The 57,671-nt window shown below is 44.7% G+C and carries 47 protein-coding genes and 2 pseudogenes (2 of these 49 cut by a window edge); 27 read left to right on the top strand and 22 right to left on the bottom strand.

Annotation, left to right across the window (positions count from 1 at the left end):
- The 10 genes from L5M49_RS07365 to panP all read left to right on the top strand — a co-directional run.
- Positions 1-925 carry the 3' portion of a multiheme c-type cytochrome gene (locus L5M49_RS07365; RefSeq protein ID WP_263265753.1) on the top strand. It extends 1,028 nt beyond the left edge of the window, so only the last 925 of its 1,953 coding nucleotides appear in the window; its start codon lies beyond the left edge, outside the window; the stop codon is at positions 923-925.
- 68 nt (positions 926-993) lie between these two features.
- Positions 994-1,995 (top strand): decaheme c-type cytochrome MtrA, encoded by a 1,002-nt coding sequence (gene mtrA / locus L5M49_RS07360; RefSeq protein ID WP_028760483.1) that lies wholly within the window; start codon positions 994-996, stop codon positions 1,993-1,995.
- Positions 1,996-2,007: 12 nt separating this feature from the next.
- Entirely contained in the window at positions 2,008-4,095 is a 2,088-nt protein-coding gene (locus L5M49_RS07355) for an MtrB/PioB family decaheme-associated outer membrane protein (protein WP_263265752.1), read from the top strand.
- Positions 4,096-4,310: 215 nt separating this feature from the next.
- Positions 4,311-4,916, top strand: a complete 606-nt coding sequence (locus L5M49_RS07350) for a hypothetical protein (protein ID WP_263265751.1) — start codon at positions 4,311-4,313, stop codon at positions 4,914-4,916.
- A 110-nt stretch (positions 4,917-5,026) separates the two neighbouring features.
- Complete coding sequence (locus tag L5M49_RS07345) at positions 5,027-5,707, top strand: uracil-DNA glycosylase family protein (RefSeq protein ID WP_263265783.1); 681 nt, start codon at positions 5,027-5,029, stop codon at positions 5,705-5,707.
- A gap of 8 nt (positions 5,708-5,715) precedes the next feature.
- On the top strand, positions 5,716-6,954 hold the full coding sequence (locus tag L5M49_RS07340) for a sugar diacid recognition domain-containing protein (RefSeq protein ID WP_263265750.1): 1,239 nt from the start codon (positions 5,716-5,718) through the stop codon (positions 6,952-6,954).
- 209 nt (positions 6,955-7,163) lie between these two features.
- Positions 7,164-8,171 (top strand): catalase family peroxidase, encoded by a 1,008-nt coding sequence (locus tag L5M49_RS07335; protein ID WP_263265749.1) that lies wholly within the window; start codon positions 7,164-7,166, stop codon positions 8,169-8,171.
- Between the two features lie 326 nt (positions 8,172-8,497).
- Positions 8,498-9,856, top strand: coding sequence for a GntP family permease (locus L5M49_RS07330; RefSeq protein WP_263265748.1), 1,359 nt, complete (start codon positions 8,498-8,500; stop codon positions 9,854-9,856).
- 232 nt (positions 9,857-10,088) lie between these two features.
- Positions 10,089-11,303 (top strand): glycerate kinase, encoded by a 1,215-nt coding sequence (locus tag L5M49_RS07325; RefSeq protein ID WP_263265747.1) that lies wholly within the window; start codon positions 10,089-10,091, stop codon positions 11,301-11,303.
- Positions 11,304-11,584: 281 nt separating this feature from the next.
- Positions 11,585-13,234: a pyridoxal-dependent aspartate 1-decarboxylase PanP gene (gene panP / locus L5M49_RS07320; RefSeq protein WP_263265746.1), complete on the top strand. Its 1,650-nt coding sequence runs from the start codon at positions 11,585-11,587 to the stop codon at positions 13,232-13,234.
- 116 nt (positions 13,235-13,350) lie between these two features.
- Here panP and L5M49_RS07315 read toward each other — a convergent pair whose 3' ends face one another.
- Positions 13,351-13,521 carry a hypothetical protein gene (locus L5M49_RS07315; protein ID WP_263265745.1) on the bottom strand — a complete coding sequence of 57 codons (171 nt, stop codon included), beginning with the start codon at positions 13,519-13,521 and terminating at the stop codon, positions 13,351-13,353.
- 348 nt (positions 13,522-13,869) lie between these two features.
- Here L5M49_RS07315 and L5M49_RS07310 point away from each other — a divergent pair, with 348 nt between their 5' ends.
- On the top strand, positions 13,870-14,073 hold the full coding sequence (locus tag L5M49_RS07310; protein WP_198572177.1) for a hypothetical protein: 204 nt from the start codon (positions 13,870-13,872) through the stop codon (positions 14,071-14,073).
- Between the two features lie 367 nt (positions 14,074-14,440).
- Here the strand turns inward: L5M49_RS07310 and L5M49_RS07305 are convergent, their stop codons facing one another.
- The gene (locus tag L5M49_RS07305) at positions 14,441-14,872 is read right to left on the bottom strand and encodes a helix-turn-helix domain-containing protein (RefSeq protein ID WP_263265744.1); all 432 of its coding nucleotides are present in this window, start codon (positions 14,870-14,872) and stop codon (positions 14,441-14,443) included.
- Between the two features lie 48 nt (positions 14,873-14,920).
- Between L5M49_RS07305 and L5M49_RS07300 the strand changes: the two are divergent.
- The 10 genes and pseudogenes from L5M49_RS07300 to L5M49_RS07255 all read left to right on the top strand — a co-directional run bounded on the left by L5M49_RS07300 (position 14,921) and on the right by L5M49_RS07255 (position 24,079).
- A pseudogene (locus tag L5M49_RS07300) lies at positions 14,921-15,334 on the top strand (DUF2938 family protein).
- A 216-nt stretch (positions 15,335-15,550) separates the two neighbouring features.
- Positions 15,551-16,003: a hypothetical protein gene (locus L5M49_RS07295; protein WP_263265743.1), complete on the top strand. Its 453-nt coding sequence runs from the start codon at positions 15,551-15,553 to the stop codon at positions 16,001-16,003.
- A gap of 549 nt (positions 16,004-16,552) precedes the next feature.
- Positions 16,553-17,569 (top strand): IS110 family transposase, encoded by a 1,017-nt coding sequence (locus L5M49_RS07290; RefSeq protein WP_263265742.1) that lies wholly within the window; start codon positions 16,553-16,555, stop codon positions 17,567-17,569.
- A gap of 644 nt (positions 17,570-18,213) precedes the next feature.
- Positions 18,214-18,522, top strand: coding sequence for a hypothetical protein (locus tag L5M49_RS07285; protein WP_263265741.1), 309 nt, complete (start codon positions 18,214-18,216; stop codon positions 18,520-18,522).
- A gap of 57 nt (positions 18,523-18,579) precedes the next feature.
- Positions 18,580-19,095, top strand: coding sequence for a ClbS/DfsB family four-helix bundle protein (locus L5M49_RS07280; protein ID WP_263265740.1), 516 nt, complete (start codon positions 18,580-18,582; stop codon positions 19,093-19,095).
- Positions 19,096-19,125: 30 nt separating this feature from the next.
- Positions 19,126-19,782, top strand: coding sequence for a Vat family streptogramin A O-acetyltransferase (locus L5M49_RS07275; protein ID WP_263265739.1), 657 nt, complete (start codon positions 19,126-19,128; stop codon positions 19,780-19,782).
- A 189-nt stretch (positions 19,783-19,971) separates the two neighbouring features.
- Entirely contained in the window at positions 19,972-20,808 is an 837-nt protein-coding gene (locus tag L5M49_RS07270) for an AraC family transcriptional regulator (protein ID WP_263265738.1), read from the top strand.
- 125 nt (positions 20,809-20,933) lie between these two features.
- Positions 20,934-21,773, top strand: a complete 840-nt coding sequence (locus L5M49_RS07265; RefSeq protein ID WP_263265737.1) for an AzlC family ABC transporter permease — start codon at positions 20,934-20,936, stop codon at positions 21,771-21,773.
- Complete coding sequence (locus L5M49_RS07260; RefSeq protein WP_011789923.1) at positions 21,770-22,072, top strand: AzlD domain-containing protein; 303 nt, start codon at positions 21,770-21,772, stop codon at positions 22,070-22,072. Before L5M49_RS07265 ends, L5M49_RS07260 begins: the two co-directional genes overlap by 4 nt.
- A 714-nt stretch (positions 22,073-22,786) precedes the next feature.
- Positions 22,787-24,079 (top strand): aerolysin family beta-barrel pore-forming toxin, encoded by a 1,293-nt coding sequence (locus L5M49_RS07255; protein WP_263163283.1) that lies wholly within the window; start codon positions 22,787-22,789, stop codon positions 24,077-24,079.
- Between the two features lie 105 nt (positions 24,080-24,184).
- On the opposite strand, the gene L5M49_RS07250 is transcribed toward L5M49_RS07255, so the two are convergent.
- The 8 genes from L5M49_RS07250 to L5M49_RS07215 form a co-directional block, all read right to left on the bottom strand.
- Positions 24,185-24,898 (bottom strand): helix-turn-helix transcriptional regulator, encoded by a 714-nt coding sequence (locus L5M49_RS07250; RefSeq protein ID WP_263265736.1) that lies wholly within the window; start codon positions 24,896-24,898, stop codon positions 24,185-24,187.
- A gap of 124 nt (positions 24,899-25,022) precedes the next feature.
- A complete protein-coding gene (locus L5M49_RS07245; RefSeq protein ID WP_263265782.1) occupies positions 25,023-25,472 on the bottom strand; it encodes a GyrI-like domain-containing protein in 450 nt (149 codons plus the stop codon).
- Between the two features lie 101 nt (positions 25,473-25,573).
- On the bottom strand, positions 25,574-25,957 hold the full coding sequence (locus L5M49_RS07240; protein ID WP_131525743.1) for a VOC family protein: 384 nt from the start codon (positions 25,955-25,957) through the stop codon (positions 25,574-25,576).
- A 174-nt stretch (positions 25,958-26,131) separates the two neighbouring features.
- Positions 26,132-27,853, bottom strand: coding sequence for a phospho-sugar mutase (locus tag L5M49_RS07235; protein WP_263265735.1), 1,722 nt, complete (start codon positions 27,851-27,853; stop codon positions 26,132-26,134).
- A 172-nt stretch (positions 27,854-28,025) separates the two neighbouring features.
- Complete coding sequence (locus tag L5M49_RS07230; protein ID WP_263265734.1) at positions 28,026-31,583, bottom strand: ABC transporter permease/M1 family aminopeptidase; 3,558 nt, start codon at positions 31,581-31,583, stop codon at positions 28,026-28,028.
- A 12-nt stretch (positions 31,584-31,595) separates the two neighbouring features.
- Entirely contained in the window at positions 31,596-32,474 is an 879-nt protein-coding gene (locus L5M49_RS07225) for an ABC transporter ATP-binding protein (protein WP_219256113.1), read from the bottom strand.
- Positions 32,475-32,727: 253 nt separating this feature from the next.
- A complete protein-coding gene (locus L5M49_RS07220; protein ID WP_198572166.1) occupies positions 32,728-34,266 on the bottom strand; it encodes a hypothetical protein in 1,539 nt (512 codons plus the stop codon).
- A gap of 195 nt (positions 34,267-34,461) precedes the next feature.
- Positions 34,462-35,448 carry a TerC family protein gene (locus L5M49_RS07215; protein ID WP_263172190.1) on the bottom strand — a complete coding sequence of 329 codons (987 nt, stop codon included), beginning with the start codon at positions 35,446-35,448 and terminating at the stop codon, positions 34,462-34,464.
- A 690-nt stretch (positions 35,449-36,138) separates the two neighbouring features.
- Here L5M49_RS07215 and L5M49_RS07210 point away from each other — a divergent pair.
- Positions 36,139-37,764 (top strand): peptide MFS transporter, encoded by a 1,626-nt coding sequence (locus tag L5M49_RS07210; RefSeq protein ID WP_263265733.1) that lies wholly within the window; start codon positions 36,139-36,141, stop codon positions 37,762-37,764.
- Positions 37,765-37,789: 25 nt separating this feature from the next.
- On the opposite strand, the gene L5M49_RS07205 is transcribed toward L5M49_RS07210, so the two are convergent.
- Positions 37,790-38,029, bottom strand: coding sequence for a DUF3624 domain-containing protein (locus L5M49_RS07205; RefSeq protein WP_263265732.1), 240 nt, complete (start codon positions 38,027-38,029; stop codon positions 37,790-37,792).
- A gap of 391 nt (positions 38,030-38,420) precedes the next feature.
- On the opposite strand from L5M49_RS07205, the gene L5M49_RS07200 reads away from it, so the two are divergent.
- Entirely contained in the window at positions 38,421-39,974 is a 1,554-nt protein-coding gene (locus tag L5M49_RS07200; RefSeq protein WP_263265731.1) for a hypothetical protein, read from the top strand.
- 75 nt (positions 39,975-40,049) lie between these two features.
- Here the strand turns inward: L5M49_RS07200 and oleD are convergent, their stop codons facing one another.
- From oleD to L5M49_RS07175, 5 genes are all read right to left on the bottom strand, one after another.
- Positions 40,050-41,195 (bottom strand): 2-alkyl-3-oxoalkanoate reductase, encoded by a 1,146-nt coding sequence (oleD, locus tag L5M49_RS07195; protein ID WP_263265730.1) that lies wholly within the window; start codon positions 41,193-41,195, stop codon positions 40,050-40,052.
- Between the two features lie 148 nt (positions 41,196-41,343).
- A complete protein-coding gene (gene oleC / locus L5M49_RS07190) occupies positions 41,344-43,188 on the bottom strand; it encodes an olefin beta-lactone synthetase (protein WP_263265729.1) in 1,845 nt (614 codons plus the stop codon).
- On the bottom strand, positions 43,188-44,099 hold the full coding sequence (locus L5M49_RS07185; protein WP_168823602.1) for an alpha/beta fold hydrolase: 912 nt from the start codon (positions 44,097-44,099) through the stop codon (positions 43,188-43,190). The genes oleC and L5M49_RS07185 overlap by 1 nt, the downstream gene beginning before the upstream one ends.
- Positions 44,100-44,267: 168 nt before the next feature.
- Positions 44,268-45,317 carry a 3-oxoacyl-ACP synthase III gene (locus L5M49_RS07180; protein WP_028760522.1) on the bottom strand — a complete coding sequence of 350 codons (1,050 nt, stop codon included), beginning with the start codon at positions 45,315-45,317 and terminating at the stop codon, positions 44,268-44,270.
- Positions 45,318-45,570: 253 nt separating this feature from the next.
- A complete protein-coding gene (locus L5M49_RS07175) occupies positions 45,571-46,920 on the bottom strand; it encodes an SAM-dependent methyltransferase (protein ID WP_263149028.1) in 1,350 nt (449 codons plus the stop codon).
- A 233-nt stretch (positions 46,921-47,153) separates the two neighbouring features.
- On the opposite strand from L5M49_RS07175, the gene L5M49_RS07170 reads away from it, so the two are divergent.
- Positions 47,154-47,387, top strand: a complete 234-nt coding sequence (locus tag L5M49_RS07170; RefSeq protein ID WP_006085323.1) for a DUF1289 domain-containing protein — start codon at positions 47,154-47,156, stop codon at positions 47,385-47,387.
- 57 nt (positions 47,388-47,444) lie between these two features.
- Here the strand turns inward: L5M49_RS07170 and L5M49_RS07165 are convergent, their stop codons facing one another.
- From L5M49_RS07165 to L5M49_RS07155, 3 genes are all read right to left on the bottom strand, one after another.
- Entirely contained in the window at positions 47,445-47,807 is a 363-nt protein-coding gene (locus L5M49_RS07165) for a YajD family HNH nuclease (RefSeq protein ID WP_028760525.1), read from the bottom strand.
- Positions 47,808-47,958: 151 nt separating this feature from the next.
- Complete coding sequence (locus L5M49_RS07160) at positions 47,959-49,935, bottom strand: BCCT family transporter (RefSeq protein ID WP_105249669.1); 1,977 nt, start codon at positions 49,933-49,935, stop codon at positions 47,959-47,961.
- A gap of 398 nt (positions 49,936-50,333) precedes the next feature.
- Entirely contained in the window at positions 50,334-50,915 is a 582-nt protein-coding gene (locus L5M49_RS07155; RefSeq protein ID WP_263265728.1) for a DUF502 domain-containing protein, read from the bottom strand.
- A gap of 185 nt (positions 50,916-51,100) precedes the next feature.
- Between L5M49_RS07155 and L5M49_RS07150 the strand changes: the two genes are divergently transcribed.
- From L5M49_RS07150 to L5M49_RS07140, 3 genes and pseudogenes are all read left to right on the top strand, one after another.
- Positions 51,101-51,496 (top strand): VOC family protein, encoded by a 396-nt coding sequence (locus L5M49_RS07150; RefSeq protein WP_263265727.1) that lies wholly within the window; start codon positions 51,101-51,103, stop codon positions 51,494-51,496.
- A gap of 524 nt (positions 51,497-52,020) precedes the next feature.
- Entirely contained in the window at positions 52,021-52,443 is a 423-nt protein-coding gene (locus L5M49_RS07145; protein WP_173245720.1) for a hypothetical protein, read from the top strand.
- 357 nt (positions 52,444-52,800) lie between these two features.
- A pseudogene (locus L5M49_RS07140) lies at positions 52,801-53,792 on the top strand (transposase).
- 1,185 nt (positions 53,793-54,977) lie between these two features.
- On the opposite strand, the gene phoU reads toward L5M49_RS07140, so the two are convergent.
- The 3 genes from phoU to pstA all read right to left on the bottom strand — a co-directional run.
- On the bottom strand, positions 54,978-55,688 hold the full coding sequence (phoU, locus tag L5M49_RS07135; RefSeq protein WP_263265726.1) for a phosphate signaling complex protein PhoU: 711 nt from the start codon (positions 55,686-55,688) through the stop codon (positions 54,978-54,980).
- A 70-nt stretch (positions 55,689-55,758) separates the two neighbouring features.
- Positions 55,759-56,577 carry a phosphate ABC transporter ATP-binding protein PstB gene (gene pstB / locus L5M49_RS07130; protein WP_028760531.1) on the bottom strand — a complete coding sequence of 273 codons (819 nt, stop codon included), beginning with the start codon at positions 56,575-56,577 and terminating at the stop codon, positions 55,759-55,761.
- Positions 56,578-56,610: 33 nt separating this feature from the next.
- Positions 56,611-57,671 carry the 3' portion of a phosphate ABC transporter permease PstA gene (gene pstA, locus L5M49_RS07125; protein WP_028760532.1) on the bottom strand. 598 nt of this gene lie beyond the right edge of the window, so only the last 1,061 of its 1,659 coding nucleotides appear in the window; its start codon lies off the right edge, out of view; it ends in the stop codon at positions 56,611-56,613.

The raw sequence follows: 57,671 nt of genomic DNA, 5'->3' as shown, positions 1-57,671 counted from the left end.
TGCAGTATTAACCGTGTCTATCTTAGACAAAGATGGTAACGCAATTGATGCGGCAACCGTTCAAGATAAGATTAAACGTTTAGAGTCCGTTACCAACGTTGGCCCTAACTTCCCGATCATGGGCTACAACCCAAGTCCAGGTAGCGGTAAAGCGAAAATAGCGAAAGACTTAGTCAAAGATGGCGCACTGCAAGAAGGTGTAACCTTAGTTGACGGTAAATTGGTCTTTACAACACCCGTTCTACCTTTCGGTGCAGGCGATACTGATACCGCCTTTACCATTATCGGTTTAGAAGTTTGTAGCACTGGTACAAGCTTAACTGCATGTACCGCAGACAGCGCAACAACGAGCATGAAAGCCGAGCTAGCTTTTGGCACTAAGTCTGGCAAAGCACCGAGCATGCGTCATGTTAACTCAGTTGAGTTTGGTACCTGTCAAGGTTGTCACGGTGATAGCTTCGAAATTCACAAAGGCCACCATGCGGGTTTTGTGATGACAGAACAGCTATCACATACAAAAGATGCCAGCGGTAAGCCAATCGTCGGTGTGGATGCGTGTGTCGCTTGTCATACCCCAGATGGTACCTATGCAAGTGGTGCTAACAAAGGTGCGTTGGAGATGAAATTACACGTTGTTCATGGTAAACAAGGTGTCATCAAAGAATGTACCCAATGTCATAACGACTTCAACCTAGATGCATTCAAGGTCAAAGGCGCTCTGGCAACAACTGCGGGTAAATACACCACGCCAATCACTGCCACTTGTACTTCATGCCACGCGCCAGAATCTATTGGCCACGGCTTAGAAAATATGGGCGCGATTGTGAACGGTGATTATGTTCAAGCCAATCAAGCGGCGCAGTCAGAAACCTGTTTCTACTGTCACAAACCCACACCAACAGATCACACTCAGGTGAAGATGTAATTTGCCCAAGCAGGGGGAGTTCGCTCCCCCTTTCTTGAATTTTGTTGGGACAAATTGGGAAGCCTATTATGAAGAACAGCCTAAAAATGAAAAACCTACTGCCGGCACTTGTCATCTCCATGGCAATGTCTGCAGTGATGTCTTTATGCATCACACCGAGTGCACACGCCTCAAAGTGGGATGACAAAATGACACCAGAACAAGTCGAAGCCACCTTAGATAAGAAGTTTGCCGAAGGCAGCTACTCCCCTAAAGGTGCCGATTCTTGTTTGATGTGCCACAAAAAATCTGAAAAAGTGATGGACCTCTTCAAAGGTGTTCATGGCGCCATTGATTCATCAAAGAGCCCAATGGCTGGCCTGCAATGTGAAGCCTGTCATGGTCCTATGGGTCAACACAATAAAGGCGGCAACGAGCCGATGATCACTTTTGGTAAGCAATCGACCTTAAGTGCAGAAAAACAAAACAGTGTCTGTATGAGCTGTCACCAAGATGATAAACGCGTATCTTGGAACGGTAGTCACCATGACAATGCCGATGTAGCTTGTGCCTCATGCCACCAAGTGCATGTCGCAAAAGATCCTGTGTTATCAAAAAACACCGAAATGGAAGTCTGTACTAGCTGTCACACTAAGCAAAAAGCAGACATGAATAAACGCTCGAGTCACCCACTAAAATGGGCTCAAATGACCTGTAGCGATTGTCATAATCCCCATGGGAGCATGACAGATTCCGATCTAAACAAGCCTAGCATTAACGAAACCTGTTACTCCTGCCACGCCGAGAAACGCGGCCCAAAACTGTGGGAACATGCACCTGTCACTGAGAACTGTGTAACTTGCCACAATCCTCACGGCAGTGTGAATGATGCCATGTTGAAAACCCGCGCACCGCAGCTGTGTCAGCAATGTCACGCCAGCGATGGCCACGCCAGCAATGCTTACTTAGGTAACACTGGTTTAGGTTCAAACGTCGGCGACAATGCCTTTACGGGTGGAAGAAGCTGTTTAAATTGCCACAGTCAGGTCCATGGTTCAAACCATCCATCTGGCAAGCTATTACAGCGCTAAGGAGACGAGAAAATGAAATTTAAACTCAATTTGATCACTCTGGCGTTACTAGCAAACACAGGTTTTGCAATAGCGGCCGACGGGTATGGCTTAGCCAATGCCAATACAGAAAAAGTCAAAATGTCCGCTTGGAGCTGTAAAGGCTGTGTTGTTGAAACGGGTACGTCTGGCACTGTGGGTGTTGGCGTGGGTTACAACAGCGAAGAGGATATTCGCTCGGCGAATGCCTTTGGGACTTCAAACGAAGTTGCGGGTAAATTTGATGCCGATGTCACCTTCCGTAGTGAGAAAGGCTATCAAGCCAGCGTTGAAGCTTATCAACTGGGCATGGATGGTGGCCGTTTAGATGTCAATGCGGGCAAACAAGGCCAGTATAATGTCAATGTAAACTATCGCCAAATCGCCACTTACAACAGTAATAGTGCCTTAACGCCCTACTCTGGTGTCGGCAGCGATAATTTAACCTTGCCAGACAACTGGGTAACTGCGGGTTCAAGCAGCCAGATGCCGTTACTGATGGACAACCTAAATGCCTTAGAACTGTCGCTCAAACGTGAGCGCACAGGGTTAGGTTTTGACTATCAAGGTGAATCGCTGTGGAGTACGCATGTGAGCTACGTGCGTGAAGAAAAAACTGGCTTGAAAAAAACATCAGGTGGATTCTTTAACCAATCCATGATGTTAGCTGAGCCAGTTGATTACACCACTGACTCCATTGAAGCTGGCATTAAACTCAAAGGCGATCGTTGGTTCACTGCACTTAACTACAATGGCTCAATTTTTAAGAACGAGTACAACCAGTTAAACTTCGACAGTGCCTTCAATCCGACCTTTGGTGCTCAAACCTCTGGCACACTCGCCCTTGACCCTGACAACCAGTCACACACAGTGTCGCTCATGGGTCAATACAACGACAATACCAATGTGTTAACAGGTCGTGTGCTTGCGGGACAAATGAGTCAAGACCAAGCATTAGTCACTTCAGGCTATGGCTATCAAGTGCCGACAGAGGCCGTTGATGCCAAAGTTGACCTCACAGGGTTGAACTTAAAAGTCGTCAGTAAAGTGACTAACTCACTGCGCTTAAGTGGTAGCTACGACTATAGCGACCGTGATAACAATACTCAAATTGAAGAGTGGACCCAAGTCAGCATCAACAATGTCAATGGTAAGGTGGCCTATAACACCCCTTACGATAACACTAGCCAACGCTTCAAAGTGGCGGCGGATTATCGTATTACCCATGGACTGAAGCTTGATGGCGGCTATGACTTCAAACGTGATGACCGTAATTATCAAGACCGTGAAACCACGGATGAAAATACCGTTTGGGCACGTTTGCGCGTTAACAGCTTTGAAACTTGGGATATGTGGGTTAAGGGCAGTTACGGTCAGCGTGATGGCTCGCAATATCAAGCTTCTGAATGGACATCTTCTGAAACCAACAGCCTGTTACGTAAGTACAATCTGGCTAACCGCGACAGAACCCAGATTGAAGCTCGAGTCACCCACTCGCCAATCGACAGCTTGACCATAGATTTCGGTGCCCGTTACGCATTAGATGACTACTCTGACACAGTTATTGGCTTAACTGAGTCAAAAGACACCAGTTATGATGCCAACATCAGCTACATGATCACCGATGATTTACTGGCGACAGCATTCTACAACTACCAAATCATTGAGTCTGAACAAGCGGGAAGCAGTAATTACAGCACCCCAACATGGACAGGATTCATTGAAGACAATGTAGATGTGGTCGGGGCGGGCCTGAGCTACAACAACTTGCTTGAGAACAAGTTACGCATGGGATTGGATTACACTTATTCAAACTCCGACAGTAACACTCAAGTCAGACAAGGTATCACAGGCGACTATGGCGATTATTTTGCCAAAGTGCACAACATTAACTTATATGCTCAATATCAAGCCACCGAGAAAATGGCTCTGCGCTTGGATTATAAAATTGAGAATTATAAAGACAATGATGCCGCCAATGATATCGCCGTCGATGGGATCTGGAACGTCGTAGGCTTTGGCAGCAATAGCCATGACTACACAGCGCAAATGATCATGCTGAGCATGAGTTACAAACTCTAATCGATACTGTTCATAACACGAAAAGCCCGCAAATGCGGGCTTTTGTTTAAGCGAAGCAGGATCTTTTAAAGCGATAACATCATGGCAGATAACAGTAAAAATCTTGAATAAGATCAGACTCTGGCGCGAAAGTCCGCCCATAAAAACCTTAATCCTTGAGTTTTGGCTCACTTTAGCGGATCTTAATTCAATCTTTTAGTTAATCCTCTGAGCCAATGCGTATTTATTCTTCAATCTCCCAATCTCAGTGGCTGTTATCAATTCCCGCACTAGTGGGGCTAAGCCTATTACCCTTACCCGCCATGGCGTTCGACCCATCGGGTGGCGCAGCGAGCCTATTTATCATTTTAGGCCTAGGTGGTTTTACCTTAATCAATCTGTTTCTACAGGGCTTATTCTTTTTTGCGGGTCAGTATCGCAGCGCCACTTTTGCTAAATGCCATGTATTAAGCGCACTAATAGTGCCATTAATTGCCATTGCGTTAGCCATTTATGATCATAGAGGTTGGAGTGATTTCGCCCTTAACTTAGGCATTATCTGTGTCGGTATTGGACTGATTTTATTGCCACTACAGCTTTGCCAAATCGATAAACCCACCAATCGCAATGCTGATTGGATCATCAGCCTAGGGGCATTATTCATCTTAGCTCTGAGCTATGTGATTGCCCCCTTAGCCTTCTTTACGATTGTACTGGCCCACATCTGTTTAGCTTCAAGCCCAAATCAAATTCCTAAGATATTAAGTTATATCGGTTTAATCCTTGGCTATTCTCTTTTTGGCTACTGGGTATATCAAACAGTGATGATGCTCCAATCCTGATTGAAAATGAATGAGCAACGATAAAATTAGCGATTAAATTGACTAAGACGAATCTCACTAAAGCGCCATCGCCACTTTGCGTAACTGTACCGCCATCATGCTCGGCATCAATGGCTAAACTGCTGGCAAAAATCAGCGCCTGTACTTTATGTCAGGCCCATTTACCCTTAGCGCCCAAACCAATATTGCAGGCCAGTACCCAAGCGCGGATTTTGATTGCAGGCCAAGCTCCGGGCGTGAAAACCCACCATAAAGGCATACCTTTTGACGATGCCAGCGGTGAACGGCTGCGCACTTGGTTGAATGTCACGCGGGAGCAATTCTACGACCCCAATCTTTTTGCCATTATCCCTATGGGATTTTGTTTTCCGGGCAGTATCGAAAAAAACGGTAAAAAGCAGGGTGATAAACCACCGCGCCCCGAATGTGCTGCCACTTGGCATCAGGCCTTGCTCGCCCTAATGCCGCAAATAGAGCTAATTGTGATCCTCGGCCAATATGCCATCGACTATCATCTACCGCGCGAATCGTCCGAGGCCGTAAACCTCACTTCGCCGATCACTAAGCATCAAACAACCGGCGCTAACGTAACAGTCATCCCCAAACTGAAACCAATAACAGTGACCCAAGCATGCGCGCAATGGCAGCAATATTGGCCTAAGTATCTTGTCTTGCCGCACCCAAGCCCGCGTAATAATCTTTGGCTTAAGCAGCATCCTGAGTTTGAACGCGATATGCTACCCAGATTAAGAATGCGTATTGCATCCCTGTTAAACCTTCAACCCCACTAGGCGCCTGTATGTATCTACTTGATTCTGCCATCGCGAAGCAAATTGTGAGCCGCACAATGAAAATCATTGGCCACAATATCAATGTGATGAACGGCAAAGGAGTGATTTTAGGCTCAGGCGACCCTAAGCGTATTGGCTCAACCCACGAAGGCGCGCTGCTGGCGATTGCCCAAAATCGCAATGTGGAGATCAGTCAAGAAGTCGCCTCAGGGCTGCATGGCGTTAAGCCAGGTATCAATTTACCCTTACATTATCAAGGACAAATTATCGGCGTTGTCGGCATTACCGGTGATCCACGTGAGCTCACCCATTATGGTGAGTTACTCAAAATGACCGCCGAAATGATTGTTGAACAAGCCAACCTGCAGGATAAATTGCAATGGGAGAATCGCCAGCGTGAAGAGTTTATTCTGCAACTGATCAAAGCAGAAACCGATGATGCACAGTTGCACCGCTGGGCAAAACAGCTCGACATTGATATCAGCCTGCCAAGAGTCGCGGCCATTATTGAGATCAGCGAGAAAAACATCCAGAAACACCACTTAAAGACCGATACCACCCCATCGGCCTTGTACTTAGCTGAGGCATCCACTCAGCCCGCCGATGAACGTAGCCCCAGAGTCAGTGAAACCCTCAAGCAAGTGCTGCATCTATTGCAATATCCTGACCGTGGTAACTTGATTGCCATGACCTCAATGTCGCAGTTGGTGATCCTAAAGCCTGCTTTTTTAGATGGAAAACAATGGGATCCTGAGCTTGAAAATCAGCGCATCGATAAGCTGTTGCAGCGCTTACCCGCCCAAATGGATTTAAACTTTAAAATTGCTCTAGGCCATTTCTTCCCGGAAAAAGGTGGGATAGCGCGCTCCTATCACACGGCTCAAGAAACCTTGGCACTCGGTAAGCAGCTCAATGCAGAAGGGAATAAATACCTGTTTGAAGATTATTCCCTACAAGTGTTACTTGCAGGGCTGAAACATGACTGGCGCGGTCAGGCGCTGGCAACGCCCTATCAGCAACTCGCCAAGGCGGATAAAAATGGCCAATTACGCAAAACCTTAGCGGCTTATATCACCCACTTTGGCGATGCACAGCAATGCGCGAATGCTCTGTTTATTCATCGCAATACACTGAGATATCGCCTTGATAAAATTCAGCAAATCACCCAAGCCGACATTCAATCCCTGCACGGATTATTGAGCCTGTATCTTGGGCAATTAATTGATACTTCGACTCGCTTAACTTAATGCTCAAATGACTTAGCAACTCAACAAATTAGCCAGAAAAAAGCCCGCAGATGACGGCGCAAACCTTATAACCAGATCAATTGAGTAAAACTTGGGCTGTACTAAAAAATTAATTGAAAGATTTATACCGTATCCCCTTTCCTATCCTTTCATATAGTATCGCGTCGATATGCTAGCGCTCTCGACTTAGTTCATTGAAAGGAATGATAATGACCTCAATCAAACTGAATTTACTCGCCAAAGCTTGTCTCATTAGCGGCTTAGCGCTGACTTCACCTTCGTTAATCGCGGCCGAGAAAACCATTCCCGAACTGGTCGATGCCGTCAACGGCACACCCGATGCGGCAAGTCGCGAGGCGGGCAAAAATGTCAAACTGCGTAATCACACTAAGGGATTTTGTACCTCGGGCAGTTTTAAACCGAATCCACAATTACAACAAACGTTGGCAATTCCATTTTTTAATCAAGATAGTATCAAGGTCACAGCCCGCTTTTCCCTCGGCGGTACAAATCCGCAGATCTCAGATAAAACCGCTGGGCGCTTTATGTCACTCAAAATTGACGGCGATAAAGAAAACCTTAACTTTGTCACCACTAACGTTCCCGTTTTCTTTGCCAAAAATCTCGAAGAGTTTTTTAACTTTCAGACCAAAGTGAAACAAGGCCCTGAAGGCAAACAGTGGCTTATTGATAATCAACCCAGCGCTAAAGCTTTTTTCGACTATGTTAAACAGTTGCCTCCCAGCCCAAGTTTTGCCAACAGCCGCTACTTTGGTGTAAATAGTTTCCTGTTCAGCACGCCAAAAAACAGTGTTCTTCAAGGTGAAACGGTCGCGGGTAAATGGATTTTTGAACCTGTCGCAGGTACTGCCGCGCTGTCAGCCAGTGAACTTGCCAATCTCAGTGATGATTTTTTAAAGGCGGAATTACTCGAGCGCATTAAAACCCAGCCAGCACAATGGAACCTTTATATTCAACTCGCCGAAATGGGGGATGAGATTAATGACCCAACTGTGATCTGGCCTGAAACTCGCCAGCGTTTACTGGTAGGCCAAGTGATGATTAACGGTGAGCGAGATAGCGATCCCCAAGTTCAACAGTGCGATAAAGGCATATTTAACCCACTGTTATTACCTAAGGGCATTACTGCATCTGCCGATCCCATACTCAATGCCCGCACCGCAGCCTATGTAGAATCCTTTATTCGTCGTCAATAAAGATGTCGAGTTAAGTCCCTCCTGTTTAGGATTGGCAAATAGCCCTATTTGCCAATCCTTATCGACAAGCGCCTCCCTTACCGACAAAACGCCTCCTCCTGCATTCGAATTCACCTAAGCATTTTTGTGCATGAGCACAAAAATGGCGAAACATAACGCGGTAATTCCGTGGATTTAGCCAAAGCTATTCAAACATACCTGCACAATAATAGGATGACCTTAAAGCAGCCCTCATTTGGACTCAGGCCCAAATAAGCACTGCGCCCTACACTATAAGTCAAAAAACTTACTCAAAAACTTCAGCCAAGAACTGAACGGGACAAACTATGAACTTAGTGCTTATTCTCATCGGCGTGATTGCATTTATTGTTATCGCGACCTCAAAATTTAAACTCCACCCCTTTTTAACCTTAATTCTGGCCGCCTTTATCGCGGCCTTCGCCTATGGCCTGCCAAGCGGAGAAATCGCTAAAACCATTACCACAGGGTTTGGCAATATTTTAGGCTATATCGGCTTAGTGATCGTCTTAGGCACTATCATAGGGATTATTCTGGAAAAAAGTGGCGCCGCCATCACCATGGCCGATGTGGTGATCAAGATATTAGGTAAACGCTTCCCGACACTCACTATGTCAATTATCGGTTATCTCGTGTCTATTCCGGTCTTTTGTGACTCGGGTTTTGTGATCTTAAACTCACTGAAACAATCGATGGCGAACCGCATGAAGGTCTCTAGTGTCTCCATGAGCGTTGCCTTAGCCACAGGTCTGTACGCCACTCACACCTTTGTACCGCCAACGCCAGGCCCTATCGCCGCCGCAGGCAACTTAGGCTTAGAGTCCAACTTAGGCTTAGTGATCGGTGTGGGTCTCTTTGTGGCAGCTGTTGCGGCACTCGCAGGTATGTTATGGGCAAACCGCTTTGCCGATGTAGAGCCCGATGGTGAAGGCGCAGAAGAACTTAAAGCGCAGGCCAGTGACTATGAAACGCTGAAAAAAAGCTATGGCACACTACCAAGCCCAGTAAAAGCTTTCGCACCGATTTTTGTGCCTATTGTATTAATTTGTTTAGGTTCTATCGCTAACTTCCCTTCAGCGCCTTTGGGTAAAGAAGCTGTGTTTGATGCGCTCGTGTTCCTTGGTCAGCCCGTTAATGCCCTGATGATTGGCCTGTTTTTATCCCTGCTGCTGTTAAAGGGTGAGAATAAGATCAGCGAATTTAGCGAACGCATCAGCCAAGGGCTCGTCACTGCCGCGCCGATTATTTTAATCACAGGTGCAGGTGGTGCTTTTGGTGCGGTATTAAAAGCCACGCCTATCGGTGACTTTTTGGGTACATCACTGTCGGCACTGGGTATCGGTATCTTCATGCCATTTATCGTCGCTGCCGCGCTTAAATCGGCGCAGGGTTCATCGACGGTAGCGTTAGTCGCAACCTCTGCACTGGTTGCGCCTATGCTTGGCGATATTGGTCTTGGTAGCGATATGGGCCGAGTGTTAACAGTAATGGCCATTGGCGCAGGTGCGATGACCGTTTCCCACGCCAATGACAGCTTCTTTTGGGTCGTCACCCAATTTAGCCGCATGAGCGTCAAACAAGCCTATAAAGCCCAAACTATGGCAACCCTAATCCAAGGTGTAACGTCCATGGTAACTGTGTATGTGCTAAGCCTAGTGTTGCTCTAATATTAATGAGTTCTTGATTCAATATTGTCCCTTGGGCACATACCGTGCCCAAGATATATCTCTGTTATACGCCCTAATAATTGCAACAGATTAATGTGCCAGTGATGGATATAAATGCCCTTATATCACCTCAGTTTTAGCACAGGGATGTTGTTGCGCCCAACGTAAGTGGCCTTGGGTTTAGTGTTCAACATTGAGCCCTGTTTTATCCCATTTAGCTGTAGGATTTTTAATGAAAATAGTTATCGCCCCCGACTCATTTAAAGAAAGCTTAAGCGCGCTCGAAGTAGCCAACGCCATAGAACAAGGCTTAAAACAAGTGATCCCCGACTGCGACATAGTCAAAATACCCGTTGCCGATGGTGGCGAAGGCACAGTGCAATCTATGGTGGACGCTACGGGCGGCAGTATTGTCAGCTTAGAGGTCATGGGGCCACTGGGGCATAGAGTGCAAGCACACTATGGCATTCTTGGTGAAGGCATTCTCGGCGCTGCGATGAATACAAGTTCTGCGTCAGTTTCACGTGCAGATCCAACGAACAAATCGCCACATCGAGGCGCGATTGCCGTGATTGAAATGGCCTCAGCCTCAGGTCTGCACCATGTACCGAGGGAGCAACGTAATCCGCTGCTTACCACAAGTTATGGCACGGGCGAGCTAATTTGTGATGCGCTTAATCGGGGGATAAAGCACATCATTTTGGGGCTGGGCGGTAGTGCCACCAACGATGGCGGCGCGGGCATGGCCCAAGCGCTGGACATTTTATTGCTCGATGGCCAAGGTAAAACCTTGCCTTCTGGCGGCGCAGCGCTGGCGAACCTTGCTCAAATCGATGTATCAAACGCTCATCCACTTTTACGTGAGTGCAGCTTCGAAGTTGCCTGCGATGTTGATAACCCACTGTGCGGTGAACGCGGTGCCTCGGCGATTTTTGGTCCGCAAAAAGGTGCGACGCCCGAGATGGTTAAGCAGCTAGATGCCGCTCTTGCCCATTATGCCGATGTGATTGCCCGCAATGGCATTAGTGATCACCGCGATCATGCCGGGGCTGGCGCTGCTGGCGGTATGGGTCTTGGCGTGATGGCTTTTTTAAATGCCGAGCTTAAACCCGGGGTTGAGATTGTGATGCAAACCGTTGGCCTTGCGGACAAAATCCGTGGCGCCGATTTAGTGATCACAGGTGAAGGCCGCATCGATGGTCAAACCGTGTTTGGTAAAACCCCAATGGGCGTGTTAAAGCAAGCCAAACTGCAGGGCATTCCCACTATCGGTATCGCGGGCTGCCTCGGTGAAAACGCCAATGCCATATTGGATCACGGTATGACGGCTATCTTCCCTATCATCCCGCACTTAAGTCCGCTTGATGATGTGCTGGCCAATGCCAAGTTAAACCTTTGCAATACCGCCCGAAATATCGGCGCGGTACTCATGTTAGGCCAGCGCTAATACTGGAACTAATGCTTAAGTAATTCCCTCTGTTTAATGATTTGAAGAAAGGCGCCATAACGGCGCCTTTGCTTATTTAGGCCGCAACGCTTTGGTAATACCAAATTTTAGTGCTTGATGCCTAAAAGGCCTTGCAGTAAAGTGAGCTCCCTTTTTGGTATTCCGCTGATTGAACATTTGAGAGTCAATGATCGCGCATCACTGGTCGAGAATCACTGGTCCGTTATACTCTTCGAGCCAATTTGCGGTTTCACTATAAAAATTAATAGACGGCAAGCCCCATGACCCAGAAACTCCCTCGCCAAGCCACCGCATCCGAAGCAAGTTTGCTCCGCATTTTTACTGCACCGGAAGATGCAAGCTCAACGCTGAGTATTATTGAGCAAAAGCTCTCCGAGGACTTAGCAGGCTTTTTGGGTGACAGTATCGCCGCGCTCGAAAAACCCTTGTCTGAAATCGAAACCGATTTTCAAGCTTTTGAGATCCCAACTCAGCCGCGTTTTGTCTCCGATTACACCGACGAAATTATGCAAAATTTGGTGGCGCATTCGGTACACACAGCGGCGCCAAGTTTTATCGGCCACATGACGTCGGCACTGCCCTACTTTGTGTTGCCACTGTCAAAAATGATGGTGGGACTCAATCAAAATCTGGTCAAAATCGAAACCTCTAAGGCATTTACGCCGCTTGAACGCCAAGTGCTCGGCATGATGCACCATTTGATTTATGCCCAAGATACGGATTTTTATCAAAGCTGGATGCACAGCGCCAATCATTCCCTCGGGGCATTTTGCTCCGGCGGCACAGTGGCCAACATCACGGCGCTGTGGATTGCCCGTAACCAATTATTGAAAGCCGAGGGTGAGTTTAAAGGCGTCAGCCGCGAAGGCTTACTCAAGGCACTGCGCCACTACGGCTATGATGATTTAGCGATTTTAGTGTCGGAGCGGGGCCACTACTCGCTGGGCAAAGCTGTAGATCTGCTTGGCATTGGCCGCGACAATATCATCAGCATTCCCACTGACAGCAATAACAAGGTCGATGTCGCGAAAATGCGCCAAGCCGCCCTTGAACTTGCTAGCAAGAACACCAAAGTGTTAGCGATTGTTGGCGTGGCTGGCACCACAGAAACCGGTAATGTTGACCCACTGACAGAATTAGCTGCGCTGGCAAAAGAGTTAAACTGCCATTTCCATGTAGATGCAGCGTGGGGCGGCGCGAGTTTATTATCCAATAAATACCGCCACCTACTCGCAGGTATCGAACTTGCAGACTCAGTCACTATCGATGCCCACAAACAAATGTACGTGCCCATGGGCGCAGGCATGGTGTTATTTAAAGACCCAGAGTTCGCCCACGCCATTGCCCACCACGCCGAATATATTCTGCGTCGTGGTTCAAAGGATCTCGGCAGCCAAACGCTAGAAGGTTCACGGCCCGGCATGGCGATGTTAGTGCACGCTTGCTTACAGATCATCGGCCGCGATGGTTATGAAATCTTAATCAATAACAGCCTTGAAAAAGCCCGCTATTTTGCCGAACAAATCAAAGCCCATGAGGATTTTGAGTTAATCACTGAACCAGAACTGTGTCTGCTGACTTATCGTTATGTCCCCGCCAGTGTCCAAGCCGCCATGCAGCTTGCCTGTGAGCAAGCAGACACAGTAAAACTCGCTCGCTTTAACGAGCTGCTCGATGGTCTTACTCAGTTTATTCAAAAGCACCAACGCGAACAGGGTAAGTCCTTCGTCTCCCGTACCCGCATTCAGCCAGCGCGCTATTTTAGACAAGCGACCGTGGTGTTTCGCGTCGTACTCGCCAACCCCCTCACCAGCCATGACATTCTCAATCAAGTGCTGGTTGAGCAAAGCGAAATCGCCGCATTAGATAACGAGTTTTTACCCGCACTCATGGCGATGATTGCTGATTAGCAAGTTTGGGATGATGAGTTTCAAATAGCGGCTTTCAGATAAAAAGTTTCTAATAGCAAAACAGCCGCAAAGATTTTTGCGGCTGTTTTGCTATTAGACAATGAATTAGCTGCACGTTAAAGAGACAAAATTAAGCGCTTATTCATTGCCATTTGTACGCCGAATTCAACTGCCTCCGTGACTCGCCGTGAAGCCATCCATGGCGGCTCTGCGATGACATCCATGTCATCGAAGGTCACGTCAGCAATTGAATTCACCTTGGCTAATTTCTGCGTAATCTGCTGCATATGGAAAAATACATACCACTATCACATAGGCAGTCTTGCTCCACACTAAGTATGAAAACTAGCTTGAAAACCCCCAAGGGTGTAGGTGTCTCACTCTTTAGTGAGATGAGCTTACGCGCCACTAAGGCTAAGTGTCTATGGTCTTTCCCTTTGAACAAATCAAACCAAAGTTTGTTAGTTTTATTTTATTTTTATATATGTTACGTTGCTCCAGTGCTTGTTTGCGGCTTGACGGGAAGTTCAGACTTTAGTTTAACTAATCCACGAAAAACACGGAGGCAGACATTTGCACCGAGAATAGTAATGTCTATGTACCAGTAAATTTTTACCAAAAAAGGATTTTATAAAATGAACATTGGAACTAAGGTTGGTCTTTTACTTTCTGTAACTGGTTGTGTGATTGGGGGATACTTCGGTCTTTCACCTGTCTATTCACTGCTACAATCAGGTGCTATATATGGACAAGAAGCTGGCTTATTTTTTGGAATTACAGGTATTGTAATTGGGAGCATGATAGCTGTGATGGCTTATCTTTCTTCGAGAAAGAATTAACAATCTAATACTATATATGATGGACTAAGGCTAAAATTAATTAGCTTAGACCTAATATGAAACTTATCCATTTATTGGGCAGTATCTGGTTGGATTTGGGTTAAATACTTTTCAGAATAAATTTGCTTTCCATCACACAAGGTTGACATGGTGGGTGTTCAACGATAAGCACATCAGATCTTGTAGCACCCATTGTTTTACAGCTCTATCTATTTTAAATAAGTTTGATTAGTACGAAATAAGTTAAACGTTATTGCCAAGATTAAGTACTTATCATTCACTCCTTTGTGTGTCAAATTCAATTGCTAAATTTAAGTGACCACAATATTCCTTATACGCATAGCGAGTGATTGATTTCTATCACTGATTAAGATTCAAAAGACTTTACCGATTTCATTAGTTTTTGAAATGATGGACATTCTAAGTGATCTGATTGTGGGCAACTTGCTACATGGTTAAGACTATCTCGTATTGCTCTTAGCCGCTTAATGTTGAGATCAATATCAGATGCTTTTTGCGCCAGTAAATTACGATCAATGGTCAATTGATTCGATTCATTAAACATCGTAGTGATTTCGTTTAATGATAAACCTGCAATACGTCCAAGTAAGATAATATTCAATTTATTAATGATTTTAGGAGCATATTGGCGTCTAAGTCCTTTTCTGCCAATGGATTGGATAAGTCCAATTTTTTCATAATATCTCAATGTTGAAGGAGCTAATCCTGATTCGCGTGATACCTCTGCAATATCTATAATATTCACTCTTGACTTAAAGTCGACTTCAAGTTGTACCATGGCTGAACTATATCAATATCAGGAAAGAATACCAAGAGGGAAAACTGAATGGAGATTTCTATTTTGCTACAGTCAATATTAATGGGTATTGGTGCCACATTAATAATGGATTCATGGTCATGGTGGCAAAAAAACGTACTTCACAATCCAACTCTTGACTATGCATTTGTGGGACGTTGGTTTATTTACAGAGGTCAGCTGGTTCATCGGCCTATTATGGCAACCCCATCTGTTAAAGGAGAAACCTTTCTGGGTTGGTTTCTGCATTATTTTATCGGTATTATTATTGCTTTAATTCATGTATTAATCTTTGGAGAGATGTGGCTATTTTAACCAACGTTGATACCTGCACTAATGACTGGTGTTGTTACCATAGTGTTTCCTTTCTATGTCATTCAACCTTGTCTTGGATTTGGGATTGCAGCAAATAAACACCTTCACCATGGAAAGCTCGGTGGCTAAGTTTATTGACACATAGCGTCTATGGCCTAGGGCTATTTTTTGCTGCTTTAAGCCTGAAATATTTAGTTCATGTTTAAATTTAGCTATCCATTACAAAACTTTTGTCACAATAATTTAGTTTTAGCTAAAGCAATCGCAACTTGTAAAAAACAATGCTAAGGTAATGATTCGTATAACAAGTATTGCTTTCTAAGCAGAATCTGTCGGAGAAAAAGAATGTTTATCAGATATATTTTAATGCTCACTGCCGTGCTGCTATGCCTTTACCCTGTTTGGGGATTAGTGAGCCCAGCAAGCTACTTGCAGGAGATATTAGAGGTTTATCCCGATGCGGAACAAGCCAGTCATACTCAAGTACGAATTACGGCGGCTATTTTATGGATAAGCAATCTGACGCTATCATTTGCGTTACTATTTATTGCAAAATTCATTAAACAACCTCAAACGTACAAATTCGCGAAAATATCGTCTATCGCATTAATTAGCTATCCATTTATTCTGACGATAACAGAGGTAATTTCTCACAGTATTCTATACCGCCACCTAGAACATCCTACGCTGACACTCGAGTTTTCAGCGCAAAAAATGTTCTATTTCGTATTTGGCCTGATCATACTGGGAATTTATCAATCCCAACAAGAGTACAAACGCGCCAAAGAGAATGGTTAATTTATCAACATATTTTGAGGAAAAACCATTGAAGTTCTTTACCTCTTTTATTTTTGCTTTTATTGGCTCAAAATTATTATTCAAATACTTCGATTTTCACTACGATATTTTTAGCGATCCTTTTGATCCATTGAAATTTATTATTGATACTGGTGTGTTCGTTGTTATTTTTATATCGACACAGATACTGTATGAAAAATATTGGGAAAAACGAATAAACAAGAACAGCAATAATTCCCCCAACTAATGCACATAGGGATAATACGCAGAGGGACCATGAATAATATATGCTGTTAACACGCTCACAAGCGCTAAGCGACCAACCGAAACCACATAGTAAGAAAGACAGGACTAGCTTGAATCTTTTAGAATTCACAGTTAACTCCGAAGTAACAGAATACACTTCCCCTCGGAGTTGCCGCAGGGCGAATAGACAAATTGCGTGAGTTCGGTCATGGATAATGGAATGGACCCATCCACTTTTAATCGGCCTCGCAATGGGCCACGATGTAGTCGCTAAAACTCATCAGAAAGAGGACGGGGCCACCTATGAAGATTACTACAATCGGTTTAGATATCGCAAAGTCTGTTTTTCATGCTGTTGGCGTCGATAAAGCGGGCAAGTTAATTAAAAAGAAAATGCTTAGACGCAAGGACTTGCTTCCCTTTCTCGCTCAAATAGAGCCGTGTCTGATTGTGATGGAAGCCTGTGGTGGAGCAAATTACTGGGCCAGAGAGTTTGAGCTGTTGGGTCATAACGTCAAGTTGATCGCCCCTCAATTTGTGGTGCCTTTTCGGCAAGGTAATAAAAATGACTACAACGATGCCTTAGCCATCGCAGAAGCGGCGCAGCGACCCAACATGCGTTTTGTGAAGCCAAAAGGTGTCGCGCAACAAGATGTACAACTTCTCCACCGCATGCGTGAGCGTTTAAACAAACAATCAACCGCCTTAATCAATCAAGTCAGAGGGATGTTAGCGGAATACGGCATTGTGATAACCAAAAGTAAATCGGCTTTTAAAGTACAGTTCCCAGATATTTTAGCGGATGAAACCAATGCGCTGACCACCAAAGGTCGGGCCATTTTTTATCAGTTATATGAAGAATTTAGTGATATAGAAAAACGGCTTAAGGGTTGTGACGTTCAAGTGCTCACTGAAACTAAAAACAATGTGATTTGCCAGCGGTTAGAGACTATCCCTGGTATTGGCCCAGTAACCGCTACCGCCTTTTATGCGGCCGTCGGTGATGGTAAAGATTTCAGTAATGGTAGACACTTTTCAGCTTGGTGTGGCTTGGTTCCCAAGCAACACAGCAGTGGAGGTAAAGATAACCTCCTTGGAATAAGTAAGCGGGGAAATGCTTACTTACGTACCCTGTTCATCCATGGCGCCAGAGCCGTGTTGCAACACAGTTGTCATAAACAGGATAAATTTAGTTGCTGGGCAATCCTGTTAGCAGAACGCAGAAGTTTTAACCGAGCCTGTGTAGCCGTCGCCAATAAACTCGCGAGAATGGCATGGGTTATCGCGGCGCATGACGAAGAATATCGACTTCCAGTATAGTGCTGAATAGATTCAATAAACGTTAATAATTAACCAACCAGCAAGTTGCTAAGACACTTGATTTGATGATGAGACAGTCAGACTGAGCTACTGAAAACCTTAGTCGGGCATAGGCTCATAATGAAGCCGCAAGGATGATAAGGACAGTAGAAGCAGATATCCATCAGGGCCAGAGGAATCCCTCAATAACAGGCCGAATATATGGGTGCAATGAACTCTTCTCAAAATCGCTATCGAATGTCTTGCAAACTGGATGGGTCCATATATGGCCGACTAGCTTTCGCAGGTGCAGGGACGCATCCTTCGGAAGCGATAGCAAATTTGGCAATGAGCACAAGGGGCTTTCAACTCCGTTGGGGCGTCTTGGAGCATCCAAGGAGGATAGGACGAGCAGTCCTCCTTGGTCGGGTGTGGGGTGAAGCCCCACGACTTTGACTTTGCTTTTAAATTATTTAACGAAAAAATATTTAACGAGACACTCATTGATAAATAGTTTGAATGCACTAATTGTGAGTAACAGACTATCAGCCATACCAAAGGCTTAATGGGATTCAGGTGTGGGATGAAGCCCCACGACGTTGATTTAGCCTTTAAAAATTAACCATCAATCATCCCCGAAACCACATAGGAACTTAAAGCTTTATATGCGAAAAATCATTTTCCCACTGATCATGTTAAGCCTTGGCGCATTGCCTCTATATGCTCCAGCACAGGACACCAGCGCGTTATGGGGCAAAAAATACGTTGAAGTGAAATCGAGTTTATTGGCTGCTGGCTGGATATTAGCACCCGTAGCAGAAGATGAAACGCCAATGACAGAAGATTACCCTGAAATAACCTGTGGTAACGGCGCGATGGCCATTTGCTCTGTCGGCTTTAAGCGAGACAATAGTACACTTGCCTTAGTTGTTGAATCTATTGAACAAGAGCTTATTGTGACAGGTGAATACTAAACAGCCCAATGGACGATGTGAAATTCAGCCTAAGCGCCTGACATAAACGAGGTAGTGATGACATCTGTACCCCAATCAAAACAAGAACTTGAATTGGCTATTTACTCAGTTTTCCCCAAACTGATGGCTGACTATCGTTCAATCCCAACCCAAATGTCCCGTGTGTGCAGCATAGAAGGAAACATCAAAGGTACACAAATGAGTGTAAGTGATACCGTCGCTTACCTTATTGGTTGGGGTAAATTAGTGCTCAAATGGTACGAGTTAACATCGCAAGCACTCCCCGTTGATTTTCCCGATACGGGCTATAAATGGAATCAACTGGGATTATTAGCAGAGCGATTTCATCATGAATATAGCCAATGGCAATATACTGATTTACTTGATGAATATGAAATGACAATGGAAAAATTGTCAACGCTGATTGCGAGTCTCAGTAATCAGCAACTGTACGGCATAACTTGGTACGATAAATGGACTCTGGGCCGTATGATCCAGTTCAATACTTACTCCCCGATGAAGAATATGCGTACCAAAGTACGACGATTCAAAAAAGACAATGCATTACCCTAGTAAACAACTCTTTTAAGCACGGAGGTATTCATGCCAAGTACCCGCACTCCCCCGCAATTAGGCCCAAATCCCAACGATAAAGCGCCGATGAAAGGCTTCCCTCAAGTTGGATTTCTTAAAAACTTTATTACCCGCGAGAACATTATCGTCGGTGATTACACTTATTATGACGCTCCAGCTGGTCCTGAAAGGTTCGAGTCGAATGTGCTTTATCACTTTGACTTTATTGGCGATAAACTGAATATCGGTAAATTCTGCGCCATTGCGAAAGACGTGAAATTCATTATGAATGGCGCCAATCATCAAGTATCTGGCTTTTCAACTTATCCCTTTTATATCTTCGGCAATGGCTGGGAGAAAGCGGCGCCCAAGCCCGAAGATTTACCTTTTAAGGGCGACACCTGTATCGGTAACGACGTGTGGATTGGTTATAACGCCACTATCATGCCTGGAGTGAAGATTGGCCACGGCGCCATTGTTGCCAGTCAATCCGTAGTGACAAAAGATGTGCCACCCTACGCTGTGGTTGGCGGTAATCCTGCCACAGTGATCAAGCTGAGATTCGAGCAAACTGTGATAGATGAGCTTGTTGCCATCGCTTGGTGGGATTGGCCGATAGAGAAAATCACTCAACACCTTGAGGCTATCGCGGGGGCAGAACTCACAATATTACAGCAAGCGACCTAAATAACGCCTGTCGCGAGCAAGACTGAACGAAAAATCTTAAGCGACAAGCATTAAGCAACACACATTAAAAAAACGCCATTAAACGCAAACAAAATCCTATATGCGCAATTTTGTACAAAAGCACTGAGGGTTTCTGGGTTACTATCAGGCACAACCCGCCCATTCATACACTAAACACGGAGGCCTAGTGTGAACACAGAACATGCGGCCTACCAGATTGCCGATGAATTAGGTGGCCTCGAGTTACTCAATGCCCACTACCATAAACAAAACTTTAGTCGGCACACCCACGAAGGTTACACAGTCGGCGTGATTGAAACGGGGGCGCAGCGTTTTTATCGCACGGGTGGCAACCATGTGGCGCCAAAGCACAGCATCATTCTCGTCAACGCCGACGAAGTCCATAATGGTTGTAGCGCCACCGAGGGCGGTTGGTCCTATAGTGCCATGTATCCAGTACCCGCACAGTTTGCCAATATTAACAGTGAGCTAGCATCAAACCGCGGTGCGCCCTATTTCCCTGAGCCCGTAGTGTACGATCCTGAATTAGCCGAATTACTGCGCTTCACCTTTACGACTTTAGATACATCGGACAATCGCTTACTACGCGAAAGCTTGGTCTATTCAAGCTTGACACAGTTGATGACACGCCATGGCAAGAATCGCCCGAGCGATGACCTCACTGTAATCGCTAAGCCTGCGTTAGCACTGGTGAAATCCTTTATCGACGATCATCCTGCAGCCGACATCTCCCTTGAAGAGCTGGCAACACTCGCGGGATTAAGCCCCTATTATTTGCTGAAGCAATTTCAGCGTTATTACGGCTTACCGCCCCACGCTTACCAAATTCAGGCCAGAGTGAGACTCGCCAAAGGAAAAATCAAACAAGGCACACGGCTGCTCGATGTCGCCCTCGATTGTGGGTTTCACGATCAAAGTCACTTGAATCGACATTTTAAGAAGACAGTCGGTGTTACGCCGGGGCAATTTGCCAAAGAAATAGGCCGCAATATTATCCAAGCCTAAACAATCACTTTAAGTTAATCTGCCATGCTCATTCTTGCTTTCTCCTCGATTGACTAAGCAAGCAAGCTTATCCAAGCATTTATTGTTTAACAGCAACCCCGTCGCCGCTATTTTTAGGAGCCAAAGTGACCACCGACAAGCTTATAGAACTTGATGTTTATCCTGTGCATCCATCGAAATCCAAGGCATTTTTAAAAGGTACATTAGCCATGATGCCGTTGACGATAGCTGTTGTACCTTGGGGAGTTTTAGCGGGCTCCTTCGCCATTGAGGTTGGGCTAACGCCCATTGAGAGCCAAGCCATGTCGGCGATTATCTTTGCGGGCGCGGCTCAATTAGTGGCACTCGGCATGGTGAAAGCCGGTATTGGTCTGTGGAGTATCTTAATTACGACGTTACTCATCACCTCACGCCATCTGTTATATGCAATGGCGATGCGCAGTCAAATCAGTCCTTTGCCGTTAAAGTGGCGCCTAACATTGGGCTTTTTGCTCACAGATGAACTGTTTGCCATCGCCAATCAAGGCAAGTTACATAAGTTCGACCCTTGGTACGCCCTTGGCGGCGGTTTGAGTTTCTATATCGGTTGGAACATAGCCACACTACTTGGCATAGTGGCGGGCAATGCGATCGAGAATTTAGATGAGATGGGATTAGATTTTGCCATCGCAGCCACCTTCATCGCTCTGGTCGTTCCTACCATAAAAAAGCCATCGATTCTCGTCTGTGTATTAGTCTCGCTCACCCTAGCAGTGGTATGCGCCGTTTTTAAAATTCAAGCGGGACTGCTCATTGCCGCCATTGCGGGAATGACGGCAGGTGTACTTTACGCCAAAGTGACCAAGGAAGCGGAACGCGCAGAACAATCAGTAAGTCAGTTAGCAAGCACACAGGCCAAAACAGAAATGGATACAGGAGATGGGCCTGACATTAAGACAAAAACATTGTCAGGAGAAAAAGCATGATTTGGTTAATGATCTTTTCAATGGCGGCGGTTGTGTTTATCAGTCGTCATTTACTACTTGAGCCTAAACTACCGCTGCGATTAAGTAAGGGCACCCAAACCTTTTTAAGTTACTCAGCCCCTGCGGTACTCACTGCAATCTTTGCACCCATAGTGTTTGTGCAAGAAGGTCAGCTTGATCTCAGCCTAGATAACAGCTATCTCATCTGCGCCATAGTCGCTACTGTGTTGGCGCTCGTCACCCGTAATACCTTACTGACCACAGTGCTAAGTATGGGACTATTTTTCTTTATCCACTAAGTCAACAAAGAGTCAGTGTTCAGCAACTGCACTGACTCTTGCATCAATCACTTACACTGTCCCTACCACTCTTTTACACAGCCTAACCCCTCTGAGACATCGCCCCCTAGAAAATTACTTCCACGTTATCTTGATTTTCCACAATCTTCATATATTTAGACTCTTACGTCTGTGCAACTAATAGTATCGGCTTTAACGGTATTTCACACATCGACGATAATGAAAGAGTGAGGTATTTATCAGCAATAACAAAGACTCAAACAATAAAAACAAAATACTTAACCTAACCATATTCAAACTATTTAGTCTCTAAAACGTCCATTCAGAAATGTTATTTACTGTATCTATTACAGCACTCATCTCAGTATAGTTCTCGGTATAGCTCTCGAAATAAAGAGTCCATTCAAAAGGTTTTACATAATAAAATGCCGCATAAATATTAATCCACATTCAAAAACCAACCCACTAAAAATTAAAGTAAATACACTATATTATAAAGTTTTAAATACCTTTTAAAAATAAATAAATTAACACTTTTAACCAAACTCAAACACATCTTAAATTAATTCATTTTTATTTTGTTTAATAAAAATAAAAGTGCTAGTTTTTAGATGTGCCTAGCAGTAATGATTATTTATATGATTTATGACTACATATAATTGCCATCGGCGCTCTCAATGAAAGGACGTATTTTATTAAAATAAAGGAACAATCATGAGAACAAAATCTAGCCTGGGTATATTAACTTTATCCTGTTTAACCGCACTTGGAACTGTTTCTTTGTTGGCCGAAGCCGCTATTCCGAATACTATTCCAAAACTGTCAATGGTAGAACACGCTGCCCCTGATCTTGATTCGCTTAAAAATGATGCAATTAACGACCCCTCGTTTATCAGCTCGTTATTCTCCTTAGGACACCATCTCGGATATGCATGGGCTGGCGGTACAGCATCCCAGTATGTTGGTGAAGACATCGAAGTCAGAAGAGAGTCGAGCAACGAATACAGTCTTAAAGCCCGCTATAACGGCAATGATCCTTATGCAAGCGGCTACAGAGCGAATGAACGTTTGAAGGTAAATTTACAAAATATTCATTTCGTCACTAATCCTCAAAGTCTAAAGTTAGGTTCACCTCAAGTTTATGATCGTGAGGCTATTTATACTGCTCCCGTGGTTATCTATAACTGGGGCGATACCGAAGATACCGGTGTGGCCACCCTAAACTATGATTACACCACTAGCTGGGCCAAAACCGATAATTTCTCTTTCTCCGAGAAAATTAGCGTAACCAATAAATATGAAGTGGGTATTCCAGGAATAGGTGGAGCGAGTTCTGAAATCAGCGCCGAATTTTCTGCCAGCCAAGGTTGGAGTGAAACCGACGGCAAAAGTACAACGATTTCGAGTCAGGCGCAGTACCGAGCAATTATGCCGCCTCGCAGCAAACGTTATATCTCAATCACCCTATTTAAACAAAAGGCGGATGTCCCATACACCTCAAGTTTATATATGATGTACGATATAAAATATGAGAACTTCTTAAAATGGGGTGGTAATGCGCATATTAATCATCCGACAAATAGACCTAACTTCCCTTACACCTTTGGCGGAGCGAATGCGAATAATCTGAATGGACCAGAAGCCTTAGTCGATCAATATCTTCATCAAGATATAAACGGTTATGGTGTATGGGATTGGCCTGCAGCGATTAATTCGGCACAGTCAAAAAGTGGGTTTGAGTGGCAATTGGCGAATATTGTTAGACAACATGGCGCACCTATCAGCGGTAAATTTACTGCAATAGATTCGAGTCAATTTAATATCGATGCCAGTGAATCCTATCCACTAACGGATGAAGACATTGCTAATCGCCCTAAAAGCGCTCAAAAGTTAGGACTGAGTCGCAATATTCAGGTTGCCGTCGGCGAGATCCAAAACAATGATGAAGATGGTTTAATCAAAAAACTGAATATTTCGCAATCAAGCGAAGTCATGTTAAACAATTAAAAACGGTGAGCTTAGGCTCTCAATAACAGCTATGACACTAGTATCAGAGAGATCTCTATACAACCAGCCAGTTACTAGCAAATTAGAAATGTAATACAAAGCCACTCATTCGAGTGGCTTTTCTTTCGCTTCTGCTCGCGCCTTCGATTGCTCATCCATCAGGCAAATATAATCTTCAAGCTCTTGCCCGAGAGTGAGAGCAAAATGACGGTTTAACCGCACAAGACCCGTGATGCGATCGACCCTGAAATTACGAAAATCAGCACGTAGCTCACACCATGTCAGTAAGGTCCAAGTACCACGCCAAAAATAGATGGCGAGCGGCCTAACTTCCCGCTCGGTAACATCCAGTTTGACGTCTTGATAGAAGAGTTTGACGTATTCGCGGCGCTGAGCCGCATTACGCAAGGGATCGAGGAATTGAAACTCATTGGAATCGAGGTAAAAATCCGGTGAAAACATTAGGGATTGATAGGCTTGTAATCGTTTAGGCAACACAGCTTCGACTTTAATCATCGCCTGCCTCGCGGCGCTACCTAGCTCCTTACCACCCCAAGTTTGCACCATACGCATGCCAACTTGAATCGCTTCGAGTTCGGCTTCGTTAAACATCAAGGGCGGAACATTCACCTCGTGGCGCAACAAATAGCCGACCCCCGCCTCCCCTTCAATGGGAATGCCACTTAAACACAAATCCTGCACATCACGGTAAATAGTGCGTGTGGACACCTCTAACCGTTCAGCCAATTCTTGGGCTGTGGTCAGGCGTTTATGTTTAAGAATTTGCACTATTTGAAATAGGCGATCAGCGCGGCGCATTGACTCTGATTTAATCCTTTAGTTGCCTATCAGTTGATTAAGCATTGTGAGTTTACATAAATCACTGACATATCCTGATACTCACTTGAGTGATACTCACTTGAGTGATAGTTTACGATTTAAATCATAAAATCCCGATATAGATCTCAACCTCAGTGGCGCTGAGATAGACTTCAAAATCCGTTTGATAGCGTCGCTGATGAAAGCAATCAGCCACGCTAAAATAACCCCACACTTGCCCCCAAAGATCGATAACACACTGGGGCATATCACCCTGAGCGGTGAATTTTAGGTACTTGCCCGCGTTAAGCTCCAATGGCGTAAAATGACTTGCATCAACAGGGGCATCAATTGCCTTACCCACCAGCACAGAAAACTCGCCATTCATGTCTGACTCATAGTCATAATACACGCCATACATGGGCGAATTGAGCATAGCGGTGAGCTGGGATGATTCAAAAAAGGCTTGCCATAAACTGCCAATTTTAGCGCTATCGACAGACATTTCTGCCCGATTATTCGTGCGGGTGCTTAGTCCAAGTAACGGTCGAGCATCAATATAAACCACATCCATCTTTGTTTCTTCCATAGAAATCTAAACCCATGCTTTAGTTAATTGCGTGATTTTAGCGTCGTGCCTTAAGGCCACGACGCTAATACATTAATCACTTACGACTACTTATCCTTAGACCACAGACCCACTTTGTTACCTTCGCTATCGGCAAATAAGGCGATATAACCACACTCACCGTCTTTTATCGGTGTGACTGGCAGGATAATCGTCACCTCTGCTGCGATCAGTTTATCCACTAAAGGTTGCAATTGTGCGCTGAAATGCAAATACACTGTGCTGCCCTGCATTGACGGCTGGCTCATACTGCACTTGACTAGCCCTATGCTCGCCGCACTCGCATCCTCAGTGACTATGGTCGCATATTCCATGTCTTCCATATCGTCACGTTTAAACTCGACCCCAAAATGCTGCTGATAAAAAGCAATGGCACGGTTCATGTCACTGACAGGAATTTCACCCCAAACTAACGGTGCAATAGATAACATTTTCACTTTCTCCTTGTTGAAAAAATATCAATGATTCAAAACCTTATTCGTACAATTCAGGACAGAATCATTAACGGGCGACAACAAGAATAAAACAAGGCTACTGACAGCATGATGTCAGTAGCCTTTTAATAAAAGTGAATTTTGGCGTTTTAACTTAACCAGCAACCAAGATTATTTTGGCAAACTGGCTTGATGTGCCTGAATAAAATCATCCATGGCTTTGCTCGCCCTCGCTTGGGCGCTGGCTAAGGTATCCGTATCAACCATAGTTTCTACCACTTCGTAGTAGCACTTAATTTTAGGTTCTGTGCCAGATGGTCTGACGATCACCCGAGCCCCGCCCGCTAAGCAGTAAGTCAATACATCGCTCGGTGGTAAGTCGATTTTCTCAACATTTCCATCGGCAAAACGACGCTCAAGCGCCTTTAAATCATCGGTTGAGAGCACATCTAACTCACCAATCTTCACCGGTGGATGCTCGCGCAAATAGGCGCCAATATTGGGCGTGTCAGGTTTTAAAGCAATGCTCACCTGCGCATTGAGATGGAACCCATGCTCACGGTAAATTTGCTCGAGTCTATCCCAAATCGTTTGCCCCTTCGCCACCAGCTCGGCAGTCAATTGGGCAAATGCCACCAGCGCCGACAAGCCATCTTTATCCCACACCATGCTGCCCACCGTATAGCCAAGGGCTTCTTCATAGGCAAACAGGAATTGATCCTCAGGCGAAGTTCTTGCAATCCCCACATTCATCAGCCACTTAAAGCCGGTGAGCGTGGTAAAGCTTTGCGTGCCAAACCCTTGAGCAATTTTAGATAACAGGCTCGATGACACTATCGTTGTGCCCGTAAGTCGTTGATTATCTTTGGCGTGAGATAACAAGTAATGCCCAAAGAGCACACCGACTTGATCGCCCGTCAACATCTGATACTCGCCATCCTCTTTACGCACTGCAACCGCAAAACGGTCGGCATCGGGATCGTTAGCACAGGCGAGCATAGCGCCGTGTTTTTTCGCCTCGGCAATCACTAAATCCATAGCCCCTTTTTCTTCAGGGTTTGGGAAGTTAACCGTCGGGAAATCGCCATCGGGTTCACGCTGGGAGGCAACCGAATACACTTGGGTGAAACCTGCATCTTTCAATACCGTTTCGGCCATTTCAGCACCCACGCCGTGCATGGCGGTATAGGCTAAACTGACCTTTTCAGGAGCGGTATGGTTTTGCAGCACCTCAGCTTGCTGCACGCCATGGCGATAGCTTTGGTAAAAATCGTCCTGCAGGATAATTAACTTACCTTGTTTTACCGCGTCATCATGCTCTAAAAACGGAATCGCTTGATTTGCTGCGCGCTCAATTTGCGCGGCAATGCCAGAGTCGTGGGGCGGAATAATCTGCGCGCCATTCTCCCAATAGACTTTATAGCCATTGTATTGCGGCGGGTTATGACTCGCGGTCACCACAATGCCCGCTGCCGCATTAAAATGTTTTACCCCAAAGGCCACCAACGGCGTTGGCGCTACTTTGGACGTTAAGCGTACCTTAATCCCCATAGCGGTGAGCACACTCGCCGCATCATGGGCAAAATTAAATGAGTCGTGGCGACCATCAAAACCAATCACTACGCCACGCTCGGCGGCATCTTTAATCTGATCAAGTAGATAAGCACCAAGACCAGCCGAGGTTTGGCGGATCACCAAACGGTTCATCCCCATAGGCCCAGCACCGACGACACCGCGTAATCCTGCGGTGCCAAACTCCAAGCGCCCCGCAAATCGCGCTGCGAGTTCGGCATCATTGCCGCTATCAATTAGGGTTTGTAACTGGGCTTGAGTGCGAGGGTCTGGATCATTTTCAAGCCAATGGTTTACCTGTAACTGTAGATGGGTATTCATATCACGCCTCATTGAAAATCATTTGCAATCACCTTAGGAAAAAGCACGTAGAAGAACAAGCTAATTTGCATTAATTTCAAAATGAGCCAAGGGTATTGCCATAAAAAACGCACTATCTAACAGGTCATGCCAGATAGTGCGTTGGTTTTAACAAACTGGTTTCAAAACGGATTTAGAGTTTAAAGATATTGTCCTTCGTATCTCTGTCGATGAGCTTCACAAAGGGATCGACCCCCACATAACTGGGTTTTTCAGCCAAAGTGATCGTCAGCTTGTTTTCACCACTGACCAGCCTATGCTTCTCAATCAATAATACCTGTTTGTCATCCTTTAGCTTATCGGGATCGGCACTAAAGGCACCGATGTCGATGATGGCGTCTAAAGGTTGTTCGGTTTCTTCACCTTTACCACTCGCGACTTTGCGACTGGCATAAATGCTCAAGTCAACTTGCGTCTTACCATCGGGCAGAGTGGTCATGACCGCATTGGTTAACCTAAGATCGTAGAGCGTGATGTCATTAAAAGACTCATCGATAAAGCGAGCTTGCGCTTCATCTGTCCCTTGCTCAAGGTAACTCACTAAATCCAATGTGGTTGGGAAAGGATCGTTACGATACTGATAACGTGCTAAGAATGCCTTCAAATTAGCGTTGAGTTTCTCTTCACCCAACACATCTTTAATGGCCATCATCACCACTGAGCCTTTCTGATAATGAATGTACTGCTGATTTTCACTGCGCAGCAAAGGCATCTCTTTTATGGACTCGGATGAACGGCCACGTAAATATCTATCTAATTCATATTTCAAGAATTTACGGATCATTTTATCGCCGTACTTTTTCTCCAGCACCATCAGCGCCGAATACTGTGACAAGCTTTCGGATATCACAGCACTGCCCTGCACATCCGCAGCGCCCACTTGGTGTCCCCACCATTGATGCGCCACTTCATGGGCTGTGACGTAATACACAGGATCGATATTATCCTCATTGCGTAAATCAGTAATAAAACCAATACGCTCTGAGTAAGGCACTGTATTAGCAAAACTTTGTGCAAAACTACGGTAACCCGGAAACTCCATAATTCGCATTTGCTTATGCTGATAAGGCCCAAATGCTTGTGTGTAGTAATCGATAGAATCTTTAACCGACTCTATCATGCGCGCAATGTTCCAAGGATGCTCCGCATGGTAGTAAACCTCAACCGCAACACCATTGTGCTCAGTTTTTTCCACCTGATAACGGCCCGAAATAATCGCGTAGAAATTCACCATAGGGCTATCCATTGAATAATGGAAATACTCACGCCCATCCTGCTGCCACTGTTTTTGCAAATACCCTGGCGCTAATGCAATTTGATCTACACTTGTCGAAATAGTGGCTTCAAACTGAATGAAATCACCATCGACACCAAAGAAGTTTTGCGTGTAGTAACGGCTGTCTTCAAGCTTGTTCGCTCGAGCTTTTTCGGCTAAATCGCGCTTTTCGCGCTCGTGGCGATCCATCAGCTCATAGCCGTCTTGATAACCAAAGAGGGGCAATAGTTCGAAGTTGTTGATGAAGGTGCCATTTTCAACCACTGACATATCAAAGCCAGCTTCGGCAATACCCACAGACTGACGTACTAATTGAATGTCCCCTTGCACCACTTGCCCAGGCTGCACAGGTGTCGAAAAGGCCAACCAAGCATTGCGATAGCGGCTATCTAACTCACCTAAGTTTGTATTCGGGATATTGATTTTTACCGTTTCGGCCTCAGTATGCTCGGGCCACTGCACTAACATCCTTTCGATTGGCTTATCTGACTTGTTTTGCCATTCGAATATCACCTTAGCAACAATTTTTCGCTCTTCAGGGAAAATATCAATATTCGCATTGACCTTAGTGGCCACTAAAATCGGCATGCTTTGGTATTGTTTGAAGGCCTTCTCATAATCAGCTTGCAGATCTGTGGTTTCATCTTGGGTTAAATAATGATTCAACACTTTTGTTTGGTAGAACAAATAACTGCCCATGCCCAAAAATACCACCAAAGCAACACTTACAATGACTTTGCCACTAAAACCAAGCTGATAACTCAGTAATCCCATACGGGTTTTAAGGCTCTGCTGCGGTCCGCGATGGTACAAGCCATAACCTAAAACAAACAGGATAAGGCTAAAAGCCCCCCAGTAAATCATATAGAGTGCATGACTTAATAAGCCCCAACCGTAGCCGTTCATATCCGAGTAAATTAAGGTCGGTGATTGACCAAAGTTATATAAGCTATGGCCAAATCCCCAGTTTGCCATGACAAACGTCGTTAAATAATAAGCAACAAATAACCCCATACCTGCGTACTTATTTGGGCTAAGCACTTGTAAGAAAAACGCCAGCACAGCAGTCATCAACAGCGGCAAAAGATAATAAAAACCCAGCCTGATAAGGTATTGAGCAATCTCAAGATTGGCTTGACCTTTTATCAGTTGGAAAACAATGGTGGTACACATAGCGAGCACGTACAGCAAGGTCATCACTATGACCACAGACACAAGCTTTGAGCCCCAAAAGCTTAAGTTTGATACAGGAACGCTGTCGACGATATCCCCCATTCCTGAACTGCGTTCACGCCAGACGATTTCTGCGCTGTAATAAATCAGCACTATCACCATCAATAGCCCAGTCGCGCCGGCAATGTTATTCACCATATCTTGGGTTAATGGCCAATTAGATGTGCCGTACCAACCAAAATCATCGAACATGGGGCCGACTAAATTGAAAATAGTCAGCACACCTAACACCACAAATGGCGCGGTAAATAGTACTTGCCGTACTTCAAATTTAACCCGCGTCCAAAATTGCTGGCGACCATTAGGCTCAGTTGCCATAGCCAATTGTGCCAAAGGCACTAAGCTAGGAACTTTTCCTGCTTTATCGGATTTTTTCTCACGTTTCTTAGTCAAACTCGGCTGACGGAAAATCCCTGAAACGGCCAGTAACACGCAGGCAATTCCAAACCATATCGCCCTGTTTTGCAGTACGAGTCCTGAGAATTCAATTAACTGGCTATTCTTCTCGCTAATGGTCCAGTAACGGGTCACTTCGGCAAAGGTGCGCAGCGCAAAGGGATCAAGCAAAGCAGCAATAGTACGATATTGTGGCTGACTCGCCATTTCGCCCGTCAAGGTATAAAGCACCAACATGGCTACTGCGGTCAGATAGAGCGCCATTAAGGAACGAAAATGACTTGCCATCGCATAGAATAGAGTCGAGATCAGCAGCAAAGTCGGCATGGCGAGTAAAAAATACGGCACAAGATAATTCGATAACGCAAAAGGTCCAAAACGGCTAGCATCGACCCATGGCATAAAAGAGCCGAGCATTAACCCTATGGGGATAAAGGCAAATACCATCATCACCACAACAAAACTGCCGAGAAATCGACCAAATTGGTATGCAAATGGTGATAGAGGTTTGCTATAAATCAGCTCTTCCATCAAATGCTGATGATTGCGGATAGCCGTGCTACCCACAAAATTCACCACGGCAAACATGGAAATGAGTCCCATGATCAACATGGTTTGAGTAATCCCAAATGGGCTGTTTTTCATCACCTCACCGCCGCTACCAATTTGAATATTGTTAGAGACGACTGATAGAAAACTCATTAAAAACAATAGAAAAGAAACAACATAAAAGGATGGCTGACGCAAATAATAACGCCACTCAAACCTAAGCATTGATAACAACATATTGATATCTCCTTAGGCAGCCTGACGGCGGTGACTGAGCAAAGTCGAAAAATACAGATCTTCAAGCCCAGCAGTCGCAGAGGTAAATCCTTCAGGACAAGTTTCAGCCATCACATTAAGGACTGTGCGTCCCGCTAATAAACGCTTAGAAATCACAGGTAATTGCGCTTCAAGCTCCTGTGCCTGTGCTTGACTCACAGTCTTAGTCCAAATTTTTTCCGTTAATTCACCCACCAATTGATGTGGATTGCCTTGAAGCAGAATTTTACCCGATGCCAAAACCGCCATATTAGCGCAGAGCTCAGACACATCTTCGACAATGTGAGTCGAGAGGATTACCACTTTTTCTTCGCCTAAACTCACCAGCAAATTATGGAAACGGTTACGTTCTTCGGGATCGAGACCCGCGGTAGGCTCATCCACAATCAATAACTTAGGATCCCCAAGTAAGGCCTGAGCAATACCAAAGCGCTGACGCATACCGCCAGAGAAACCACTCACGGCTTTATTTTTATGCTGATAAAGATTGGTGTGTGCCAGCAATCCTTCAACTGCTTCTTTACGCAACTTGCTTTGATTAATGCCCTTAAGAATGGCTAAATGATCTAACAGGTCATAGGCGCTAATACGCGGATAAACATTAAAGTCCTGGGGCAAATATCCCAAGGTTTTACGCAGCGCTTGAGGATCGGCTAATACATCAATACCGTCAAACACTATGCTGCCACTATCGGCACTTTGCAGGGCGGCAATGGTACGCATGAGTGATGACTTGCCCGCGCCATTGGGTCCGAGTAAACCAAACATCCCTTTGGAAATCGTTAAATCAACACCATCGAGTGCTTTAACACCGTTATCATAGGTTTTAGTGAGATTAGAAATAGTCAGCATGCTTCCCTCTTGCGTCTGTGAGTTCAAAATACCGACAAACTATCACATAAAATTAACCTTTACAGTAGTTATCAAGATATTCATGTACTTACAGAATGCTAGCAAGCAAAACAAACTACATATTCTTAATCCCTAAAATAGCAAAAGGGACTCTATTTGAGTCCCTTGCTATTGAAATACAATATAAAAGTAAAAATATGCCACGAATTAAAATATGGCTTACTAAATACAATTAGTTACATAAACGCCAACATTAGCGCGAGGGTAAAGTGCCATCAAATACACGTACTTTGATATTCTTTTTCAGATTATCTTGGTCTTGTTGCCATTCTTGCCACTGGGTGAGACTGATACTGAGCTGCAATGAAAAATCAGTAGAAATCCACTGTTTTTGCCCTTGAGTATATTTAGGTGCAGGGACTATGTTACTGGGTCCAACGAAGGACGCAGAACACATAAAGGTTTTGAAGTACACTTGGTCAATCGATAAATCGAGGGCGCTGGGCGATGTTAAACATTGACCACTGCCCGGCTCTTGATACGAGGCAAATTGGTACAGGATTGCTGGTGTATTATTGGTACTATCGGGAACTGAAGCAGTTTGATGACAAGATAAACAGCTACTTAATGCATTATCCGCAGGGCCATTTAAACGCCCATTACACCCTAAGTGTCCCGCATTGGTGTGCTCATTCAAACGGCCAACGACCTCTTGAAATACGGCGCTATCCTTAAGCCCTGTGATTGGGTTTTGAGGGAATGCTGCCGCTCCCACTGTTGCTGGCGGCGTGTCATTCCCCCACATTAATCCCAGAGGTGAGATACGATCCCAAGGATTTTTCTCTTTCGCTTTAAACTGACCATCGGCGACAAAAGTGCCATAGGCCCAGCCCACGGGTGAACGGCTGTCGCGCACTGCAATATCAAACTGCAATAAGTACACATCGGCGACAGAGCGCGGGCATTGCTCTGTTTCCTGTTGGAAACTACAGGCACTGCCATCGGCGTTTTTACATACACAGAAATCACTGGCACTAATATTGGCTTGCCAAACAGGTACATTTTCAAGGAAAGGATAGTTATTAGGCGTTGCGGTTGTGAACAGTAACTTGCCAATCACACTGCCTTCATTAAATGCAAAGTTTTGCTGGGGCATCACAGGTGATGGTGCCCCGGTCCATACCTTGCCAATGCTGTTTGCCGCCTGAGGATTATAAAAGCCCACCGCCCACATAGTGGTTTTAAGGGAGCCTTGGCCTTTTATCTCCATAGTAACGGGGGCTTCTCGGGTCAAGCCATGGATAAATTCCCGCCCACTCATGGGATCATAGGTCTGATAGGGAATATGGTACCAAGAGCGCACCTTGTTGTTACACAGATCCCAGTCTTTACTGACATCGCCTTTGTCGATGTTTCCCTCTTGGATGTACTTCATCACAGCCCAGAGGTATTGCTCAGCTTGGGTATTTTTATCACTTTCACTCAGATTTTTATCGAAGGGATTGAATTTAAGCCAAGGTGCAGCACTATCTGGTTTAGCACTCGAATAAGCATCACTGAGGCTAAAAATAGGCCCCTTCCAGCCAGAATAAGCTTGGTTGATAATGACTTGATTGTCCCACATGCCTGTTTTTGCAAAAGCAGGATCTTGGAAGTAACTTGGATAGGCTCCAGTACAGGTTGAGTTTGCATTAGATGTAATGTTCGTCGATTGTTTATCTGCAGCTTTTACGTTGACTGCTGTCAATGAACAAACGGTGAGCAGAAGTATGGCGGTAATGTTGAGTTTCATAATATCGTCCTTGAAGAGTATTAGTCCTAAAAACTCCCTTTGTGAGCCTAAAACTAACAACGGCTCAAATTAAGCATAGACTAATTTTTAACATCTTCTGTAAAGCTTAACGATTCACATATTAAGGATATAAAAAAGGCCGTTTAGCATGACTAAACGGCCGAAACATATTGCTTATTGGACTAGCCGTCCAAGCTATTTCTCAACTTCTTGCCCGCGCGTCTTCCACAGCGAATACAAGACACCTAAGACTAACAGACCAAAAGTCACACCAAGGGACACTGCTGTTGGGATAGTAAAGTCCACTATTCCCTCGTGATTGAAATACACTAAACCCACTTTCACCCCAATAAATACTAATACCACTGACAGCGCATATTTAAGGTATTCAAAACGGTGCACCATAGCAGCCAACGCAAAATACAAAGCACGTAGCCCCAGAATCGCGAAGATATTTGAGGTATAGACGATGAAAGGATCTTGAGTAATCGCAAAAATAGCTGGAATACTGTCGACTGCAAACACCAAATCCGCGGTTTCCACTAAGATCAACGCCAAGAATAACGGCGTCGCCCACCATCCTTTTGTTAACTGATGATCTTCGCCACGTACCCAGAATTTTTCTTTATGCAGCGTTGGTGTAAAACGCATCTTAGTGCGTAACCATTTATAAAACTTATTGTCTTGGATATCACCGTGCTCATCGTTTGAGAAGAGCATTTTCACGCCAGTGAAAATCAAGAAGAGTCCAAATAACACAAGTACACCTTGATACTGGGCAACAAGCACAGCACCAAGACCGATCATAATGGCGCGCAACACTATTACGCCCATAATGCCCCAGAAGAGCACTCTATGTTGGTATAAACGTGGGATACCTAAGCTACTGAAGATTAACGCAATAACAAATACGTTATCCATAGACAGTGATTTTTCAATCAGATAGCCCGTTAGGTATTCCATACCGGCGGTTGAACCCTTGTACCACCAGAGCCAGACCCCAAACAATAAGCCCATACAGATATAAAAGGCTGAAAGCTTTAAACTTTCAGCCACGGTAATTTCATGCTGATCCTTGTGCAATACGCCAAGGTCAAAGGCTAATAACGCCAGCACAAAACCGAAAAACATTAACCAAACCCAAAGCGGGTAACCCACAAATAGGGTGGTAAAAAACTCCATAAGTCTCCTTAGTAACACATAACGACTGATCTAAATCAGTAAAGTTGAGCAGATAAACATTAACTCATTATAGAAATATAAACTGTGAAATCTTATATGAAAAATGCAACTATCAAGATTAAAATTCTTTTACAATCAATATGATTATGGTGCTTATTTATACTTATACTTCGAATAAGTTCACTTCCCAATCACAGCGCTTCCCTGAGAAAATCATCTAACCCACCCATTCGTGACATTCCTTTAGATAGCAGCCTCGAACAAGTGCGTAGATACCCTACCAATAATACAAAATCGTTATCAAACATAAAACTTACACTATCCATTAAACGACGAACTACAGCTAAATCAAGGCTAAAGCCGCTAGGATAAAACTGCCACAGTTGAATTATGGCCACTATTTAGCACTCATTTCTTAACTGAAAATGAATTAATTTAACCGCTTAGTATTGCTATAGCGAGCCTTAAAGAACGGCTAAAAATGTTAGTTATACAAAATATTCATCACTTTCAAGACCCTTGGCTGTTCCATATCATCCGAGTGTGATTAACTGCTGCAACAGCGCCGTCTTTTAGCGATCAAAAGCGCCGCGATAATCACAAATAATGAAAAATAATTAATAAAATTCATTACGATAAAATGAATCATTAGCTGCTCGGCGCATAAAGTGCCAGCATTGGGAGTCTTAAGTGTCAATAGAACAAAACCCGCCGCACGCAATGCAGGGCCCACAAGGCTCGCCCCCAGCTGAAATGCTATTTGGGCATCCTAAAGGCTTATTTGTCTGCTTTTTTACCGAAATGTGGGAACGCTTCTCTTTCTACGGTATGAAAGCATTACTATTTCTTTACCTGATTAAATATCATCTATTTACTGATGAATTTGGTTACAACGTGATTGGTGCTTACGGTGCCTTAGTGTATGCCATGCCCGTAGTGGGTGGCTTATTGGCCGACCGCTATATCGGCATGCGTAAAGCGGTGATCTTTGGCGGTGTTTTATTGGTGCTCGGCCACTTAGGTATGGCCTTTGAAGGCCATCAAGCGGTTATCGTTGCAGGTGAAGTTCAACGGGATGAACAAGCGCTGCAAGTATTCTATTTATCCCTTGCCTTAATCATTGTCGGAGTGGGCTTTTTAAAACCCAATATTTCCACCATAGTCGGTCAGCTTTATCCTAAATCATCCGCTAAGCGAGATTCTGGTTTTACCATTTTCTACGCGGGCATCAACTTAGGCGCCACCTTAGCCCCGCTAATTTGCGCTTATTTAGGTGAAACCTATGGCTGGAAATACGGTTTTGGTTTGGCAGGTTTGGGGATGTTAGCGGGTTTGTTGGTGTTTATTCGTGGCAAGAAACATCTGCAAGGCTTCGCCGAACCCAGAGATCCTGCGCGGATTTTAAAGAAAACCGCCGGCATAACGACAGAACAATGGATTTACTTAAGCGCAATTGGCAGCGTAATCATAGTCTGGGGGTTGATTCAAACCCACTCCCTCGTACTTTCGATTAGCAGTTTATTACCCGCAGTGAGCCCAGTGATTTGGTTCTTGCACTCAGTATCACTAGTGCTTGCCATTGGTATTGGCTGGTTCATGGTGAAACATTGTAATCCGATTGAACGTCAACAGATGTCGGCTTTGCTGCTTTTCATCGTTGCAGGTTTGGTCTTCTTCGGCTTATATGAGCAAACCTACGGCTCATGGGTAGCATTTTCGGACCGCGTGATGGACCGCAATATGCTCGGCCTCGAATGGAGCGCGGGACAGTTAACCTTCCTCGGCGCCTTCTTTGTGATCAGTTTATCGCCCATCTTTGCTTGGCTATGGCCTGCCCTCGCCCGTAAACATTGCGATCCGAGCAAACCAGTTAAAACCGCACTCGGTATTTTGTTCGCGGGTTTATCCTTTATGGTACTTGTGCTCGGGATCCAGATGCCGCTAAGCAGTGGCTTAGTGAGTATTTGGTTCTTAGTCGCGGCTTATTTTGTATTAGAAATCGGGGAGTTATTGTTGTCGCCCATAGGCTTATCTGCCGTGACTCAGCTTTCGGTAAAGCGTGTAGTCAGCCTGATGATGGGTGCTTGGTTCCTCGGCACTTCATACTCTGAAATCTTAGCCGCCGAATTAAACAAGCTCGCCGCGATTGATACCCAAGGCGGCGTGATAAGTGACGTACCGAGTGCGATGGCGCTATACGAGCAACTGTTTATCTTCTCGGCGCAAATTGGCGTGGTGATGGCATTAGTCTTCTTTGCCCTTGCGCCATTAATGAAAAAAATGATGCACGAGAAAATGGCAACTAACTCAGTTTAAGCATACAAACAGAAAGTCAGTTGGCTTACTTTCGCCCTCTGAGGCGACGGTAAGCCAAGACGATAAGGTGCAAAGCAAGTAACCCCGTAAAAGCCGCGCAGAAAAACAGTAATGCAATCGAGTTTACATCCCTAGGCGCATCACGATAAAGCCACCACCACAGCGGCCAGCTGATGGCCGATAAAGCCGTAAGCTGCCACATACAGCGTTTGCAGCGACCAATCTTTTGCCTGAAAATTGACGTTTTACAATCACCGCAACTCATAATCGCCTTCTAACTAAAAATCTTCATCTAATATCAAACGACACCTTACGACACAGTCAAATGAAAATACAACAAAGAACTCACGATATAATTTATTTACTAAGTCAAGTCATTATGAGATAGAAAACTCCGAGCAAGCTTTGGAAATGGCTAAATATCTAAAGATACACTTTTAGTTTGTAATAAATAGCTGAAGAAAACTGTTATACTATTCTCAAAATGCAACTGACCTAGAGTCATTAAAATTCTTTAGTATTAACCGTACTGTTTTATAGCCCCGAACAAGAGACCATATACTTGATCATTTAAATAAAACCATGTAAAAATAGTAAACATACTGTTTTATCAAGCATAGCCAGCCTATCAAACAATCATTAAATAGGAACACTTAATGAATTCTTCAAATGACATAATTCTTACTATAGATTTAATATTTATCGAAGCTAAATTAGATAGCGAATCTTTTTCATACGTGAGCACGTTAAGATCGGCTTATGAACAGATTGATGAGTACAATAAAGAGCAAGTGATACAACACTATCTTACAAATCAACCACCGATAGACAACTTACATGCCTTGTACTTTTTTTTATTTGACTTAACAAAAAACTCTAGCTTCCTAGAAAAAATCATCAATTCATGCCCACCAAGCATGTCACCTCAAAGCTTTTACGAAATATATTGGAATATTGGGAATCGTTTATTTACAAACTCAACCCCAGTTAATACAATATCATTAAGAAATATTTTTAAAAATCTATCTAACGACTTGAATAATTGGTTAGGACTATATAACTATAAAAACAAAAAAAATGTTAAAAAAGTTAAGAACATTGCCATATTAAGCCCGCAAGTTCTTGGAATGAGACATTCCCCAACCAGAGAATCTTTCAATATTGCATGCCACTTAGAAGCTTATCACAATTGTAATGTAACAATTATTAATTCAAATGGATTTAACTACCACAACACTCTTGGTTTAATAAACTCCATAGGATTCAATGTTAATGAAAATTTAAAAGGAACATCAAATTTAAATATTAACTACATGCAATTTAAAGATAAAAAAATTAAAATCATATCTATTGAAAAACAGATGATGTCATCAAGAAAGGTATTAGACATTTTAGACATTCTTAAATCATTAGATACAGATGCAGTTATTTCACATGGTGAAAATCTTTTAGTTCAGGAGGCTATTTTTGGAATTTATCCATCAATATTTGCAACTACTGGTGGTGTAGTCCCATTTGCACACTGCGATAGCTATTTTGTTCCTGGGAGCCTTTTCGATGATAACCATAAAGAGCTAGCATCTAAATATGAACATAATGACTTTATGCTCGAGAACATGTTGGTCACTCCAGAGGGAAAGGCTGACATTCCCGCCTCAAAAGAAAAATTAGGTCTGGATAATAATTCTTTCATTTATTTAGTAGTCAGCACTAGGATGGATAGAGAAGTAAACGCTGAGTTTGTCGATATTTGCAACTATCTCATTAAAAGCAACAAAAATGCACATATTATTTTCTCAGGTACAGATAGCTTTAGTCTTTCAAGTCATTTTGACGCTGAATTAATTGATAGAAAAAAAGTGATAAACATTGGATTTCAAGATGACTTAGCATCTGTTTGTTTGATGGCTGATGTTTATTTGAACCCTAAAAGAATTGGCGGCGGCACAAGCTCTCAAACAGCAATAATAAATGGCTTACCCGTAGTGACATTAAACTATGGGCATATAAGTAACATAGTCCCCGAGGAACGTAGGTTTAGTAATTGGGAAGAGTATATGCATTATGCAATTGAACTACAGAATGATAATTTCTTACAATCTGAAACTAATTTATTCTCCACTCATTTCCATGCAAACATGAATAGCCAATTACAAATTGAAAAAATATATAACAAACTGTGTGACATCGCGATAAGAAAATACTCTTAGTCAGTAAATAGAATGCGTTTAATTAATCAAATTTAAACGCATTTATTCTTCCATTTCTATTTACTAATCAAACATCTATAGCGAAGCCTTTAATCGACACATACCCTCGTCTATTGTCACCAGCGCACGATAACCTAAATCTCGTTTAGCTGCGCTGATATCAAAATAATGGCTGCAGGATAACTGCCGTGCGACAAAACGCGTCATCATGGGCTCTTCTTGCTTCTTTAGGAGGTAATGTACACTTTCCAATACTGCGCCTGCTACATAGGCGACAGATTGAGGCACACGCTTAGTCACTGGCGGTAAAGCATCGCAGGCCAAAATCAGATTGATCATCTCGGCCATAGTGATGGGTTCATCATTACTCAGAAAATAAGCTTTCCCTTGACACTTAGGCTTTGCTTGGCAAAGTTCCAGTGCCGCCAGCACATGGGCATAGGCAGCGTTATCTATGTAGATGGTATCGACTAGCTTATCTTCGCGGCCAACCAGTTTAAGCTTACCTAAACGCCCGCGCGACAAGACCCGAGGTACTAGATGGGGATCGCCAGGACCCCATATCAAATGCGGCCTGAGTGCGACGGTTTTTAACGCATAGGGTGCAGTGGCTTGAGTCGTCACTTGGCTAGATACTTGAGTCACACTAGGATTTTCAAGTGGCATGTCACCCACTTGATTGGCATCGAGCATCATCTTTTCAGCGATGGCTTTAGAGTGGGCATAATGATTCAGGAATCTTGTAGCATAGGGAGTAGACTCATCAATACCCGATTCATCCTGCCCTGCAAAGGTCACACTCGGGGTACTGGTGTAGACTAACTTATCTATTTTTAATGCCTTACAAGCGGCAATCACATTGGCAGCGCCCTTCACATTCGGACAAAAATAGCTGTCTCTGTCCCCCCAAACACCCGCTTTAGACGCCACATGGAATACGATATCGCAGCCTTGCATCGCCTGTTGCAGCAGATCTTTATTGACTAGATCCCCTTGCAGCATGACTACGCCCAGCGCTTCAAGTTCGGGATAATGCCCACGCGCAAAACCTGTGACCTTAATGCCCGCGGCTAACAATCTCAGACAAATCGCTTTACCTAAAAATCCCCCCGCCCCCGTGACAAAGGCGTGTTGCACCTTAAGCGCGAGCTGCGCCAGTGCCGTTTGTTCAGCCGCATCAAATTGGGCAAGCGTCGTGCTCTTGATTGGGTCTTTCGTCATTAAGGGTATCCATTTCAGCACATTTACATGAACTTAAAGTCGGTGTAATAAGTTTAAAATAAGCACAAGGGCTTAAAAATAAGCGAGTTTGTTCAAATGAACACAGAATATAACGTAAAAATGCAGGAAAAAGCCGTGGAGTTTTAAATCAACCTTTCGTTTGTGATTGTGCCCAAACGGCTAATTTTTCTCTAAAAATCTTGGCATTATGCCGCACATCCACAGGGAAATCAGGATGGATAAGAAACCGCCTTATGCCCTGAGTCTGCGTAAATTGCTCGGCGATGACGATCAAATCTTGGTACAACTGCTGACTCTTATTGCACACCAATGACTGGTCGAGTTCGATACAAATTAACGGCTCTATCTCGTTCGCCACTTTCACTCCCACTAAAGCGGAGCGCTTCACATTGGGATGCGTATTAAAAATGCGCTCGCAGGGAATGGAATAATAACGTTTAGCAAACAATCCGTTAAGGGTAGCGTCGACTCTGTGGGCCTTACGACCACACATCCACAGAAGACCTTGATCATCAAGATACCCCAAATCGCCCATGCGGTGTCTAACGGTATCGGTTGCCGAGTCCCAAATCTTGGCCGCCGCAGTCGCGCGTTTGCCTTGGCTTTCGTTTTGGCTAGCGTGCTGACTATTGTTTAGATAATAGGACTGACTCACCATAGGCCCCTGCACGACTATCTCGCCGATTTCACCGTTATTCAGCACTAAGGCATCATCCCACTCGGGAATAACCTCTTCGCTGATAGCAATAATGCGAATCGTCACACCATCGATAGCGCGACCGACACAGATACCACCGCCGTTATCTGTGATGTCAGTCGTGGCAAATAACGCATCGCTGGCAATCATACTAATAGGCAAAGATTCGGTTGCGCCGTAGGAATTTAAAATCGGCACACCTTGGCTCAGCATCTTACTAAAACGGGCGATGGAGGCAATGGTGGCTGGCGCACCCGCGGAAATCACCCGCTGTACGCTGGGCAGTTTATGCTGTTTTTGTTCCCCCGCGCGGCCTAAACGTTCGAGCAAAGCGGGATTAACAAAAATATTACTGCATTGATATTTCTCAATCGCGGCAAATAGAAATTCAGGATTAGCAGTAATAGGTTTGCTGGCATCCATTTCTGGAACGATAGACGCCATGCCAAGTGCGGGACCAAAGAGTGAAAACAGCGGAAAAGTGGCTAAATCGCGCTCGCCATGGCAAATGCCATAATCGTTTTTTAGCGCTTGAATTTGTGCCTCAAACATACCATGGCTATACACCACACCCTTAGGCGTGCCAGTGCTGCCACTGGTAAATAAAATCGCCGCTATCTCATCAGATTTAAGCATCACCATGGGATATTCAGACTTTGGAGCAGAAGATTGTACTGAGGTGCTTTGCAGCAGAGTCGATAAACTTATCGCACCAGTACCGATACGGATTAACTTTGCCGCTAAGCCTGTTTTGCCGTCATCAACATTGAGTAATGACTTAATACTGCCCTTACCCCAACCAAATAGACGTCTAGCAATATGAGCCTTGGGAATACCAATAAAGGCATCGGGCGCGGCTTCAGCAAAACACTGTTTAAGATTGCGGATCCCCATGCCGGGATCAACTAGGATAGGAATAACCCCCGCTTTAAACAGCGCAAAAGTAAGTGCAAAAAAATCCAAACTCGGCGTGACCATAAGCACAGCCTTCATGCCGCGCTCAATGCCATGGGCGTTAAGCGCAAAGGCTATCGCATCGCTTTGTCTGTCTAGATTAAGAAAGTCCAACTCGCTGTAACGCAAATTCGCCACAGAAGCGCCCTGAGCGCTTTGTACTGCTACCGCAAGATGATGGGGAATGGCATGGGCGGCTTGCTTGAGATGACGACAAATATTGGCATCATTGATTGTTGCTGACGCAGAAGTGCCACTTAAAAGTGACTTTTCCAACGGCGTCACTAAAGGAGCAACTTCAGTCTCAAGCAAGGTCGACATTAACCTGCGGCCTGTTCGGACTGCGCCGCTTCTACGTGGTCGTCAGCCATAAAGCCTTTGATATGGGCAATCACTTCATCGCTGGCATCTTCCAAAATGTAGTGACCACAATCGGCAAATTCATGCACTGTCGCATGGGGCATGTGTTGGCGCCATTTCGCTAAAAAGTGCTTATCGAATACAAAGTCCTTGAGGCCCCAGCAAATCAGGGTCGGCACTTTGGCAAACTGCGGTAAACTCGAAGCAATATCAGAGACTAATTGATAATTTCTATCGCCTTCACGCAGCGGAATATCCTGCACAAAACGCAGCGTCGAAATGCGATTAGCCCAAGAGTTAAACGGCGCGACATACGCCTCGCGAATGTATTTCGACATCGGCTGACGCTTAACACCCACATAGGAAGCAATAGACGAAAAGGCATTGAAACCGCGTACCAACACAGTGCCTAACAGGGTATTACGACAGATCCACAGCGGCCAAGGGAATGGTTTAGTCTCGGGCAAATGGAAAGCGCCCGTGTTCAATATCACTAGGCGTTTAATGCGCTCAGGATAATGCGCCGCATAACCCATACCTATCATGCCGCCCCAGTCGTGTACGACTAAGGTAATATTTTCTTTCACATTCAGGCTATCGAGCAGGGCTTCGAGATCGTCGATACGATTCTTAAGGGTATAGTCATAACCACTATCGTCTGGCTTATCCGACAGGCCACAGCCGATATGATCCGGCACTATGCATTGGTGAGTGTCTTTTAAGGCGCTAACAAGATTGCGGTAGTAAAACGACCAGCTAGGATTACCGTGAACCATCACCACAGGCTCGCCTTGACCCTCGTTGATATAATGTAGCTTGTTGCCATTACGGCTAAGAAAATGACGTTTAAAAGGCAACAGAGTGTCTAACATGACGCTTCCTATCTTGATTCTTTATGAGAGCGAATAACGGGTTATGTACAGCTGGCTTAGCTTATCGACAGAACTAAAGACTAAGCTATCAACTGAATCATGGACTTACTGGGTTGACTCGAATGTATGCCAGCCATCAAGCAAAGGCGTGAAAAGGTGCACTGCACCCTACCACTTAATACCTAACATCATGCAATTCAATCCACTGCCTATGCCTAAAAAGCTCACTTGATCGCCCGCTTGTAAAAAGCCTTGATCGTGCGCCATCGCAGCGGTCACAGGTAACGACACTGTGCCCATATTGCCCAGCAGCTGATACGTAGGAAATTCTTTTTCGGGGGGAATATTTAACGCGCTAAGCACTTGCTTACGGTTTGAGGCACCCACTTGATGGCAAATCACTTTGTCCACTTGCTCAACCAGCCAATTACGCTGCTCAAGGAAATGCTCCCAAGTGTGCTTCGCCAATTCAACGCCTTCTTTAAGCAAGGTAACGGCATCGGTACGCATAAACTCGCGGTACAGATTGTGCCCCACTTCCTGCAGACCCCATTGACACAACTGATGATGCTCAGGCGCCGATAAGTGCGATGCACCCAGCAATTGATGCTGACGCACATTTGTCAGCGGCAAGCTGCCATCGGTAAGAATCACCGCCACGGCACCAGAACCACCGGTTAAGGTCGCCAGTGACTGGGCAAAATTCTGCATGGTCGGATCGGCCAACATGTTATCGATAGTGACATCGACAATATCCCGCGCCGACTCACAGGACACCACCATACCCGCCTTGATTTGACCCAACTCAATACGGTTCGCGATATCTAAAATACCCGATAACACCCCAAGACAAGCATTGCTGATATCGTAAATCGCAGTGTCTTTTGACACACCCAATTCGGCAGCAATACGACACGCGGTCGCGGGCTCATGTTGATCGCGGCACACGCCGGTATAGACAACCGCACCTAAATCGGCGACATCAATCCCAGTTTCAACCATGGCTTTACGGGCAGCTTTAATCGCACCGTCGGACAATTGATGTCCTTTTGGCCACCAGCGGCGTTCGGTAATCCCAGTCAATGCGGCAAGCTGTCCCATAGGAATACGGAACTTTTGATACAAAGGAGCAAGACGAGACTCTAGCTCACTACTGGAAACCACAACAGGCGCCAGTTCATAGGCCAGGCTATTAATAAATACGCGGGAATATTTCATGAAACTGTTTTATTCGCTCACTAGAATGACTGACCAGCAGGTCAGCTTTCAGTTGTTATTCGTCATTAATGCGACATTTGAACAAGAAAAGCCCGATGATTCAATAAAAAACCATCTTGAGTGTAAGACTTGTCTCACAGCGCAGGTTCCAAACACGACGGCCCTGAATTAACTATCACTAAACTTAAATGCGCTAATATAGAAATAATTCATAAAAAACATCACAGTACAGCATATTTTTAGACGCGCAAAATTATACCGCCATTTTTTGCGCTAAAATCAGCGTATTTCTTGGTGTGACGCTGTTTGCACAAAATTCACCCACGCAAACACCATATCCTTGTTCCTGCAAAAAACAAGCGCGATCTAAGATTAACCACTGCTCCAGTGCGCTGCGGAATAAATGCGCGACTAAATCAATACGGCGAGTTAATTGTTGTCTTTGTCGCCCAACGTCAAGCCAAGCTTCAAAATCCCTGTTTTTTGCAAGATTAACGGCCTTAGTCTCGGCTGCCCACAGGCAAAAATCCGTAAAACTGCCGCTCAACTGGCTCTGTTTTAACGAGGGTAAAGGCAAATATTCGTCGATTTGTCGACATTCACGTTGCAGTGCATCAAAGCCTAAGCGCCACGCAATTTCTTGATGGCGTAGCGCTTGCTGCTTGGGATTAGCGATCACACTCTGCTGCAGCGGTAACTGTAAATCATGGCGACTGAGCTTTAGGCTGCTCTGCTGAGCAAGAATGGATAACGGCTGATAATGGCTCGCTTGAATTAAATGATAGCAACAGGGAGAAATCGCCAATGCCTGCGTGCCCGCCTCGGCCGCCAGCGTTAACAGCCGAACATGCAAATCTCCGCAGGCATGCAAAGCAACTGCTTGCTGCTGAGCAGTTAAGGGATGAGTTGTTAACGGATTCGCTGCTGAGGGATGTTCAACTGGTGTTTCGACAGTGGCTATAGCCCTGTGCTCAGCGCCAATAGCAAAGGCATCGGCGCAAATAAAAGTCTGCGATAACTGCCACTTATCAGCAAAGGACTGCCCTGCTTCACACAGCGGCGCCTGCCACTCTAAGCTCACCACATCGGCGCCGCGAGCTTTAGCAATCAAGCGGCCCAAATGCCCTTTTCCTGCACACCATTCCAATACGGGTAAATTAAGCTGGGGTAAATGCTGCACAAAGGCGGTAATTTGCTGCCATTTTCGGCCTTTAATGTGAGCACTAAAGTGCGCCTCATCATCAAAGGACAAACCGCTGTCCTGCGCTTTATCTACCTTTGTGGTATCGGTAATAGTAATATCAGCAATGGCTGCGGTAAGTAATGACAAGTCCCAATCTTGGCCTAATGCCCTAAGATCGCGGTTTAATGCCGGTGACAGCGTCTTAACCAGTAAAGATTGCTCGGCATCGAGTCCATCAAGCTCATCATCAGCCAGCGCCCACACAGCTTCGGCCAACTGCGGAAAATCCTGTGCCCAAGGTAAAGAGTTCACTTCAAATGCACGCACTTGCCACAGGGCAGCACTCTTTTCAAGCAACTGATTAAGCTTGCTAAATTGCTGTGAGTAAGTGAATTGTTGCTGCAGATTATCTTGGTTCACGTCATGCCCAGTGTAAAAAATACTTGTCTCACCTTAGGCCAAGGGAATGCGCCCTAAAGATGACTTTATGCGAAAAAATGTTAGTATCGCGGCCTTTAAACACTCAACCATATCGTTAACTGAATACACGCGTTAGCGAGCATAGGTTAACGAACTTTGATTAACTGGCTTCGGTTAACTAGCTTCTATTAACTAGCATCGGTTAACTAACCTTAAGGCTCCAGAGGACACACATGCTTTCACCTTGCGTCGCACGCTGCGGTTTAAATGACGAAGACTACTGCATGGGCTGCTTTCGACATATCGATGAAATTGTCAGTTGGCGTACGAGCAGCGAAGCACAACAGGCAGCCATTTGTCAGCAACTTCCCGCCCGTAAAGCTTTATTTGAAGGCAGTGAAAACCAGCATATTTTAAGTCGTGATAAATGGTTAGCTGCCGAAGCGCGTTTAACCGACAAAGACTAAACGCCGCCTGCTAACGCCACCCTCTGCGCAAGCTCATCCTGCTAACAGCCTACAAGACTATTTTTTCAGCATTGATTTTAAGTCAGCAAAGGGATTGTAGGTCGCCGCCGCTTGCTTGGTTTCTGTGGTGCTACCGTAGCGGATCAATTCTTCAAAGCGAGAATGTTCGTTGTCATGGCAATAAAGACATAATAATTCCCAGTTTGAACCGTCTGACGGGTTGTTATCGTGGTTATGATCCCTATGATGCACAGTCAGTTCACTTAAGTTTTTTGGGGTAAATTCGCGGGTACAGCGGCCACACACCCAAGGATAGAGTTTTAACGCTTGCTCACGGTAACCGCTCTCACGCTTAGCTTTGTACTCCCGCGCATCGGCTAATACTTTATCTAACTTACTCTGGCCTGGCACTGATGACATAGTGTAATCCCTAAAACAAACCCTAAAAAAATTGCCCCAAGGATAATCCGAGTTATCACTTGGGGCAATATATCCCGCACTTTGCGGGTTAATGGTGCACGATTTGTAGACGTAAATGGCTAAGCCGACTTACGTTACAGGCTTACGTTACTTAACTTACGTGGGCATGATCGGCATTCGACAGATGCAAATAGTGTAAGTATTTTTCATACTGAGTCACCACATCCGCGAGGATTTGCTCTTCGGTATAACCCATCACATCGTAATGCTGACCACCTTGTTCAAGGTACACTTCGGCGCGGTAATACAAGGTATTGCCCTGCTCGATTTCAGTCCCTATTGGGTTAGTGATGTCAAAACAACGCGTTCGTACACCGTAAACAAAGGGTAAATTCACCTCATTGCTGATCACTAATCGCACGCGGCCATCTAAGTATTCAAGATCGGCCACTATGCCTTTAGCCATAAAGTGTTGACACACCTTAGATAAAGCGGGCGTAGCCACATTATTCAAGAACACTTGCGCTTCTTCATGGGTAGGATGCGAGACTAAAACCCCAATACGCTCTTCCCAGCTCATATTAGTTTTGGCGTATTGCACACTAGTATTGTGTAACTGCACGCTATTAATCTTCAGCCAATCATTTTTCAGGGCTTTAAATAAGCCCAGACACATGAATAGCATCACCACTAAGAACGGCATAGCACTGGCGATAGCCGCCGTTTGCAGCGCCTGTAATCCACCCGCTAACAACAATACCGAAGCAACGACCCCTTGCAACAGTGCCCAAAAGATCCTCTGCCATACGGGGGCATTGTTATCACCTCCCGAGGTAAGATTATCAATCACTAAGGATCCCGAATCCGACGAGGTCACAAAGAAAGTGACGACTAAACAAATCGCAATCCCAGAAAGTAAAGTCGGAAACGGCATGTGCTCGAAAAACACAAACAAGGCCACTGATACATCGGTATTCACCGCCTCGGCAAGATAGGTCGCGCCGTGATTCATAATCGAATCAATCGCCGTATTACCAAATACCGTCATCCACAGAAAGGTCAGCGCCGATGGCACAAATAACACACCAATCAAAAACTCACGGATGGTACGGCCGCGGCTTACACGTGCAATAAAGGTACCGACAAAAGGAGACCAGGAAATCCACCAACCCCAATAGAGCAAGGTCCAGCCTCCGAGCCAATCTTCCTTATGTTCATAAGCGTACAAGTTAAAGGTTTTACCCACTAAATCACTTAAGTAACTACCGGTATTCTGCACAAAAGCCTGCAACAGCATAACCGTAGGGCCAAGGATCAAGACGATAAGCAATAAAATAATCGCGAGACCCAGATTGAGTTCGCTTAAGCGTTTCACGCCTTTATCGAGACCAGAAAATACCGATAATGTCGCCAATAAAGTAATGCCGATAATCAAACACACCTGCACCACAGCATTATTGGGTAAGCCTTCAAATAGATAACTCAGACCCGAGTTAACCTGCAACACCCCAAAGCCCAGTGATGTCGCCACCCCAAACATAGTGCCAAGCACAGCAAAGGTATCCACTGTATGGCCAATAGGACCATAGATGCGTTCACCAATTAAGGGATAAAGCGCACTTCGCGGCAATAACGGTAACTTATGTCGATAAGAGAAATAGGCCAGACTCAATGCCACCACAGCGTAAATCGCCCAAGCATGCAGTCCCCAATGGAAGAAAGTGATCTTCATTGCCTCTTTTGCGGCAATAAGACTCTCTGGAGTTGCATCCGGCGGCGCCAGATAGTGCATCACAGGTTCAGCGACCCCAAAAAACATCAAACCTATGCCCATACCCGCCGAAAACAACATGGCGATCCAGCTTTTATAGCTGTAGTCAGGCACTGAATGATCTGGTCCTAGTTTGATATCGCCGAAGCGACTGACCATGACAAATATGATAAAAATCAGGAAAAACGCCACACTTAGAATGTAAAGCCAACCGGCTTTCATTTCTATCCATGACTGCATTGATCTAAAAAAGGTGTTTGCCTCTGTGGGCCATACTGCGCAAATCATCACCATCAAGATGATGAAAAAGACCGACGAATAAAATACCGGCGGATTAATACTAGACTTGATTGACATTGACTCTCCCTATTTCTAGCGGGTTCACACTCCAAATATCTCAACATACCAACGGCGAGATAGGACAAAACTTATACTTAAAATTTGGTTAATACTGCGTGGCTCATCTATGACCAGTATGGGGGAAATCCCAAAGATCATGGCAACGACTCGCTATGGCTAAACGCGACAGGATCTGAACAACGGGATTAACAACACTCGACTTTTTTAAGCCAATGATTGATGGATAAACAGAATTAACACCACTAAGGCAGCTAATACCCACCTTTAGCATAAAACAAATATATTACTAGAATATTCAGCATAAAAAATGGCGACCATATTGGTCGCCAAAAAATTATACCACAAAAATCATCAAATTTAATTTTAAACGCTAAAACGCATAAACCTTCATCGGATTACTTGGTCGGTGACTGCGAGATACCAGCAGTTAAATTGAAGCGCATCGCCTCCTCAAACGACCAATCAACCATAATTAAATCATCCCGCTTAACTAAGCTCGTCACGCCCGCCATTTGATAGCTCAATTGGAACAACACAGGCACCCAATCGCCCTCTGGTAGCGCATCTAACAAGGGCTGTGGCGGCGTATCCGTCATAATAAAACCCACCACAAAACTGCCATTCGCCTGTTTCACTAACACTGTCTTTTGGCTTGTTGGCTTACCATCACGATTCATCAAAGAGGCGATATCACGGATACTGCCATAAACCGATTTAAACAATGGGAAACGCATCAACTGGCGCTCAAGCCAACCATAAAGCCACACAATCGGGCTGACCGAAAACAGCAGGCCCACGGCAAAAACTAATGCCACCACCAGCATAAATCCCACGCCGACAAAGTGTTGGTTAATCCCTACCAACTCTAAAATCACAATTCCCAAACCATCTAACGATACAAACAACGACCAAAATAGCCACAAACTCAAGGCCATAGGTAATAGATTCATTAAGCCGCGGGCTAAGGTTTTTTTCATCACACTCTCATTCAGTCATAGGGATACAGAAGGCATAAAATATTTACGCAAAAAACGCCACAAATGCTACCACAGAGTCACTTTTGCACCAGCACATGATGTAAGGTATCTGGCAGTAATAGTTTCAAGCATAGAGACAACGTTCAAATTCAGAGCACGCTCTGAGCTATTCTAAGGAAAGTAAAATGCGCGTAACCCGCTTAGATCATTTGGTCTTAACCGTAAAAGACATCGCCGTCAGCGTCGAATTTTATCAAACCGTGCTCGGGATGAAAAAAGTGGTATTTGGCAATCAGCGTATTGCGTTAAGTTTTGGCGACCAAAAGATTAACCTGCACCAAGCGGGCGCAGAATTTGAACCTAAAGCCGCAGCAGCCACGCCCGGCAGTGCCGATCTGTGTTTTGTGGTCAGCCACAACATAGAAGAAGTGATCGCCCACTTAAACGCACTTCAGATTGAAATCATTGAAGGACCAGCGCTACGAACCGGTGCCACAGGCCGGATAAACTCTGTCTATATCCGCGACCCAGATTGTAACCTGCTTGAGTTATCAGAATATCTACCCGCCTGCACGGGATAAGCGAAGTTAAAAACTTCATTTGAATTTTTTAATCAAAGTCAAAGTCGTGGGGCTTCACCCCACACCCGACCAAGGAGGACTGCTCGTCCTATCCTCCTTGGATGCTCCAAGACGCCCCAACGGAGTTGAAAGCCCCTTGTGCTCATTGCCAAATTTGCTATCGCTTCCGAAGGATGCGTCCCTGCACCTGCGAAAGCTAGTCGGTCATCCATGACCGAACTCACGCACTCTTTATTAAATCAAGAGCTCTATTCGCCCTGCGGCACTCCGAGGGGATGGCGTATTCCTTGGGATTTTGAGTCGTTAGATCGCAATTAAAAAAGCGGGGACATCCATATCTTTTTATGGATGGCTCGATTTATTGCTCCATCAACTACTAATATCACATATCAATGCGTATAAAAATTATTTAAAAAAATAAAACCAGTAAATATTAAATCTATTTTAAAAAAATTATTTTATTGACACGTATATTATACATGTGATTTATTAATTTTCACATTAACTAAATGGAGATATATCGCATGAAAAATGGAACTTTAGCATTATTGATTTCTTTATCTTTTAATGCATCAGCAGTTACAGAAAGCCCTGATATGATCATTAAGAAAAATGGCGAAGAAGTCGTAAAAGGCTACATTGCAGAATATTTAAATGATATTGGAGTTGATTCAGCATTCCCTGAAACTAGAGCAATTGACAGAGATTATAATAAATATTTTATATGGCAAGGATTGACCATGACCTACATGAATGTCACTGGGGGGTGCAAGGCTCTAGTTGTAAACGTAACTACGGGCAAAGGTTATAATCAGAACTACCATCATATTTCACAATCATTTGAATCATTCCCGCTCCCACCTTATAGAGATAAATCAACTTATACAAGTTGGAATGTTATTGCAGCAATGGATTGCACCGACACTTTACCTGGAATTCCGTGGTAATAATGAGATATTATTTAAGTTAAGAGAATTAAGATTATTTATCGAAATGACACCATTGTTAATGGTAAATATTTCGCATCTAATCTTGCTCATTAAGATGATTAGGATAAAACAAATAAAAGATTAAACAAAGACACATAATCTTAAAAGCGTGGCATAATACTTCTAGCAATGCTTTTTGTAAGCATATAAATAAGGTTTATATGCCGCGCACTCTCAATCAAAGTATAGAAAGAAAAGCTGGGACATATATGGTCACCTCGGGTTTAGCAAGGAGTTAACTGGACACCCAGTCTTAATGGCGCAGCAATTAACCTCCGACTATGCTTGGGTTAAGCATTAAACAAGGAGGTTTGTATGCCGCGCCCTCGCAGAACTCAGATAAGTGTTGAAGACACTCCCTATTACCATTGCTGTAGCCGCGTTGTTCGGCGTGCGTTTTTGTGTGGCGATGATACCTATGACCATCGCCGTGGTTGGGCTGAGTCACTACTGTTTGAACTTGAAGCCATTTTTGCCATTGATGTGGCGGCCTTTGCTGTGATGTCGAACCATTTACATGTAGTGCTGCGGGTCGATATCGACAGTGCCAATCGTTGGACTGACCGCGAAGTACTTGAGCTGTGGCATAAATTGTTTAAAGGCGATGAATTAACGCAAAAATTCGTTCAAGGAGAGTTAGTTGAAGCGCATGAGGTCAACCGATTAAAGCATTCAATCGCCATTTACCGCAGCCGTTTATGCGATATTTCATGCCTAAGTTTTCAAAAGAGCACGATGTTTGAATGAACCGATAGCAAGACAAGCAAATCAAGAAGATAACTGTACTGGTCGTTTTTGGGAAGGACGGTTTACCTATTTCTTTTATAGAGAATCAAGCCTTACTCGATGAAGCCGCTGTGTTAACCTGTATGGCCTACGTTGATTTGAATCCGATTAGAGCCCAAATAGCGGATACGCCAGAACAATCCGACCATACCAGTATTCAGCTGCACATTCGGGCCGCATTAAAAGGTGAACAACCTAAAAATCTACTGCCTTTTATCGGTAATGAGCGCGAGAACCAGCCCAATGGCATTGCGTTTTCCTTAACGGATTATCTCGAATTAGTGGATGATACAGGCCAAATCATCCGCAATGATAAACGTGGGGCAATAAGTGAAAATAGCGCTAAGTTACTGACAAAATTAAATATCCCACATGACAATTGGCTCAAGCTGTCCACTGAATTTGGCAAGCTATTTCATGGTCCGGTGGGTACGCTGCAAGAACTCACTGATTACTATGAACGTCTAGAAAAGCGACGACGGCACTTTGCGGCAAGCTGTCAGCACTTTCACAGCAACTAACTGTAATACTGCTTAACCAAACCAATCTCTGCCCATGTGTTTTATTGGGTGGGTTAGCATGTCTTAAATACACTAATTTTTAATGAGTTAGCTCATTTTCATGCCTTAGCTTTAGCCCTTCAACTTTTGATGACTCTCATTTAAGCAATTTTAGCTCGTACAAGTTGTAGACAAACCAAAAGTGCATTATGTTGTTGATCTAAAATGGATGGCCAGATTTTTTGCACTGATTGCTAACAAGACAGCAACTCGCGGTTTGTCGCCAGTGCGTTAATAGTTAGGCACACACATAACTACTTCATACTTTCAAAAGGGAAAGGTATGTATTGGTACCTCACAATCTTAAGCTACTCCTTATTTGTACTCGCCATAGCTTTATTATTTTATAGATTACACCTGTTATTTACAGGCAGCAGGGTTTCTGGTGTAGTCACTAATTTCATCACTAGAAACAGAAGCCTTACTGGCACGGCCAAAACAACACTTATAGAAATTTCTTACAAGAATTCAAGTGGAGTTGACTGCAAATTTGAAGCTGACAATGGATTATTAGTTTATATCTATAAAATAGGAGATTCAGTGAGTCTATCAGAGAGAAATGGAAAAATAATCGTTAATTCATTATTCAATATTCTCACTGCACCAATTTTTTTATTTACAATGAGTTATGTAATTTTTAATTTTCTGGCCTAACAAGGTAATCAAGCGGATAATTTTTAAATCTACATGTTACGTGAATGCACGAAAGGTGAGCCATGGTGATTAGCGAGACGACCGTCCGCCCCATGGACGGGGCGGTCGAGCATCCAAGGACGGACTTGAACAACATCCCTATTTAACAGCCAGTTCGCCGTCCATGGCTCTCGTTCATAAGCTCAGAAACCCTAGGTTTCTATTCACCGTGTCGGTGAGTAAGTACTATGGCAAGCCTGTATGTGTGGATACCAGCCAACGCCTAGCAACTAAAATGACAGTTCACTCAGCATAATAGCCATGCAGTATTTTCCAATGCGTTTTTACCAAATCGAATTGACTCATCATTGCTATTAGTACTGTCAAATCAGTCTATAAAAGCAGTCGGCATTTATTAAACCGCATTTAAAGCCCTAAAAGCAAAACGCTCCACAGAGACTGCGGAGCGTTGTATTCAGCGAATGGCATTAAGACAGCAGATTAATGCGTGTGTTAGCCTTTCATGTCCTTTTCCATATCTTCGTAGGAAGTATGGCGAACGTCTTTACCTTTTACGTAGTAGATGATGTATTCACAGATATTTTTGCAGCGGTCACCGACACGCTCTACTGCGCGTGCAGCCCATAATACGTCGAGTATGTCTGGGATTGAACGCGGATCTTCCATCATATAGGTCATTAACTGGCGAATAATGCCTTCATATTCACGGTCAAGCTTAGCATCTTCTTTATGCAGCTCTAACGCGGTATCGGCATCCATACGGGCCAAGGCATCTAAAGTCGCATGCAACATCCGAGTCGCATGACGCCCCATATTTTCAATGCTAACTAACAAAGGCTGCTGTTTATTCAAACGTTTATCTAATGCCGCTTTTGCAATCCGCACACAGGCATCACCAATACGCTCAAGATCGGCGATGGTTTTTGAAATAGCGATAATCAAGCGTAAATCACTGGCCGCAGGTTGACGCTTGGCAATAATACGCGTGCATTCTTCGTCAATGGAGACTTCCATCGCATTGACCTTATGATCGCCTGCAATCACCCGCTGGGCTAACTCGGCATCGAGGGCACTTAAGGCATCAATCGCTTGCTCTAGCTGACGTTCAACCAAGCCACCCATGGCGAGCACTCGATTACGGATATCATCCAGCTCAGCGGTGAACTGACCCGAAATGTGCTTACTTAAATTCATGTTTTCCATTGCGTTCCAACCTGTTACTTAACTGTTGACCCATACCAAGCCGTGGTGGCCTTATCCGATACTCAAGCGATTAACCGTAACGTCCTGTGATGTAATCTTCAGTCTTACGTTTTTTCGGCGTGGTGAAAATCGTATTAGTATCAGCATATTCAACTAATTCACCCATATACATAAAGGCCGTTTGATCCGATACCCGCGCCGCCTGTTGCATGTTGTGAGTCACGATAACCACAGTGTATTTCGTCTTAAGCTCAGTGATTAACTCTTCAATCGTCAGCGTCGAAATCGGATCGAGTGCCGATGTTGGTTCGTCGAGTAATAACACTTCTGGTTCAATGGCTATCGCACGGGCAATCACCAGACGTTGCTGTTGACCGCCAGATAAACCAAAGGCGTTATCGTGCAATCTGTCTTTAACTTCGTCCCAAATCGCCGCGCCGCGCAATGAACGCTCAGCCGCTTCGTCGAGTTCACGACGGTTATTCAGCCCTTGCAATCTCAAGCCATAAACAACGTTTTCGTAAATCGACTTAGGGAAAGGATTTGGGCGTTGGAACACCATACCGACATTACGGCGCAGGGCCGCGACGTCGATTTTCTTGTCGTAAATATTCTGGCCGTGCAGCAAGATCTCGCCGCCAATATGACAATTATCAACTAAGTCATTCATGCGGTTAATACAGCGCAATAGTGTCGATTTACCACAACCACTGGGGCCGATAAAGGCAGTGACTTGCTTCTTGGGGATCTTCATCGATACATTAAACAGCGCTTGCTTATCACCATAGCGCAAATCTAAGTTACGGATCTCCAGCGCGGTGTCGTTCTGGCTTAAGTTAGCTAAATCAAAGTTATTGGTTTTCATTGCTGTCGAATCTATAGAAATCATATTTAGTCCTAATACTTTCAGGATAATCGCTGATTAGTGCTCAAGCGAACGATATTTTTCACGTAAGTGGTTACGCACGCTAATGGCCGTCAAGTTGAGTGCCACAATCACAGACACCAGCAAGAAAGAGGTCGCATACACCAGAGGACGTGCCGCTTCAACGTTAGGACTCTGGAAGCCCACATCATATATATGGAACCCTAAGTGCATGAACTTACGTTCTAAATGCACAAACGGGAAGTTAAAGTCCAGTGGTAATGTTGGCGCTAATTTCACGACACCCACCAACATCAGCGGTGCCACTTCACCGGCAGCACGAGCGACCGCTAAAATCAAACCCGTCATGATCGCTGGACTCGCCATCGGGATCACAATCCGCCACAGGGTTTCAGCCTTAGTCGCGCCCAGTGCCAAACTACCTTGACGCACCGCGCTTGGAATACGACTTAACCCTTCTTCAGTCGACACAATAACCACTGGCAGCGTCAAAATCGCGAGGGTTAATGCCGACCAAATCACCCCTGGCGAACCAAAGGTAGGAGCAGGCAAAGCTTCAGCGTAAAACAATTGGTCGATGGAACCGCCCATCATGTACACGAAGAAACCTAAACCGAATACACCATACACAATCGAGGGCACACCCGCTAAGTTGATTACCGCAATACGGATCATCTTAGTAATAGGGCCTTTCTTAGCATATTCATGTAGATAAACCGCCGCGACCACGCCAAATGGCGTCACGATCACCGCCATCAACATCACCATAAATACAGTGCCGAAAATCGCGGGGAACACGCCACCCTCAGTGTTGGCTTCACGCGGATCGTCACTCATAAAGCGTCCAATACCGACAAACCACTTACCAATTTTGCCTATGAGTCCTAAGTGATTCACATAGGTCACATCCAGAACGGTATCAAGCTTCAGTTCAACTTCTTCGCCGCGCATATCTCGGACGATAACCGAGTCACGCGCCGCATCATCACGCAGGGCAAATAACGCTTTTTCAAGCACTAAGTAATCTTCTTGCAGTTGAGCTCTCTTGGCGACCAACTCAGCTTTAATACTGTCAGTCAGTTCCCCATCCAGCTCGA

This window comes from Shewanella sp. SM74 (assembly GCF_025653725.1).
Taxonomy (GTDB): Bacteria; Pseudomonadota; Gammaproteobacteria; order Enterobacterales; family Shewanellaceae; genus Shewanella; species Shewanella oncorhynchi.
Note: the sequence above shows the minus strand (reverse complement) of the source record. Positions and strands in the feature narration are given on the sequence as shown.

Bases quoted from the DNA above. Each gene is read 5' to 3' on its own strand.
- mtrA (WP_028760483.1), top strand. From the start codon at position 994: ATGAAGAACAGCCTAAAAATGAAAAACCTACTGCCGGCACTTGTCATC.
- L5M49_RS07355 (WP_263265752.1), top strand. From the start codon at position 2,008: ATGAAATTTAAACTCAATTTGATCACTCTGGCGTTACTAGCAAACACA.
- L5M49_RS07350 (WP_263265751.1), top strand. From the start codon at position 4,311: ATGCGTATTTATTCTTCAATCTCCCAATCTCAGTGGCTGTTATCAATT.
- L5M49_RS07345 (WP_263265783.1), top strand. From the start codon at position 5,027: ATGGCTAAACTGCTGGCAAAAATCAGCGCCTGTACTTTATGTCAGGCC.
- L5M49_RS07340 (WP_263265750.1), top strand. From the start codon at position 5,716: ATGTATCTACTTGATTCTGCCATCGCGAAGCAAATTGTGAGCCGCACA.
- L5M49_RS07335 (WP_263265749.1), top strand. From the start codon at position 7,164: ATGACCTCAATCAAACTGAATTTACTCGCCAAAGCTTGTCTCATTAGC.
- L5M49_RS07330 (WP_263265748.1), top strand. From the start codon at position 8,498: ATGAACTTAGTGCTTATTCTCATCGGCGTGATTGCATTTATTGTTATC.
- L5M49_RS07325 (WP_263265747.1), top strand. From the start codon at position 10,089: ATGAAAATAGTTATCGCCCCCGACTCATTTAAAGAAAGCTTAAGCGCG.
- panP (WP_263265746.1), top strand. From the start codon at position 11,585: ATGACCCAGAAACTCCCTCGCCAAGCCACCGCATCCGAAGCAAGTTTG.
- L5M49_RS07315 (WP_263265745.1), bottom strand. From the start codon at position 13,521: ATGCAGCAGATTACGCAGAAATTAGCCAAGGTGAATTCAATTGCTGAC.
- L5M49_RS07310 (WP_198572177.1), top strand. From the start codon at position 13,870: ATGAACATTGGAACTAAGGTTGGTCTTTTACTTTCTGTAACTGGTTGT.
- L5M49_RS07305 (WP_263265744.1), bottom strand. From the start codon at position 14,872: ATGGTACAACTTGAAGTCGACTTTAAGTCAAGAGTGAATATTATAGAT.
- L5M49_RS07295 (WP_263265743.1), top strand. From the start codon at position 15,551: ATGTTTATCAGATATATTTTAATGCTCACTGCCGTGCTGCTATGCCTT.
- L5M49_RS07290 (WP_263265742.1), top strand. From the start codon at position 16,553: ATGAAGATTACTACAATCGGTTTAGATATCGCAAAGTCTGTTTTTCAT.
- L5M49_RS07285 (WP_263265741.1), top strand. From the start codon at position 18,214: ATGCGAAAAATCATTTTCCCACTGATCATGTTAAGCCTTGGCGCATTG.
- L5M49_RS07280 (WP_263265740.1), top strand. From the start codon at position 18,580: ATGACATCTGTACCCCAATCAAAACAAGAACTTGAATTGGCTATTTAC.
- L5M49_RS07275 (WP_263265739.1), top strand. From the start codon at position 19,126: ATGCCAAGTACCCGCACTCCCCCGCAATTAGGCCCAAATCCCAACGAT.
- L5M49_RS07260 (WP_011789923.1), top strand. From the start codon at position 21,770: ATGATTTGGTTAATGATCTTTTCAATGGCGGCGGTTGTGTTTATCAGT.
- L5M49_RS07255 (WP_263163283.1), top strand. From the start codon at position 22,787: ATGAGAACAAAATCTAGCCTGGGTATATTAACTTTATCCTGTTTAACC.
- L5M49_RS07250 (WP_263265736.1), bottom strand. From the start codon at position 24,898: ATGCGCCGCGCTGATCGCCTATTTCAAATAGTGCAAATTCTTAAACAT.
- L5M49_RS07245 (WP_263265782.1), bottom strand. From the start codon at position 25,472: ATGGATGTGGTTTATATTGATGCTCGACCGTTACTTGGACTAAGCACC.
- L5M49_RS07240 (WP_131525743.1), bottom strand. From the start codon at position 25,957: ATGTTATCTATTGCACCGTTAGTTTGGGGTGAAATTCCTGTCAGTGAC.
- L5M49_RS07235 (WP_263265735.1), bottom strand. From the start codon at position 27,853: ATGAATACCCATCTACAGTTACAGGTAAACCATTGGCTTGAAAATGAT.
- L5M49_RS07230 (WP_263265734.1), bottom strand. From the start codon at position 31,583: ATGTTGTTATCAATGCTTAGGTTTGAGTGGCGTTATTATTTGCGTCAG.
- L5M49_RS07225 (WP_219256113.1), bottom strand. From the start codon at position 32,474: ATGCTGACTATTTCTAATCTCACTAAAACCTATGATAACGGTGTTAAA.
- L5M49_RS07220 (WP_198572166.1), bottom strand. From the start codon at position 34,266: ATGAAACTCAACATTACCGCCATACTTCTGCTCACCGTTTGTTCATTG.
- L5M49_RS07215 (WP_263172190.1), bottom strand. From the start codon at position 35,448: ATGGAGTTTTTTACCACCCTATTTGTGGGTTACCCGCTTTGGGTTTGG.
- L5M49_RS07205 (WP_263265732.1), bottom strand. From the start codon at position 38,029: ATGAGTTGCGGTGATTGTAAAACGTCAATTTTCAGGCAAAAGATTGGT.
- L5M49_RS07200 (WP_263265731.1), top strand. From the start codon at position 38,421: ATGAATTCTTCAAATGACATAATTCTTACTATAGATTTAATATTTATC.
- oleD (WP_263265730.1), bottom strand. From the start codon at position 41,195: ATGACGAAAGACCCAATCAAGAGCACGACGCTTGCCCAATTTGATGCG.
- oleC (WP_263265729.1), bottom strand. From the start codon at position 43,188: ATGTCGACCTTGCTTGAGACTGAAGTTGCTCCTTTAGTGACGCCGTTG.
- L5M49_RS07185 (WP_168823602.1), bottom strand. From the start codon at position 44,099: ATGTTAGACACTCTGTTGCCTTTTAAACGTCATTTTCTTAGCCGTAAT.
- L5M49_RS07180 (WP_028760522.1), bottom strand. From the start codon at position 45,317: ATGAAATATTCCCGCGTATTTATTAATAGCCTGGCCTATGAACTGGCG.
- L5M49_RS07170 (WP_006085323.1), top strand. From the start codon at position 47,154: ATGCTTTCACCTTGCGTCGCACGCTGCGGTTTAAATGACGAAGACTAC.
- L5M49_RS07165 (WP_028760525.1), bottom strand. From the start codon at position 47,807: ATGTCATCAGTGCCAGGCCAGAGTAAGTTAGATAAAGTATTAGCCGAT.
- L5M49_RS07160 (WP_105249669.1), bottom strand. From the start codon at position 49,935: ATGTCAATCAAGTCTAGTATTAATCCGCCGGTATTTTATTCGTCGGTC.
- L5M49_RS07155 (WP_263265728.1), bottom strand. From the start codon at position 50,915: ATGAAAAAAACCTTAGCCCGCGGCTTAATGAATCTATTACCTATGGCC.
- L5M49_RS07150 (WP_263265727.1), top strand. From the start codon at position 51,101: ATGCGCGTAACCCGCTTAGATCATTTGGTCTTAACCGTAAAAGACATC.
- L5M49_RS07145 (WP_173245720.1), top strand. From the start codon at position 52,021: ATGAAAAATGGAACTTTAGCATTATTGATTTCTTTATCTTTTAATGCA.
- phoU (WP_263265726.1), bottom strand. From the start codon at position 55,688: ATGGAAAACATGAATTTAAGTAAGCACATTTCGGGTCAGTTCACCGCT.
- pstB (WP_028760531.1), bottom strand. From the start codon at position 56,577: ATGATTTCTATAGATTCGACAGCAATGAAAACCAATAACTTTGATTTA.